This is a genomic window from Streptomyces sp. JH002, from assembly GCF_050916115.1.
GTDB lineage: Bacteria > Actinomycetota > Actinomycetes > Streptomycetales > Streptomycetaceae > Streptomyces > Streptomyces xiamenensis.
Window position 1 is genome coordinate 1,939,731 of record NZ_CP087989.1, and the last position, 56,018, is coordinate 1,995,748.

General features: G+C 72.6%; 49 protein-coding genes and 1 pseudogene (2 of these 50 cut by a window edge). 11 read left to right on the forward strand and 39 right to left on the reverse strand.

Annotated features, from left to right (window positions below):
• Together H7827_RS08380 and H7827_RS08385 are read left to right on the forward strand one after the other, a co-directional pair.
• A protein-coding gene (locus H7827_RS08380; RefSeq protein ID WP_432743852.1) for a hypothetical protein crosses the window boundary here: on the forward strand, nt 1–475 show its 3' portion. The gene continues 191 nt to the left of window position 1, outside the view; 475 of the gene's 666 nt are visible here — the last part of the coding sequence; the start codon falls outside the window, past its left edge; the stop codon is at nt 473–475.
• Entirely contained in the window at nt 475–1,179 is a 705-nt protein-coding gene (locus H7827_RS08385) for a class F sortase (protein WP_432743854.1), read from the forward strand. Before H7827_RS08380 ends, H7827_RS08385 begins: the two co-directional genes overlap by 1 nt.
• Before the next feature lie 4 nt (nt 1,180–1,183).
• Here H7827_RS08385 and H7827_RS08390 read toward each other — a convergent pair whose 3' ends face one another.
• The 9 genes from H7827_RS08390 to H7827_RS08430 all read right to left on the reverse strand — a co-directional run bounded on the left by H7827_RS08390 (nt 1,184) and on the right by H7827_RS08430 (nt 10,328).
• Nucleotides 1,184–1,540 carry a DUF6204 family protein gene (locus H7827_RS08390; protein WP_432743856.1) on the reverse strand — a complete coding sequence of 119 codons (357 nt, stop codon included), beginning with the start codon at nt 1,538–1,540 and terminating at the stop codon, nt 1,184–1,186.
• A gap of 43 nt (nt 1,541–1,583) precedes the next feature.
• A complete protein-coding gene (gene rdgB / locus H7827_RS08395) occupies nt 1,584–2,186 on the reverse strand; it encodes an RdgB/HAM1 family non-canonical purine NTP pyrophosphatase (RefSeq protein WP_432743858.1) in 603 nt (200 codons plus the stop codon).
• Between the two features lie 8 nt (nt 2,187–2,194).
• The gene (locus H7827_RS08400) at nt 2,195–4,300 is read right to left on the reverse strand and encodes a beta-galactosidase (protein ID WP_432743860.1); all 2,106 of its coding nucleotides are present in this window, start codon (nt 4,298–4,300) and stop codon (nt 2,195–2,197) included.
• Nucleotides 4,301–4,347: 47 nt separating this feature from the next.
• Nucleotides 4,348–5,259, reverse strand: coding sequence for a carbohydrate ABC transporter permease (locus H7827_RS08405; RefSeq protein WP_432743862.1), 912 nt, complete (start codon nt 5,257–5,259; stop codon nt 4,348–4,350).
• Entirely contained in the window at nt 5,256–6,128 is an 873-nt protein-coding gene (locus H7827_RS08410) for a carbohydrate ABC transporter permease (RefSeq protein ID WP_432743864.1), read from the reverse strand. The genes H7827_RS08405 and H7827_RS08410 overlap by 4 nt, the downstream gene beginning before the upstream one ends.
• Nucleotides 6,125–7,531: an ABC transporter substrate-binding protein gene (locus H7827_RS08415; protein WP_386539551.1), complete on the reverse strand. Its 1,407-nt coding sequence runs from the start codon at nt 7,529–7,531 to the stop codon at nt 6,125–6,127. The genes H7827_RS08410 and H7827_RS08415 overlap by 4 nt, the downstream gene beginning before the upstream one ends.
• A gap of 28 nt (nt 7,532–7,559) precedes the next feature.
• Nucleotides 7,560–8,609 carry a LacI family DNA-binding transcriptional regulator gene (locus tag H7827_RS08420; RefSeq protein ID WP_432743866.1) on the reverse strand — a complete coding sequence of 350 codons (1,050 nt, stop codon included), beginning with the start codon at nt 8,607–8,609 and terminating at the stop codon, nt 7,560–7,562.
• A gap of 212 nt (nt 8,610–8,821) precedes the next feature.
• Nucleotides 8,822–9,550, reverse strand: a complete 729-nt coding sequence (gene rph, locus H7827_RS08425; protein WP_386539547.1) for a ribonuclease PH — start codon at nt 9,548–9,550, stop codon at nt 8,822–8,824.
• A gap of 22 nt (nt 9,551–9,572) precedes the next feature.
• The gene (locus H7827_RS08430; protein ID WP_364246005.1) at nt 9,573–10,328 is read right to left on the reverse strand and encodes an MBL fold metallo-hydrolase; all 756 of its coding nucleotides are present in this window, start codon (nt 10,326–10,328) and stop codon (nt 9,573–9,575) included.
• A 115-nt stretch (nt 10,329–10,443) separates the two neighbouring features.
• Here H7827_RS08430 and H7827_RS08435 point away from each other — a divergent pair, with 115 nt between their 5' ends.
• Nucleotides 10,444–10,632, forward strand: a complete 189-nt coding sequence (locus H7827_RS08435) for a hypothetical protein (protein WP_386539545.1) — start codon at nt 10,444–10,446, stop codon at nt 10,630–10,632.
• Nucleotides 10,633–10,637: 5 nt separating this feature from the next.
• On the opposite strand, the gene rodA is transcribed toward H7827_RS08435, so the two are convergent.
• The 7 genes and pseudogenes from rodA to clpS all read right to left on the reverse strand — a co-directional run bounded on the left by rodA (nt 10,638) and on the right by clpS (nt 16,371).
• Nucleotides 10,638–11,789 (reverse strand): rod shape-determining protein RodA, encoded by a 1,152-nt coding sequence (rodA, locus tag H7827_RS08440; protein WP_386539584.1) that lies wholly within the window; start codon nt 11,787–11,789, stop codon nt 10,638–10,640.
• Between the two features lie 107 nt (nt 11,790–11,896).
• Nucleotides 11,897–12,847, reverse strand: coding sequence for a PLP-dependent cysteine synthase family protein (locus H7827_RS08445; RefSeq protein ID WP_375879287.1), 951 nt, complete (start codon nt 12,845–12,847; stop codon nt 11,897–11,899).
• Entirely contained in the window at nt 12,847–13,128 is a 282-nt protein-coding gene (locus H7827_RS08450; protein ID WP_030736910.1) for a MoaD/ThiS family protein, read from the reverse strand. Before H7827_RS08450 ends, H7827_RS08445 begins: the two co-directional genes overlap by 1 nt.
• Nucleotides 13,129–13,226: 98 nt before the next feature.
• Nucleotides 13,227–13,658, reverse strand: coding sequence for a Mov34/MPN/PAD-1 family protein (locus H7827_RS08455; protein ID WP_386539543.1), 432 nt, complete (start codon nt 13,656–13,658; stop codon nt 13,227–13,229).
• A gap of 65 nt (nt 13,659–13,723) precedes the next feature.
• The gene (locus H7827_RS08460; RefSeq protein WP_432743869.1) at nt 13,724–15,286 is read right to left on the reverse strand and encodes an alanine/glycine:cation symporter family protein; all 1,563 of its coding nucleotides are present in this window, start codon (nt 15,284–15,286) and stop codon (nt 13,724–13,726) included.
• A gap of 167 nt (nt 15,287–15,453) precedes the next feature.
• A pseudogene (locus H7827_RS08465) lies at nt 15,454–16,060 on the reverse strand (DUF2017 domain-containing protein).
• Nucleotides 16,060–16,371 (reverse strand): ATP-dependent Clp protease adapter ClpS, encoded by a 312-nt coding sequence (gene clpS / locus H7827_RS08470; protein WP_046725786.1) that lies wholly within the window; start codon nt 16,369–16,371, stop codon nt 16,060–16,062. Before clpS ends, H7827_RS08465 begins: the two are co-directional and overlap by 1 nt.
• A gap of 55 nt (nt 16,372–16,426) precedes the next feature.
• On the opposite strand from clpS, the gene H7827_RS08475 reads away from it, so the two are divergent.
• Both H7827_RS08475 and H7827_RS08480 read left to right on the forward strand, forming a co-directional pair.
• Complete coding sequence (locus H7827_RS08475) at nt 16,427–17,755, forward strand: nicotinate phosphoribosyltransferase (protein WP_386539538.1); 1,329 nt, start codon at nt 16,427–16,429, stop codon at nt 17,753–17,755.
• A gap of 140 nt (nt 17,756–17,895) precedes the next feature.
• Nucleotides 17,896–18,486, forward strand: a complete 591-nt coding sequence (locus H7827_RS08480) for an isochorismatase family protein (RefSeq protein ID WP_432743872.1) — start codon at nt 17,896–17,898, stop codon at nt 18,484–18,486.
• Between the two features lie 68 nt (nt 18,487–18,554).
• Here the strand turns inward: H7827_RS08480 and H7827_RS08485 are convergent, their stop codons facing one another.
• Together H7827_RS08485 and H7827_RS08490 are read right to left on the reverse strand one after the other, a co-directional pair.
• Nucleotides 18,555–18,896, reverse strand: coding sequence for a hypothetical protein (locus tag H7827_RS08485; protein ID WP_375879288.1), 342 nt, complete (start codon nt 18,894–18,896; stop codon nt 18,555–18,557).
• Between the two features lie 120 nt (nt 18,897–19,016).
• Nucleotides 19,017–21,395, reverse strand: coding sequence for an immune inhibitor A domain-containing protein (locus H7827_RS08490; protein ID WP_432743875.1), 2,379 nt, complete (start codon nt 21,393–21,395; stop codon nt 19,017–19,019).
• A 201-nt stretch (nt 21,396–21,596) separates the two neighbouring features.
• Between H7827_RS08490 and H7827_RS08495 the strand changes: the two genes are divergently transcribed.
• Nucleotides 21,597–21,962 (forward strand): hypothetical protein, encoded by a 366-nt coding sequence (locus H7827_RS08495; RefSeq protein ID WP_432743877.1) that lies wholly within the window; start codon nt 21,597–21,599, stop codon nt 21,960–21,962.
• 56 nt (nt 21,963–22,018) lie between these two features.
• Here H7827_RS08495 and H7827_RS08500 read toward each other — a convergent pair whose 3' ends face one another.
• Nucleotides 22,019–22,513, reverse strand: coding sequence for an RDD family protein (locus H7827_RS08500; protein WP_386539533.1), 495 nt, complete (start codon nt 22,511–22,513; stop codon nt 22,019–22,021).
• A 579-nt stretch (nt 22,514–23,092) separates the two neighbouring features.
• Complete coding sequence (locus H7827_RS08505) at nt 23,093–24,409, reverse strand: RDD family protein (protein ID WP_432743879.1); 1,317 nt, start codon at nt 24,407–24,409, stop codon at nt 23,093–23,095.
• Nucleotides 24,410–24,666: 257 nt separating this feature from the next.
• On the opposite strand from H7827_RS08505, the gene H7827_RS08510 reads away from it, so the two are divergent.
• Entirely contained in the window at nt 24,667–25,152 is a 486-nt protein-coding gene (locus tag H7827_RS08510; protein ID WP_030736939.1) for an SsgA family sporulation/cell division regulator, read from the forward strand.
• Here H7827_RS08510 and H7827_RS08515 read toward each other — a convergent pair.
• On the reverse strand, nt 25,092–25,646 hold the full coding sequence (locus H7827_RS08515; protein ID WP_432743882.1) for an Lrp/AsnC family transcriptional regulator: 555 nt from the start codon (nt 25,644–25,646) through the stop codon (nt 25,092–25,094). The genes H7827_RS08510 and H7827_RS08515 overlap by 61 nt on opposite strands.
• Nucleotides 25,647–25,771: 125 nt before the next feature.
• Here H7827_RS08515 and hppD point away from each other — a divergent pair, with 125 nt between their 5' ends.
• Nucleotides 25,772–26,899: a 4-hydroxyphenylpyruvate dioxygenase gene (gene hppD / locus H7827_RS08520; protein WP_432743884.1), complete on the forward strand. Its 1,128-nt coding sequence runs from the start codon at nt 25,772–25,774 to the stop codon at nt 26,897–26,899.
• Nucleotides 26,900–27,010: 111 nt separating this feature from the next.
• Here hppD and H7827_RS08525 read toward each other — a convergent pair whose 3' ends face one another.
• From H7827_RS08525 to H7827_RS08555, 7 genes are all read right to left on the reverse strand, one after another.
• A complete protein-coding gene (locus H7827_RS08525) occupies nt 27,011–27,817 on the reverse strand; it encodes a S16 family serine protease (protein WP_432743886.1) in 807 nt (268 codons plus the stop codon).
• 94 nt (nt 27,818–27,911) lie between these two features.
• The gene (locus tag H7827_RS08530) at nt 27,912–28,556 is read right to left on the reverse strand and encodes an IclR family transcriptional regulator (RefSeq protein WP_030736950.1); all 645 of its coding nucleotides are present in this window, start codon (nt 28,554–28,556) and stop codon (nt 27,912–27,914) included.
• A 166-nt stretch (nt 28,557–28,722) separates the two neighbouring features.
• Entirely contained in the window at nt 28,723–30,531 is a 1,809-nt protein-coding gene (locus tag H7827_RS08535; protein ID WP_386532659.1) for a DEAD/DEAH box helicase, read from the reverse strand.
• Nucleotides 30,532–30,615: 84 nt separating this feature from the next.
• Nucleotides 30,616–32,070, reverse strand: coding sequence for an MFS transporter (locus H7827_RS08540; RefSeq protein WP_432743889.1), 1,455 nt, complete (start codon nt 32,068–32,070; stop codon nt 30,616–30,618).
• A 77-nt stretch (nt 32,071–32,147) separates the two neighbouring features.
• Nucleotides 32,148–33,359 (reverse strand): glycosyltransferase, encoded by a 1,212-nt coding sequence (locus tag H7827_RS08545; RefSeq protein WP_432743891.1) that lies wholly within the window; start codon nt 33,357–33,359, stop codon nt 32,148–32,150.
• A 287-nt stretch (nt 33,360–33,646) separates the two neighbouring features.
• Nucleotides 33,647–34,060, reverse strand: coding sequence for a VOC family protein (locus H7827_RS08550; RefSeq protein ID WP_432743893.1), 414 nt, complete (start codon nt 34,058–34,060; stop codon nt 33,647–33,649).
• Between the two features lie 10 nt (nt 34,061–34,070).
• Complete coding sequence (locus tag H7827_RS08555; protein WP_386532853.1) at nt 34,071–34,445, reverse strand: helix-turn-helix transcriptional regulator; 375 nt, start codon at nt 34,443–34,445, stop codon at nt 34,071–34,073.
• 172 nt (nt 34,446–34,617) lie between these two features.
• On the opposite strand from H7827_RS08555, the gene H7827_RS08560 reads away from it, so the two are divergent.
• Both H7827_RS08560 and H7827_RS08565 read left to right on the forward strand, forming a co-directional pair.
• Nucleotides 34,618–34,761: a hypothetical protein gene (locus tag H7827_RS08560; RefSeq protein WP_432743895.1), complete on the forward strand. Its 144-nt coding sequence runs from the start codon at nt 34,618–34,620 to the stop codon at nt 34,759–34,761.
• Nucleotides 34,762–34,763: 2 nt separating this feature from the next.
• Nucleotides 34,764–37,157 (forward strand): ATP-binding cassette domain-containing protein, encoded by a 2,394-nt coding sequence (locus H7827_RS08565; RefSeq protein WP_432743897.1) that lies wholly within the window; start codon nt 34,764–34,766, stop codon nt 37,155–37,157.
• A gap of 66 nt (nt 37,158–37,223) precedes the next feature.
• Here the strand turns inward: H7827_RS08565 and H7827_RS08570 are convergent, their stop codons facing one another.
• The 6 genes from H7827_RS08570 to H7827_RS08595 all read right to left on the reverse strand — a co-directional run bounded on the left by H7827_RS08570 (nt 37,224) and on the right by H7827_RS08595 (nt 47,340).
• Nucleotides 37,224–39,584, reverse strand: coding sequence for a xanthine dehydrogenase family protein molybdopterin-binding subunit (locus tag H7827_RS08570; protein WP_432743899.1), 2,361 nt, complete (start codon nt 39,582–39,584; stop codon nt 37,224–37,226).
• Between the two features lie 4 nt (nt 39,585–39,588).
• On the reverse strand, nt 39,589–43,725 hold the full coding sequence (locus tag H7827_RS08575) for a 2Fe-2S iron-sulfur cluster-binding protein (RefSeq protein WP_432743901.1): 4,137 nt from the start codon (nt 43,723–43,725) through the stop codon (nt 39,589–39,591).
• Nucleotides 43,722–44,639 (reverse strand): FAD binding domain-containing protein, encoded by a 918-nt coding sequence (locus H7827_RS08580; RefSeq protein ID WP_386532680.1) that lies wholly within the window; start codon nt 44,637–44,639, stop codon nt 43,722–43,724. Before H7827_RS08580 ends, H7827_RS08575 begins: the two co-directional genes overlap by 4 nt.
• Nucleotides 44,640–44,769: 130 nt before the next feature.
• Nucleotides 44,770–46,419: a beta-N-acetylhexosaminidase gene (locus H7827_RS08585; RefSeq protein ID WP_432743903.1), complete on the reverse strand. Its 1,650-nt coding sequence runs from the start codon at nt 46,417–46,419 to the stop codon at nt 44,770–44,772.
• Between the two features lie 28 nt (nt 46,420–46,447).
• A complete protein-coding gene (locus H7827_RS08590) occupies nt 46,448–46,771 on the reverse strand; it encodes a DUF3039 domain-containing protein (protein WP_262833150.1) in 324 nt (107 codons plus the stop codon).
• A gap of 11 nt (nt 46,772–46,782) precedes the next feature.
• On the reverse strand, nt 46,783–47,340 hold the full coding sequence (locus H7827_RS08595) for a YqgE/AlgH family protein (protein WP_386532687.1): 558 nt from the start codon (nt 47,338–47,340) through the stop codon (nt 46,783–46,785).
• A gap of 119 nt (nt 47,341–47,459) precedes the next feature.
• On the opposite strand from H7827_RS08595, the gene murA reads away from it, so the two are divergent.
• A complete protein-coding gene (gene murA / locus H7827_RS08600) occupies nt 47,460–48,782 on the forward strand; it encodes a UDP-N-acetylglucosamine 1-carboxyvinyltransferase (RefSeq protein ID WP_030736985.1) in 1,323 nt (440 codons plus the stop codon).
• Between the two features lie 209 nt (nt 48,783–48,991).
• On the opposite strand, the gene H7827_RS08605 is transcribed toward murA, so the two are convergent.
• From H7827_RS08605 to H7827_RS08625, 5 genes are all read right to left on the reverse strand, one after another.
• Nucleotides 48,992–49,273, reverse strand: a complete 282-nt coding sequence (locus tag H7827_RS08605; RefSeq protein ID WP_019433197.1) for an HU family DNA-binding protein — start codon at nt 49,271–49,273, stop codon at nt 48,992–48,994.
• A gap of 321 nt (nt 49,274–49,594) precedes the next feature.
• On the reverse strand, nt 49,595–51,013 hold the full coding sequence (locus H7827_RS08610; RefSeq protein ID WP_386532692.1) for an NAD-dependent malic enzyme: 1,419 nt from the start codon (nt 51,011–51,013) through the stop codon (nt 49,595–49,597).
• 342 nt (nt 51,014–51,355) lie between these two features.
• On the reverse strand, nt 51,356–53,686 hold the full coding sequence (locus H7827_RS08615) for a HelD family protein (RefSeq protein ID WP_262833151.1): 2,331 nt from the start codon (nt 53,684–53,686) through the stop codon (nt 51,356–51,358).
• Between the two features lie 91 nt (nt 53,687–53,777).
• Complete coding sequence (locus H7827_RS08620; protein ID WP_432743907.1) at nt 53,778–54,746, reverse strand: CehA/McbA family metallohydrolase; 969 nt, start codon at nt 54,744–54,746, stop codon at nt 53,778–53,780.
• Between the two features lie 132 nt (nt 54,747–54,878).
• Nucleotides 54,879–56,018: the 3' portion of a uroporphyrinogen-III synthase gene (locus H7827_RS08625; RefSeq protein ID WP_432743909.1), read on the reverse strand. The gene runs 9 nt beyond the window's last position; the window shows 1,140 of its 1,149 coding nt (coding positions 10–1,149); the start codon falls outside the window, past its right edge — the gene reads right to left on this strand; the stop codon is at nt 54,879–54,881.

Genomic DNA, 56,018 nt, shown 5'->3' on the forward strand with positions numbered 1-56,018 from the left:
GTGCCGGGGGAAGAGCGGCACGGCGCACTCGGAGGCGTTCGTGGCGGAGGCGGTGCTGGCGCCGTCCACCGAGGGCGGGCTGTTCGGCGAGGCGCGGGTCTCTTCGACGGTCGCGGCCGGTACGTACCGGGTGGATGTGTCGTGCGACGGCGAGGACCGGGCGGTCACGGGTGAGCTGACGGTCGCGGGGAGCGGCGGGGGCGGCCACGACAAGGAACGCGAACACGAGCGGGAACACGAGCGGGAGCAGGGCCGCGAGCACGAACGTGAGCGCGACCACGAGCAGGAGGCCGCCCCCTCGCTGCCGTCGCGCCCCTCGGCGCCGGTGCGGGCGGGTGGCGGCGGTACGGCGACGGCGGTGGCCGGCGAGCAGGACCGGGTGCCGACCGCGCCCACGGCGCTGACCGTGCTGTCGGGGGTGCTGGCGGCGGTGGCCGCGCTGACCGTGCGGCGGCTGCGCGCCCGGGAGAGGTGATGGAGGACGAGCCGAGCGCCTCGGGCACCGGCCGTCTCGTCTCCTGTGTCGCCTGGACGCTGCTGCTGGCGGGTCTGTGGCTGTGGGGCCGTCAGCTGACGGAGGGCGGCGGCTGGTTGCCGGGGTCCTCCCCCGGTGCGGCGCAGGCCCAGGCGGCGGGGGCGCGCGGGTCGCTGCCGCCGGCCGCCGATCCGCTGGCGGCGGGGGTGGATCCGGCGGTGCTGGAGATCGAGGCGATCGGGGTGCGCGCGGACATCATGGCGCGCGGGATCGACGAGGGCGGTGGGGTGGCGCCGCCGCCGTACGGTGAGCCGGGTCTGGTGGGGTGGTACGCGGGCGGCCCGGTTCCGGGCGCGGAGGGGGCGGCGGTGCTGGTGGGGCATGTGGACACGGAGACGGATCCGGCCGTGTTCTACGCGCTCAGCTCCGTGGAGCCGGGTGACGGGGTGCGGGTGGTGCGGGACGACGGCTCGGTGGCGGCGTTCACGGTGAGCGGTACCGAGGTGGTGGAGCGGGCGGACTTCGATCCGGAGCGGGTGTACGGCCCGCGGCGGGACGGGGCGGCGGAGCTGCGGCTGATCACCTGTGGCGGGACGTACGACGCGGAGCGCCGGGAGTACTCGGCGAATGTGGTGGTGTCGGCGTATCTGACGGACAGCGCCGGCGGCGGGGGCGGCGCTGCCGACGGCGCCGGCCCGGCCTGACGGCTCAGCCGGCCTGCCGGGCGGCCCGGCGCTGCCGCTTGCCCAGCGGCGCCTGGGAGAGGTCCTGGGCCTGGGAGCGCAGGTTCTTGTATCCGTAGCCGCGGTCGGACAGCCACTGGCGGAGCACCGTCTCGGCGTCCTCGGTGGCGGTGAGGATGTCCTCCTCCGCCTCGCCCTCCCGCGCGATCCGGAAGGTGAACGCGTCGCGGGCGGCGATGTCGTAGCTGAGGTGCCCCTGGGGGGTGAAGGCGGCGCGCAGCACGTCGTGCTCGGGGGCGCGGGCGAGGAGTTCGGCGCGCTGTTCTCCGGTGAGGCCGAAGAAGGCGCCCCGGACCGTGACACGGAAGGTGCGGGTGCTCATCGGGGGACCGTAGCCGCCCGGTCCGGGGCGCTGCCAGGGGTTTTCAGCGCAGCAGTTCGGCGACGGCGGGGGCGAGGGCCTGGAAGGCGTGGGCGCGGTGGCTGATGCGGTTCTTCTCCTGGGGGGTGAGTTGGGCGACGGAGCGGGTGTCGCCGTCGGGGGTGAGGATCGGGTCGTAGCCGAAGCCGCCGTCGCCGGCCGGGGTGTGCCGCAGTGTGCCGCGCAGCCGGCCCTCCACGACGCGTTCGGTGCCGTCGGGGAGGGCCAGTGCGGCGGCGCACGCGAAGTGCGCGGCGCGGTGCGGGTCGGCGATGTCGGCGAGCTGGGCCAGCAGGAGTTCCAGGTTGGCGCGGTCGTCGCCGTGCCGGCCGGCCCAGCGGGCGGAGAAGATGCCGGGTGCGCCGCCGAGGACGTCCACGCACAGCCCGGAGTCGTCGGCGACGGCGGGCAGTTGGGTGGCCCGGGCCAGGGCGTGTGCCTTGAGCAGCGCGTTCTCGGCGAAGGTGACGCCGGTTTCCTTCACGTCGGGGATGTCGGGGTAGGCGTCGGCTCCGATGAGTTCGACGTCGAGTCCGGCTCCGGTGAGGATGGCGCGCAGCTCGGTGACCTTGTGGGCGTTGCGGGTGGCGAGGACGAGACGGTGCATGGCGGTGATTATCCGTGTTCGGCGAGGACGCGGACGTCCCAGGGGCCGAGGTCCAGTGCGGTGCCGGCGGCCAGTTCCTGCCCGGAGAGCACGTCGCGGGCGGCGGCGGGCAGCGGGAAGGTGCTGGGGGTGAAGGACCAGTTGTGGACGAACCGCAGCCGGGTGCCGTCGCTCGCGGTGGCGCCGGTGATGGTCTGGCTGTCGGCGGCCGGGCGCCAGGCGCCGTGGGGGCCGGGGCTTTCGGCGGCGGCCCATTCCAGGACGGTGGCGGCCAGCGCGGGGTCGGGCACGGTGCCGACGTAGGTGATGCGTCCGGCGCCGTGGGCGCGGGTGGTGACGGCGGGCCAACGGGAGAAGTGCGGGTGCCGGTAGGCGGCGAGCACTTGGGCGTCGTCCACGTGCAGGCCGTCGGCCCAGCGGGTGGCGGTGGCGTGTTCGGGCAGTCGCAGCGGGGAGTTGTCGGGGGCGTGGACGGGCAGCGGGCGGCGCAGGGTGGAGAACTCGTCGTAGCGCACGCCGGCCGCCTCGCCGAGGTGGGCGGGTTTGCGTTCGGTGCGGGCGCGGGCCTCCTCGTCGCCGTAGCCGGTGTGGATGCCGAGCACCAGGTGGCCGCCGGCCGCCGCGTAGGCGCGCAGCCAGCGCAGCTGGTCGTCGTCGGCGGTCATGAGGGCGGCGGCGACCAGGAGCGGCTGGGTGCGCGCGTACGCGGCGGGGTCCTGGGTGAAGAGCTGGCCGGGGTGGATGAGCCGGGCCTGGAGGCCGCTGTCGAAGGCGCCGCGCTGGAAGGACTCCAGGACGGTTTGGTACGAGCGGCGGTCGGGGCCGCCGTCCTCGGCGGCGAGCATGGGGTGTTCGGTGAGCGCCCATTTGCTGTCGACGCTGTAGAGGAGGGCGAGGTCGGCGTCCGGGGTGAGGGCGGCGACGAGTTCCCCGGCGCGGTCGAACTCGGCGCCGAGCGCGGCGAGCTGTTCGTAGGTGCGGCCGGGTTCCTGGCTGTGCGGGAGGATGCCGCCCCAGAAGGTCTCGGCGCCGTAGTGCAGGGTGTGCCAGTGCCAGTACTCGATCATGGTGGCGCCGCGGGAGACGAGGGCCCAGGCGGCCTGCCGCCACTGGCCGTCGTAGGCGGGTTCGTTGATCCAGGTGGGGCCGATGGCCTGGGCGTTGGTCTCGGTGACCAGGAAGGGTTCCTGGCGGGAGGCGTACATGCGGTCGGCGGTGGCGTACAGCGCCCAGGTGCCGTGGGTGGTCCAGGTCTGGCCGGGGTCCTGGGGGTCGGGTGGCAGCTGGAGGCTGTCCTGCATGCGGTAGTAGGGGTTGCCGGCGGCGACGTCGAGGCGCGCGGTGAGGGCGTCGTCGCGGACGCCGGGGCGTTCGTAGGAGATGCAGGTGGTGACGAACTGGCCGGGGCGGGCGTACTCGCGCACGATGTCGGCCTGCCAGCCGATGAACTCGGTGGTGAGGCTGTCCTGGAAGCGCCGCCAGGCGAGGGCGTACTGGGGCTGGGCGTTGCCGTCGGGGGTCCACAGGTCGGCCCAGGTGGACAGCCGGTGGGACCAGTAGGTGAGGCCCCAGGCGCGGTTGAGTTCCTCGACGGTGCCGTACTGGTGGCGCAGGTGGTCGGTGAAGCGCTGGAAGACGCCGTGGTTGTGGAAGATCTCGTTGCCGGGCTCGTTGTCGACCTGGAAGCCGATGACGGCGGAGTGGTCGGCGTAGCGCTGGATGATCTTGCGGATGACGCGTTCGGCGTGGAAGAGGAACGCGGGGTGGGTGTAGTCGATCTCCTGGCGGGCGCCCCAGCCGGCGCGCTGTCCGGTGCGGCGTTCGGTGTTGATCTCGGGGTAGGCGCGGGCGAGCCAGGGCGGGGCGGCGTAGGTGGGGGTGCCGAGGATGACCTGGATGCCGCGGCGGTGGGCGCCGTCGAGGACGGGCTGGAGCCAGTCGAGGTCGAAGACGCCGTTCTCCGGTTCCCAGGTGGACCAGACGGATTCGCCGACGCGGATGACGGTGAAGTGGGCCGCGGCCATCAGGTCGAGGTCCTCGTCCAGGCGCGGGGTGGGCTGGTACTCGTGGTAGTACGCGGCGCCGAAGAGGACCCGGTGGGGCAGGACGAACATGCGGAACCTTTCTGGGGTGCGGGCGGTGCGGTGCCGGTGGGGTGGCGTCAGCCTTTGACCGCGCCGGCGGAGAGTCCTTCGAGCAGTTGTTTGCGCAGCAGCAGGAAGACGGCGATGGTCGGGACGGAGGCGAGGACGGCTCCGGGCAGGACCAGGTCGAAGGCGCGGGATTCGGCGCGGAAGAGGATGTTGAGGCCGAGCGGCAGGGTGTACTGGTCCGTGTCGGAGATGAGGACCAGGGGCCACAGGAAGCTGTTGTAGCTCTGGAGGAACTGCCATACGCCGAGGGCGCCGAGGGAGGGCCGCAGCAGCGGCAGGACGACGCGGTGGAAGATGCCGAACTCGCTGTTGCCGTCGAGGCGGGCGGCTTCGAGGATCTCGTCCGGGATGGACTGGATGATGTACTGCTGCATCATGAAGATCCCGAAGGCGGGGGCGACCCAGGGGACGATCAGCGCGAACCAGGGGTTGGCGAGTCCTGACTTGACCACCAGGATGAACAGCGGGACCAGGATCACCGCGAAGGGCACGGACAGCGAGCTGAACATCACGTTGAACAGCACCTTCTTGCCGGCGAACCGGTATTTGGCGAAGGCGAAGCCGGCCAGGGCGCAGACGAAGACGGCGATGGTGGTGGCGATCAGCGCGGTGACGACGGAGATGGCGAACCAGTTCCAGAAGGGCTGGCCGCCGAGCAGGTTGCGGTAGTTCTCGGTGGTGGCGGGGTCGGGGACGAGGGTGGGCGGGTAGTCGAAGATGTCGCCGCGCGGCTTGAAGGAGCCGGACAGCGCCCACAGCAGCGGCGCGGCGAAGACCAGCAGGAGCAGGCTCAGGGTGCCGTACAGGGCGATCCGGGCGGGCAGGGAGCGGCGGCGGCGCGGCCGGTGGGGCCGGGTGGGTCGGGTGGGTCGGGTGGCGGTGGGGCCGCCGGATGCGGTGGTGGTGCGGGTGGCGCTCATGCGGTCCTCCCGATGCGCAGCAGCCGGTTGAGGAGCTGGCTGAGGCCGAACACGATGACGAACAGGACGAGACCGGCCGCCGCCGCGTAGCCGAACTGCTGGCGTTCGAAGGCGGCGCGGTACACGAACTGGGCCACGGTCAGGGTTTCCTCGCCGGGTCCGCCGCCGGTGATCAGGTAGGGCTCGTCGAAGAGCTGGGCGGCGCCGATGAAGGAGGTCACCACGACGAAGGCGGTGACGGGGCGGATGGAGGGCAGCGTGACGGTGGTGAACTGCCGCAGTGTGCCCGCGCCGTCCAGTTCGGAGGATTCGTACAGTTCGCGGGGCACGGCCTGGAGGGCGGCGAGGAAGAAGATGGTGAGGTAGCCGGTCCAGCGCCACAGCAGGACGAAGCCGATGGAGACCTTGGCGAGGGTGGGGTCGCCGAGCCAGTCGGCGCCGCCGAAGCCGAACAGGGCCCGCAGTACGGAGTTGACGAGGCCGTACTCGCGGTCGAGCAGCAGGCTGTACAGCAGCGCGATCACGATGGGTGACAGCACCATGGGGAGGAAGAAGGTGACCCGGAACAGATCGCGGGCCCGCAGTCCCCTGGTGTTGAGGAGTTGGGCGATGAGCAGGGCGCAGGGCACCACGAGGAAGAGCGACACGAGGATGAAGATCAGGGAATTGCCGAGTGCTTTGTGGAAACTCGTGTCGCGGGCGAGGTCGGTGAAATTGTCGAATCCGATGAAGGCGGGTGTGCCGAGGCCGACCCATTCGGTGAGGCTGAGATAGCAGGCGACGCCGATCGGCACGACCATGAACAGGCCGTAGAGCACGTAGAAGGGGGCGATGAACGCGTATGGCGCGAGGTTTCTGCGGGAGGTCATCGGGCTCCTCCCCGGGTTCGGGTCTGGCCGGCGAAATCGCGTGCGGCGGAGCGCAGCGCTTCGCGCGGTGAGGTGCGGCCCTGATAGGCGCGCAGCAGATATCCGCTGAGGACGGTGTCGAGGATGGAGCGGTCGGCGCTGAGGTAGAGCACGGGGGCTTCGTCGATGACGTCCCGGTAGACCTCGAACATGCGCTGGCCGCCGCAGTATTCGTCCTCGATGAGGGAGAGCGCCGGGTCGTTGAAGACGGAGCGGAGGCTGGGCAGGTAGCCGAGCACCTGGTAGCGGCGGATCTGTTCGGCGGGGTTGAGGTAGGCGGCCTTGACGAGTTCGACGCCGGCGAGGGTGTTGCGCTTGCCGCGCAGGGCGGCGAATCCGGTGCCGCCGGCGAAGGAGGTCCGGCCGCCGCCGCCCGTGAAGACGGGCAGCGGGCGGATCCGCCACTGCCCGGACTGTTCGGGCACGTTGGCGATGAGCCCGTACACCTTGTACCAGCTGGCCATCCACTGGCCGATGACCTTTCCGGTCTTCAGGGCGGCCTGCATGCTGGGGCCGTAGTAGTCGGAGACGGTGGTGAGGTAGCCGCGCTGGACGCCTTCGGCGAGGAAGCGCAGGGTGTCCTCGGCCTCGGGGGTGTCCAGGGTGAGGGTGCCGTCGGCGTCGAAGAGCCGGCCGCCGCGCTGGAGCAGCAGCATTTCGAAGGACTGGAGGATCTGCGGCAGGTCGCTGCCGGTGGGGACGGCGGCCAGCGCGATGCCGTGCCGGTCGGCGAGGCGGGTGCCGGCTTCGGCGAACTCCTCCCAGCTGCCGAGGTCGGTGGGTATCCCGTAGCGGGCGAACTCCGGCTCGCGGTAGTAGTAGACGACCAGCGGCGCGTCGGAGTCCAGCGCGTACAGGGCGCCGTCCTTGCTGAACGGTTCGGTGCGCACCGTCAGCAGGTCCTCGCGGACGGCGGGGTCCAGGTGTCCGGTGAGGTCTTCGAGAAGTTCGGGGGCGATGTCGCCGCGCAGCAGGCGGGTGAAGGCGCCGAGTTCGAAGCCGGCGACGTCGGGGGTGCCGCGTCCGGCGATGGCCTGGGCGATGGTCTTGGTGACCACGTCGGCGGCGCCGGCCCGGGTGGGCCGCAGGTTCCAGGTGAAGGGGGAGCCGGTGGCGGCGTCGGCGGCGGTGCGGAAGAAGTCGACGTAGGCGTCGTCGTGGGTCCAGAAGGAGATGTCGGCGCGGCCCGAGGTGAGGGGTTCGGCGTTGGGTGTGGCGGCGGCGCAGGCGCCGAGGGCGGGGGCGAGCGCGGCGGCGGCGCCCAGGCCGCCGGCGGCGCGCAGCAGGTGGCGGCGGGAGATGCCGGGGGGTTGTGGGTGGGGGCCGGGGGTCGGGGTGGGCCGCCGGCCAGGGGTTGGGGTCATCGTCGTCCCTGTTCCTGGTGTGCTGTGCTCAGGCCGGGCCGGCCGCGGGCGGGGGCGCGGTGGAGGCACGGTGGATGAGCTGGGCGGGGATGGTGGCGCCGGCGGGGCCGGGGTCGGCGGGTCGGGCCGTGGTGCCGAGGGCGGCGACCAGCCGGTGCATGCCCTCGGCGGCGATCCGGGCGAAGTCCTGCCGGACGGTGGTCAGCGGGACGGAGAGGTAGGCGGCCTCGGGGATGTCGTCGAAGCCGATGACGCTGACGTCCTCGGGGACCCGGCGGCCGCTGCGTTCGATGGCGTGGACCGCGCCGATGGCCATCTGGTCGTTGGCGGCGAACAGGGCGGTGAGGGTGCCGTCCCTGAGCAGTTCGCGGGTGGCGTGGTAGCCGGAGGCGGGGCTCCAGTCGCCGCGGCGCACGTCGGGGCAGGGGGCGCCGGCCAGGTCCAGGGCGGTGCGCCAGCCGCGTTCGCGGTAGCCGGTGACGGCCCAGCGGGGCGGTCCGGCGAGGTGGTGCACGGTGCGGTGGCCCAGGCGCAGCAGGTGGGAGGTGGCCTCGGTGGCGGCGGAGATGTCGTCGTTGCCGACGAAGAGCACGTGGTGGCCGTCGGTGCCGGTGCCGGCCGGGCTTTCGGGGAGGTCGACGCGCAGGACGGGAATGTCGTGGGGAATGTGCCGGGCGATTTCGGCGGAGCCGATCGGGCCGCACAGCGCGATGGCGTCGATGCCCTGGCCGACCAATTGCCATACGGCGCGGCCGGCTTCTTCCGGGTCGTGTTCGTCGGCGTGGATGACGCTGACGTCATAGCCTTCGGCGTGGGCGGCGCGCTGCAATCCGCTGAGGAGTGACGCGGGGCCGAAATAGCCGCTGCCGGTGGAGATGAGGCCGATTCTGCGGGACCTTCTGGTGACCAGCGCGCGGGCGAACGTATTGGGCCGGTAGCCGAGTTGTTCTATCTCCTGGCGGACGCGTTCCCGTAGTTCCGGGGAGACGTGGGGTTCGTCGTTGACGACACGGGAAACGGTTTTCTGGGACACCCCGGCCCGGCGGGCGACATCCCTCATGGATATGCGGCTCGACATGCACCAGCTCCTTTGCCAGCGACCCCCGTTGACTGCGTAGTCAAGCGGTGCCGGATACGCTAGGGAGAGCCGATGGGGGCGTCAAGACTTTCTGCCGGATTGTGTTCGGAATCCTGAAATCCGTTCGGAATACCGGACAACGGAAAGGGGCAGCCACCTCACCATCACTGTGGGTAGCCGCCCCTTCGGCGGAGAGCGCGCTCGCCGTGCGCTCAGTCGGCGGCCAGCGCCGCCCGCTGCGCCGTGTCCAGCTCGGCGCAGCCGGCCACCGCGAGATCCAGCAGCGCGTCCAGCTCGTGCCGGGCGAACGGGACCCCCTCGGCGGTGCCCTGCACCTCGATGAACCGGCCGTCCCCGGTGCACACCACGTTCATGTCGGTGCCCGCCCGCACGTCCTCCTCGTAGGCCAGGTCCAGCATCGGCACCCCGCCGATGATGCCGACGCTCACCGCGGAGACCGTGCCGGTCAGCGGCTGCCCCTTGCCCTTGACGAGCTTGCGGGTGCGCCCCCAGGCGATCGCGTCCGCCAGTGCCACGTAGGCGCCGGTGATGGCGGCGGTACGGGTCCCGCCGTCGGCCTGGAGCACGTCGCAGTCCAGCACGATGGTGTTCTCGCCCAGGGCCTTGAAGTCGACGACGGCGCGCAGCGAGCGGCCGATCAGCCGGGAGATCTCGTGGGTGCGTCCGCCGATCTTGCCGCGGACCGACTCACGGTCGCCCCGGGTGTTGGTGGCCCGGGGCAGCATCGCGTACTCGCCGGTGACCCAGCCCTCGCCGCTGCCGCGCCGCCAGCGCGGCACGCCCTCGGTGAAGCTGGCGGTGCACAGCACCTTGGTGTCCCCGAAGGACACCAGCACGGAACCCTCGGCGTGCTTGCTCCAGCCGCGCTCGATGCTGACGGGTCGGAGCTGGTCGGCCTTGCGGCCGTCGATACGAGACATGCGGCGAGCCTAGTGTGCGGCCTCAGATCCGGTAGACCGCCCCTGGCCTGGCCAGTTCCACCGGCCCCTCGAAGACCTCCCGGGCGTCGCGCAGATTGGTCAGCGGGTCCGTCCACGGCGGGATGTGGGTGAGCACCAGTTGCCCGGCCCCGGCGCGGCGCGCGCACTCCCCGGCCTGCCGGCCGTTGAGATGCAGCTCGCCGATGTCCTCCTTGCCGTGGGTGAAGGACGCCTCGCACAGGAAGAGATCGGCGTCCCTGGCCAGCTCGGTGAGGTTGCCGCACTCCCCGGTGTCACCCGAATAGCACAGCGCGCGGCCGCGGTGTTCGATGCGGAAGCCGTAGGTCTCCACCGGGTGCGTCACCCGGTCGGTGCGCACGGTCAGCGGGCCGAGCTGATAGGTGCCGCCCGCGCTGAGGGAGCGGAAGTCGAAGACCTCGCTCATCGACTTCTCCGACGGCGTGTCGTCGTACGCCGTGGTCAGCCGCCGCTCGGTGTTCTCCGGCCCGTAGACCGGGATCGGCTCGCAGCGACCGCCCTCGTAGCGGTAGTAACGGGCGACGAAGTACGCGCACATGTCGATGCAGTGGTCCGGATGCAGATGACTGAGCGCGATCGCGTCGATGTCATACAGACCCGTGTATTTCTGCAGCTCGCCGAGGGCGCCATTGCCCAGATCAAGGAGCAGCCGGTAGCCCTCGGCCTCGATGAGGTAGCTGGAACAGGCCGAGTCCGCGGACGGGAACGACCCCGAGCAGCCGACGACGGTGAGCTTCATGGACGGGGGAACCTCCGTGGTGGGGTTCGAATGACTGTAAGTCGCACGGGGGCCGCCCGCTCCCCGGCCGCAGCGCGGTGTGGGCGGAATCACCGTGGCGGGGTACGGTCGGAGCGTGGACGTCTTGTGGTGGATTGTCCTGTTGGTGATCGCCGGTGTGGCGCTGGTCGCCGCGCTCGTCGACGGCGTCGCCCGGCTCGGTACGCACGGCTCCGGGCGGGCGCGCCGGCGGCGGCCCCGGGGCGGCGGCGGACACCGGGACGACGGGAACGGCAGAGGTGACGGGCCCGCCGGCCGGGGCTGAGCGCGCTAGTTCAGTTTCGTCTTGCGGCGCACCTGGATGGCCAGCAGCAGCCCCACCGCGATCCAGATCGCGAAGGTGGAGGAGCCCCCGTAGGACAGGAACGGCAGCGGCACCCCGGTGACCGGCATGATGCCCAGGGCCATACCCATGTTCTCGAAGGACTGGAAGGCGATCCAGGTGACGATGCCGCCGGCCACGATCGTGCCGTACACGTCCGGGGACTTCATGGCGATCACGCAGCCGCGCCACATGATGACGCCGAACAGGCCGATGACCGCCGCCCCGCCCACGAAGCCGAGCTCCTCCCCCACCACCGTGAAGATGAAGTCGGTGTGCTGCTCGGGCACGAACTGACCCAGCGTCTGGCTCCCGTGGAACAGGCCCTGTCCGAACAGTCCGCCCGAACCGATCGCGATCCGCGCCTGGTTGGTGTTGTACCCGACCCCCGCCGGGTCGAGGGCGGGGTTGGCGAAGGCCGCGAACCGGTTGATCTGGTACTGGTCGAGCACGCCCAGCAGCCACACCGCGACGGCCAGCAGCAGCCCGGCCGTCACCAGGCCGATGATCCAGCGGCGCGCGGCGCCGGAGGACATCAGCACGCCGAGCGCGATGGCCGCCAGCACCAGGGTCGTCCCCACGTCGGGGGTGGCCAGGATGAGCACCGCGGGGACCGCGACCAGGCCCAGCGCCCGCAGCACGGCGGGGGTGTCGGGCACCGAGTTGTTGTCGCCCTCCACCCCGGCGGCGAGCAGGGTGGCCATCGCCAGGATGACGGACACCTTCACCAGCTCGGAGGGCTGGAACGCGAAACCGCCGCCCAGCTGGATCCAGCTCTGGGAGCCGTTCACATTGCTGCCCAGCGGGCTGAGCACCAGCAGGCACAGCAGCAGGGTGCCCGCGTACAGCACGGGGACCAGGTCGCGCAGTCTGCTGTGCCCCAGCCAGACCACCAGGGCGGCCAGGCCGCAGCCGATGCCGATGTTCAGCAGGTGCCGCATCAGGAAGAAGTACGGGTCGTCGCCGGTGAGGTCGGTACGGGCGCGGGTGGCCGAGTAGACCACGGTGGCGCCGAGCAGGGACAGGGCCAGCGCGGCGCCCAGCAGCGGCCAGTCCAGGCGCCGCGCGATCGAGTCCCGGTCCGTGAACCAGCGCCACATGGGCCGCTGGGCCTCGGTCTGCCGGCCGGTATAGCTGTGCACACTCACGTCATGGACTGTACGTGAGCACACCGACACTCAGCGTGAAGCGGGCGCGGGGGTGGCTGTCAGGCCCAGAGCTGGCCCTGGAGCAGTTCCACGGCTTCCTCGGTGCTGGCCGCCGTGTAGATGCCGGTGGACAGGTACTTCCAGCCGCCGTCCGCGACGACGAAGACGATGTCGGCCTCGTCCCCGGCCCGTACCGCCTTGCGGGCGACGCCCAGCGCGGCGTGCAGCACCGCGCCGGTGGAGACCCCGGCGAAGATGCCCTCCTGCTCCAGCAGCTCACGGGTGCGGCGCACCGCGTCCTCGGAGCCGACCGAGAAACGGGTGGTGAGGACGGAGGCGTCGTACAGCTCGGGGATGAAGCCCTCGTCCAGGTTGCGCAGCCCGTACACCAGGTCGTCGTAGCGCGGCTCGGCGGCCACGATCCGCACGTCCGGGCGCTGCTCGCGCAGGTAGCGGCCGACGCCCATCAGGGTGCCGGTGGTGCCCAGACCGGCAACGAAGTGGGTCACGGAGGGCAGGTCGGCGAGGATCTCCGGGCCGGTGGTGGCGTAGTGCGCACCGGCGTTGTCCGGGTTGCCGTACTGGTAGAGCATCACCCACTCGGGGTGCTCGGCGGCCAGTTCCTTGGCGACCCGTACGGCCGTGTTGGAGCCGCCGGCCGCCGGGGAGGAGATGATCTCGGCGCCCCACATGGCGAGCAGCTGGCGGCGTTCGGCGGAGGTGTTCTCCGGCATGACGCACACCATCGAGTAGCCCTTGAGCTTGGCGGCCATGGCCAGCGAGATCCCGGTGTTGCCCGAGGTGGGCTCCAGGATGGTGCAGCCGGGGGTGAGCCGGCCCGCCTTCTCCGCCTGCTCGATCATGTGGAGGGCGGGCCGGTCCTTGACGGAGCCGGTCGGGTTGCGGTCCTCCAGCTTGGCCCAGACCCGGACCGTGTCGGAGGGGGAGAGCCTCGGCAGCCGCACCAGGGGGGTGTTGCCGACCGAGGCCAGCGGGGAGTCGAAGCGCATCAGCGCGCGCCCCCGGCGACGGCGGGCAGGATGGTGACCTGGTCCCCGTCGCCCAGCTCGGTGGAGATGCCGGACAGGAAGCGGACGTCCTCGTCGTTCAGATAGACGTTGACGAAGCGGCGCAGTTCGCCCTTGTCGTCGATCAGCCTGGCCTCGATGCCGGGGTGCCGGGACTCCAGGTCCGTGATCAGCTCGGCCAGGTTCGCACCGGCCCCGTTCACGGCCTTCTCGCCGTCGGTGTAGGTGCGCAGGATGGTCGGGATGCGGACCTCGATGGCCATGAAAGCTCCAGATCAGATGGTACGGCGGGCCGTGTGCGCGCCCGGTCGGGGCCCGCGCACGCCTGGGACAACCATGCGGTCATCGTATCGATTCCCGGTCAGCCGCCGTAGGTGTCCACGATGCGGACCTCCTCCTCGGTGACCTCCTCGTCCACGATGCGGAAGGAGCGGAAGGAGAAGGGGCCTTCGTCGTTGCCGCACTCGGCGGTGGAGACCAGCACGTAGTGGGCGCCGGGCTCGCCGGCGTAGGAGATGTCGGTGCGGGAGGGGTACGCCTCGGTGGCGGTGTGCGAGTGGTAGATGACCACCGGCTCCTCGTCGCGGTCGTCCAGCTCCCGGTACAGGCGCAGCAGATCACCGGAGTCGAACTCGTAGAACGTGGGCGAGCGGGCCGCGTTGAGCATCGGGATGAAGCGCTCGGGGCGGTCGCCGCCGGCCGGTCCGGCGATGACGCCGCAGGCCTCGTCCGGGTGGTCCCTGCGGGCGTGGGCGAGGATCGCGTCGTGCAGCTCCTGGGTGATGGTCAGCATGCGGCCCACCATACGACCGCCCCCGGCCGCCGTGGCGGGCCGGGGGCGGGTGGTGTCTGCCGGGGTCAGTCCTTGACCAGGGGCTCCTTGCCGGCGGTGCGGGCGGCGGCCTCGGCGGCTTCCGCGGCGCGCTCGTCGGCCTCGATGTCCTCCTCGGAGTGCCCGGCGTCGCGGCGCCGGACGTACTCCAGGACCTTCTTCAGCTCCTTCTTCACGACCGGGGCCAGCAGGTAGAGCCCGATGATGTTGAAGACGGCGGCCAGGAACAGCGCGCTGTCGGAGAGGTCCACCAGGGAGCCGAGCGACATCATGGCGCCGATGATGACGAAGAAGCAGAACACCAGCTTGTAGAGGGTGTCGCTGACCTTGGAGGCGCCGAAGAGGTAGTGCCAGGACTTCTGTCCGTAGTACGACCAGGTGATCAGCGTGGAGAAGGCGAACAGCAGCACCGCGACGGTGAGGATGTTCGGGAACCAGGGCAGCGCGGTGGCGAACGCGTCCGAGGTGATGGAGATACCCACCGGCTCGTCGGACTGCCGGGCGGCCTCGTAGACCGGGCCGCTGGCGATGATGATGGTCAGGGCGGTCATGGTGCAGATGACGACGGTGTCGATGAACGGCTCGATCATCGCGACCAGGCCCTCGGTGGCGGGACGCTTGGTCTTGACCGCCGAGTGGGCGATGGGGGCGGAGCCGACGCCCGCCTCGTTGGAGAAGGCCGCCCGCCGGAAGCCCTGGATCAGGGCGCCGATCACACCGCCGGTGACACCTTCGGGGCTGAAGGCGCCGGTGATGATGGTGCTGATCGCGTCGGGCACCTGGCCGACGTTGAAGAGGATGACGATCAGACAGGCGGTGACGTAGAGGATCGCCATGCCGGGCACCAGCTTGGAGGTGACCGCGCCGATGGACTTGATGCCGCCCAGCAGCACCAGACCGACCAGCACGGAGACCACCACGCCGAACAGGAGCGCGCCGGCGGAGCCCGTGAAGAAGTCGGTGCTGTCCTGGGTGACCGAGGTGAGTTGCTCCAGGGACTGGTTGACCTGGAGGACGTTGCCGCCGAAGAGCGCGAAGAGCAGCACCATCAGCGCGGCGGGGGCAGCTATCAGCCGGCCGAGCTGGGGCAGGCCGCGCTCGGCGAGTCCCTTGCGCAGGTAGAGCATGGGGCCGCCGGTGACCCGGCCGTTCTCATCGATCTCGCGGTATTTCACCCCAAGGGTGCATTCGACGAATTTCGTCGCCATGCCGAGGAAGCCGCACAGAATCATCCAGAAGGTGGCACCCGGGCCACCCAGGGAGACGGCGACGGCCACACCGGCGATATTTCCGAGGCCGACGGTGCCGGAGACCGCGGAGGTCAGCGCCTGGAAGTGACTGATTTCGCCGGGCGCATCCTTTTGCTCATACTTCCCGCTGACAAACTTGAGGGCGAGCTTGAGGTAGCGGATCTGGGCGAAGCCGAAGTAGATGGTGAAGACGAGTCCGGCGATCGCCAGCCAGGCCACGATCACCGGAAATTCGGCCCCGAAGACCGGGACGTTGTAGAAGACGATGTCCGACAGCGTGCTGCTGAGCGGGTCGAAGAAGTCGCTGATCGCCTTGTCGACGTCATCAGTCCAGGACATGGGTGGGGATTCCTCTGGCTGCTGGTGGGGAAGAAAGACACTGCGCTTCGTGCGCAGGGGCCATTTCAGATGGGGAATTTCCTACCACGCAACACTGTGAACACGATGTGGTGCACGTCACACAGTGGGCCATGGTCACATTACCCACACCCCCATACCCGGACGGGTCAGGGCAACAGAGTGGCGATCAGCGATTCCTGAAGGCCTCCCAGCCACAGATAGGCCATCACCAAAGGCTTGTCCGGGTCCTCGTCGGGGAGATGGAACAGCCGGTCGCTGTCATCGTCCTTGCTGATGTCCAGCCGCACACCGATGGCCAGCCGGAGATCGTTCAGGGCGCGCAGCCACGCCTGCGATTCCTCCGGCGTGAGCGTGAGAACTGCCCCGCCGGGCCCGTTTTCCTGCCCGGAGAGGCCGTCCAGTGCCCGGATGACGGTCAGCAGATTTTTCCCGTTTGCCGGCCCGCAGATCATCTTCGGTGAAGCGGCGGAACTCCGCCGAGTGCTCCCGGGAACGCTCATCCTGATCGTCGTCGTCGGGGCCGTGATAGGCGTCCGGGAACAGCCGGGCGAGCGCGGGATCGGTGGGCGCTTCGCTCGGCCCCTCGGAAAACAGCGCGTCGAGTTCGTCACCGACGCTCTCGGCCCGCCCGCCGGGACCGATCAGTTCCACCAGCTGGACGGCGAGGCTGCGCAGAATGGAGATCTCGATCTCGTCCAGCGCGACCGCCGCGCCGCCGTCCGGACTACCCGCGCGTTCGAAGTAACCCGTCATCACCGGTCCTGGGAGAGCGTCGCCCACAGGCCGTAGCCGTGCATCGCCTGCACGTCCCGCTCCATTTCCTCGCGGCTCCCCTCGGAGACCACGGCCCGGCCCTTGTGATGTACGTCGAGCATCAGCTTCTTGGCCTTGTCCTTCGAATAGCCGAAATACGCCTGAAAGACGTAGGTCACATAACTCATCAGGTTAACGGGGTCGTTGTGCACGATCGTCACCCACGGCACCTCGGGCTCGGGCACCTGCACCGGAGCTTCCTCGGACTGGGTGCGCTCGACCTCCATGGGGATGGCACTCACAGGTCCCATGCTGCCACACACCCCAATATCGTCACTTTGACGAGATGGGGGGTACGCTGTCCCCATGGATGACTTGGAGCTGGGACTGCCGGTGGCGGTGCCCTCGACCGCGCTGTTCACCGATCAGTACGAGCTGACCATGCTGCAGGCCGCGCTGCGCGCCGGAACCGCGCACCGCCGCACCGTCTTCGAGGTCTTCACCCGGCGCCTTCCCGAAGGCCGCCGCTACGGTGTGCTGGCCGGCACCGGCCGCGTGCTGGACGCCGTGGAGAACTTCCGCTTCGACCCACCCCTGCTGGACTATCTGCGCGAGGCGCGGGTCGTGGACGAGCCCACGCTGCGCTGGCTGGCCGACTACCGCTTCACCGGCACCGTGCGCGGCTACCCCGAGGGGGAGGTGTACTTCCCCGGCTCGCCCGTCCTGCAGGTCTCCGGCACCTTCGCCGAGTGCGTCCTGCTGGAGACGGTGATCCTGTCGATCCTCAACCACGACTCGGCCATCGCCGCCGCCGCCTCCCGGATGGACGTGGCCGCCGCCGGCCGCCCGCTGATCGAGATGGGCGCCCGGCGCACCCACGAGCTGGCCGCCGTCGCCGCCTCGCGCGCCGCGTACGTCGGCGGCTTCTCCTCCACCTCCGACCTGGCCGCCGGCTTCCGCTACGGCATCCCCACCGTGGGCACCAGCGCGCACGCCTTCACCCTGCTGCACGACAGCGAGCGGGACGCCTTCGTCGCCCAGGTCGACGCGCTGGGCACCGGGACCACCCTGCTCGTGGACACCTACGACGTGACCGAGGCGGTGCGCACCGCCGTGGAGGTGGCCGGGCCCGGCCTCGGCGCGGTCCGCATCGACTCCGGCGACCTGCTGCTGGTCGCCCACCGGGTGCGCCGCCAGCTGGACGAGCTGGGCGCCCGGGACACCCGGATCGTGGTCACCAGCGATCTGGACGAGTACGCGATCGCCTCGCTGGCCGCCGCGCCGGTGGACGCGTACGGGGTCGGCACCCGGCTGGTGACCGGCAGCGGGCACCCGACCTGCTCCATGGTGTACAAGATGGTCGCCCGCGCCACCGGGGACGGGCCGGACGCGCCCCTGGAGCCGGTGGCCAAGAAGTCCTCCGGCGGGAAGCTCTCCATCGGCGGGGTGAAGTGGGCGGCACGCCGCCCGGACGCGGACGGGATCGCCGAGTCCGAGGTCATCGGCACCGGCGAGGTGCCGCCCGAGCTGTCCGGGCGGCTGCTGAGCGTGGAGCTGATGCGGGAGGGGCGCGCGGTCGCGCGCGAGCGGCTGGACGCCGCCCGTGACCGGCACCGGGCGGCCCGTGACCTGCTGCCCCTGTCGGCCACCCAGCTGTCCCAGGGGGAGCCCGTCCTGCGCACGGAGTACATCTGAGGCCAAAGCACGACCGCAGGCTGTGACCGTGCCCCCGCCGTGAGCCCTCGCCCCCGGGCACGCCACAGCCGTAGCCTCGGAAGTGGTCGGCCTTGCACCCGATACCGTTCGAGACCGGAACCAGCGAAAGGGTGTTCGTCATGCACCGCGCACTCATCGTCGTCGACGTACAGAACGACTTCTGCGAAGGGGGTGCCCTGCCGGTCGCCGGCGGAGCCGACGTGGCGGCCGCCATCACGGATCTGATCGGGGACAGCACTCCCGGCTACCGGCACGTGGTGGCCACCCGTGATCACCACATCGATCCCGGTGACCACTTCTCCGACACCCCGGACTTCCGGGACTCCTGGCCGCGGCACTGCGTGGCGGGTACGGAGGGGATCGGTTTCCACCCGAACTTCGCCCCCGCCGTCGCCTCCGGAGCGATCGACGCCTGCTTCGACAAGGGGGCCTACGAGGCGGCGTACAGCGGCTTCGAGGGCGCCGACGCCGATGGCAACACGCTCGCGGACTGGCTGCGCGCCCACCAGGTGACCGAGGTCGACGTGGTGGGGATCGCCACCGACCACTGTGTGAAGGCCACCGCGCTGGACGCGGTGCGCGCCGGGTTCCGCACCCACGTGCTGCTGGACCTGACCGCCGGGGTCAGCCAGCAGACCGTGGAGGCGGCGCTGCGGGAGCTGGAGAACGCCGGGGTGGAACTGTCCGGCAAGGCGATCGTCGCCGGCTGAGCCGCGCCCTCAGGGGGCGCGCGGGGGTGAGCGGGGCGGGGTGAGCGGCGTGCGGGGCGGGCGCGGGCTCACGCCGCCCAGATGTGTGCCTCCTGCGAGGTACGGGCGCGGGTGGCGCCCCACAGCGCGGCCATCGGGCGCCAGCGCTCCGTCTCGTGGTGCGGGCTGCAGCGCCACAGGGCCCCGTCGGGGTGGTGCAGCACGGCGGTGATCTCGTCCGGGGTCGGCGGGGCCGTGTTGCCGCGCAGGTACACGGCGCGCAGCCCCAGGTTCCGCAGCCTGGTCAGCGCCCTGGCCCGGTTCGCGGCGTGCACCAGCACCCGGATCCGGTCGTGGGTCGCCGGGCGCGGCAGCTGCAGCGCGACCACGACGCTGCCGTCGGGCAGCCGGACAAAGCCTCCGTCGGCCATGAGACACCTTTCCTCGAGGTCCCGGTGAGTGGGGGGACCCCGCCATACTCACCCGACCGGCCGCCGCCCTACAAGGGGCGACGGCCGGAAGACATCAGGTGATCGTGCGACTACGCGGGGTCATCGTGTGCTGGGCGCCACCTGGAGGACCATCGGGATCTTGCCGCTGCCGGTGGGCGACTGAGTCAGGATGGTGATCTTGGTGTTGGTGTCCGGCACGACCACGCTGTTCCACGGGTTCGCCGGGTCCCAGTAGTCGCCCTTGCGGTCGTCGAAGACCGGCACGCCGCGGTGCCCGGGCAGCGTGGTGGCCACGCTGTCCTTGTGCAGCGTCAGCTTCGGCGTCGAGTACAGGCTGAAGGTGGCGTCCCGGGACTGGATGCGGTTGCGCAACAGCGTGCCGTCCGACCACTTCTCGGCCACCGGGGAGGCGTCGACGGGCAGGATCAGGCCCTCACCCGGGTGCTGGCGGGTGTTGTTGTTGCTCTGCGAGGTGTCCCACAGCCACACCAGCAGACCCGACTGGTAGGCGTAGTGCTCGACCCAGTCGTCCTTCGTGTCCAGGAAGCCGAAGTTGTACGGGCCGTGCTTCAGCGTCCGGTCGAAGCCGGTGTACTGGCGGTTCTCCGCGATGTAGAACTGCGGGTAGTCGTCGGTGATCGAGGCTCCCACGAGGGAGAAGCCGTTCACCTTCCAGTCGCCCTCGCCGTTCTCGGCGTCGTCGGAGAAGACGGTGGCGCCGTCGGCGGTGATGGTGATCTCGTCGGCGGTGAAGCCGAGTTCGGCCAGCGCACCGTCGGTGAGGTAGCGGAAGCGCAGTTCGATGGTCTGCCCGGCGAAGGCGTCCAGCGGGTAGGACAGGGCCACCTGGCCGCCCGACTCACCGTGCAGCGCGGTGCGTCCGGCGCTGTCGGTGGGCAGCGGCGCGCCGTCGCCCGTACCGGCCAGCGGGGTGAAGGTGGCGCCGCCGTCGGTGGAGGCCTCCACGTACAGGAAGTCGTAGTCCTCCTCGATGCTCCACCAGCCGCTGAGATCCAGGGAGGCGGTGGACGCGCCGGTCAGGTCGACGGTGCGGGCGAGGGTGTTGGACAGGCTGTCGCCGCTGCCGCTCCACCACTGGGTCTCGCCCTGGGCGGGGGCGACCAGATCGGTGGTGACGGTCTTGGCGGGCAGTTCGACCACCAGCGCCTGGGAGTCGAAGCGGCGGTTGCCCTCGGGGAACTGGTCCGCGGAGGCGCCCAGGACGTGGGTGGAGCGGGTCGCGGCCCGGGCCACGTCGTAGTCCAGCCAGCCCAGTTGCAGCTTCTCCCACGGGCCCATGTCGTTGGGCAGGGTGCCGATCGCGCCGTCGTTCTTGTCGCTCAGCCACGAACCGGAGGACATCGCCGACCAGAAGCCGGTGCCGTTCTCACCGCCCGAGGTGTCGTACAGGTCGGGCAGGCCCAGGTCGTGCGCGTACTCGTGGGCGAAGACGCCGACGCCGCCGTTCTCGGGCTGGATGGTGTAGTCGCCGACCCAGATGCCGCTGTCGCCGATCTCCACGCCGCCGGCGAGGTTCTGCGGCGGCCCGGTCAGGCCGACCTGGTCGGCGTAGGCGTACCAGCGGTGTGCCCAGATGGCGTCGTCGCCCTGCGCGCCGCCGCCGGCCGAGGCGTCCTCACCGGCGTGCACGATCTGGAAGTGGTCGAGGTAGCCGTCCGGCTCGTTGAAGTTGCCGTCGTTGTTGTAGTCGTAGCGGTCGTACTGGTCGTACTCGGAGAGGATCTCGCGGACCTCGTCCGGGGAGAGACCGCGGGCGATCTGGTCGTCGTACCAGGCGTTGACGCCGTCGGTGACGACCTCCCACACGGAGCGGCAGACGTTGGACCCGCAGGCGCTGTTGCCGTACCGCGCCTCGTTGTAGTCGACCTTGACCCAGTCGGTGACGGTGCCGTCGATGGAGTAGCGGCCCGAGGACTGGCTCTCGAAGTACTGCTTGACGGACGGGACGGCGGGGTCCGTGCCGTAGTACAGCTCCTGGTAGTGCTCCCGGCTGAAGTCCTTCTGCCAGATGGTGCTGTTGTCCACCGAGCGGTCCGGTTCGGCGATCTCGTTGGCCAGCGGGCCGCGGGTGCCGCCGAACTCCGGGTGGATCTCGTCGCCGAACTCGACCAGGATGGTGAAGATCTTGTCCGTGCCGGTGGTGGCCACCTCGACGAACTCGCCGTCGCTCAGCTCGACCACCTCGGAGCCGTGCTGCGCGCGGGGGCGGGCCTGGCCGGTGATCAGCTGCTGGTGGGCCTCCTGCTTGAGCGCTTCGCGCTTTTCGCCCAGCGGGTTCTCCAGGTGCGGTTCCGCGGCGAAGAGTTGCTGGTCGGCGGGGACTCCGGTGGCGTCGTCGGCGCTGGTGGCGGCCGCCTGGGCGGTGCCTGCGGGGACGAGGACGGCGGCGGTCAGGGCGGCGAGGGCCGTAGCCGCGGCGAGGGTGGTAGATCTTGTGGATCTGCCTCGAATGTTCACTCTGATGTCTGTCCTTTGTCGCGAACATGGTCTGTGATCACAGGCATTGGACACGAGGTCACGTCAAAAAGACAGATCCTGCCGAGAACGATCACGGAATCTCATGTTCATTTCACGATCTGTTGATATATGACTCCGTGCGCCCCCCATGCTCCGGTCCGACGGCACCTGCCGGAGGCATCAAGCTCGTAGCGTGCGGGCATGCACGCCCGTAGCACCCCGACCCACGAACGGCACCCCAGGCACCAGCACCCCACCCTCAGGACGGACTTCGCCATGCCGCTTCCGCATCCGACCCCCGTGCAGATCGCCTACGGTTCGGGCACGGTCCTGGTCACCACCCTCGTCCTGCTCCTGACCACCGGAGCGGAGACCACCCCGGCGCTCGTGGCGATCGCCGCGCTGGCACTGGTGCTCGGCATCAGCGTGACGATGATCGCGCGGGCCCGCTCCGGGCCCCGGTCGCGGCCCTCGGCTGCCCGTTCCGAGCCCGGGCCCCCGCCCGCCGAACGGGCCGCGGAGCGCCCGGCGCACCGGCCCGTGGAGCGTTCGCACGCGCGCGTCTGAACCGGCCACCCGGGCGATCCCCGCTCGCCGGCAGCGCCGGCACCGGCACGACCCGATCAGGCGGTCGAGACCACAACGGTCCTGGCCGCCTTGTCGTGCAGACACTGCCGGTAGGGCTTGTCCCAGGTGCAGTTGAGCACGTTGACCAGCCAGAAGATGAAGCCGAAGCAGGGCAGCAGCTCCGGCAGGGAGTACACCGCGGCCCGGAACCACCCGGGACTGCCGTGCGGCACGGCCCCGTTCTCCAGCATCGCCACCCGGATCCGCATGGCCATCTTGCCGAGCGTCTGCCCGCGCGCGCTGAGCATCGCGCCTTCGTATACGAAGTACACGATGATGATGGCGGCCTGCTGGAGGTAGTTGCTGCTGGAGGCGGTGTCGTAGTTGCGGTCGCCGGTGATCGCCCACAGCAGCAGGGACATCGGGACGCCGATGATCAGCGCGTCGATGATGCGCGCCACCAGCCGCCGCCCCCGGGAGGGCAACGGCGGCATCCCCGCCAGCGGATCGGCCTCGCCGTACGGGCCCGGGCCGCCCGCCGAACCGGGCACCTCACCCGATGGCGGCGGCGCACTGGGAAAGCCGGGCCCGGAGGGCGGAGGAGGCTCGGCTGGCCCGGAGGGCGGCGACGCCCCGGACCCCGGACCGCCCGGGGGCTGCGCTCCGGCACCCGGACCGTTCGGGGGCTGTCCCCCGGCACCCGGACCGGCGGCCGGCCGGCCCGTACCGCCACCGCTGGGGGGCGGCACCGCGGAAGGGCCCTCGGCCCCCTCCTGAGGTGACGCGCCACCGGCCGGCCCGTGCTCCGGAGGACCGGCGTCCCGCCCCTCCGGCCGGTCCGGCGGACGGGGCTCGCCGGCGGACTCCCGGCCGTCGTCGGCCGGCGGGTCCGGCTCGTCACCGGGCGGTGGCTGGGGCTGGTCAGTGTTCATGGCCCGAGTCGACCCCGGCCGTACGCCCCGCGCATCCGGCGTGGGGCGTTCGGGGGACACATTGCGCCGTGGGGGTACCCGCGGACCGGTACGGGCCCGGACGTGAGCGGCCCCACCGAGCAGGGCCGGTCGTACCGGTCCCGCACACGGCACGGCCCCGATGACCTCCGCCGGAGGTCATCGGGGGCCGCGACCGGGTCAGCGTGCGACGAAGGTGCCCGCCACCTTGTCGTGCCAGCACTGGTGCCAGGGGCGATCGCGCACACCCCACAGCACGTTGACGATCCCGATCACCAGGATCCCCAGGACGCTGTACAGGAACCAGCGCGACAGCGCGGCCCCGAAGGTGGGCTTGACCTGGCTCTGGAGGTCCAGCACCCGCAGCTTGCACAGGGCCTTGCCAGGGGAACGGCCCCACAGCGCCGTGGGCAGCGCCTCGAAGAGGAAACCCGCGACCAGGAAGACGCCCAGCACCATGGCCAGGTAGCCGCCCGTGGTGCCGTCGATCAGCCAGATCTCCCGGGTCACCCCGGCCTCGTTGGCCGCGTCGATCTGCTGCTGGATGTGGTCCCTGGCGTCCCCGATGACCACGGCCGCCATCGCGGCGGCGGCACCCAGCGGGAGCAGGGAGTCGATCAGCCGGGCCAGCAGCCGGCGGCCGAGACCGGCCGGGTACAGCTGGTCACCCGCGCCGAAGATCGCGTCCTTGCTGAAGGGCAGCGGGGTGAGCGGGTCCGCCTGGTGCGACCGCAGGAACGGCGACTGGGCGGACCCGGCCTGGAGTTGCGGTGCTGCCTGCTGCGGCTGGGGCTGCGGCTGGGCCACCGGCAGGTGCTGTTGTTGCTGCTGCTGCGGGACCGGGAGGGGCGGCAGCGGCTGCGGGGCCTGCTGCTGGGGTGCCTGCTGGGCGAGTTCGCGCACCTGGTGCTGCCAGGACTCCCCCTTGGGCAGCCGCAGTTGGGCGGTCTGCTCGTGCGGCCGCTCCGGCGGCACCGAACGGGCCTGCGCGGGCAGCGCGGGCTGCACCGGCCGGGCCTGCTGCTCGGGCACGGCGGGCAACGCGGCCGGCGCGGCGGCGGCCGGCCGCTGCTGTTCCGGCACCCGCTCCGGTTCGGCCTGGGCCTGCTGCCGCGGCTGCGGTTCCGGCTGGGCCTGCGCCTGCGGCTGGGGCTCACGCCCCGGCGTCGCCCGCAGGAACTGGCCCCGGGGGTCGATGCGGGGGTCGGGCTTCTGCGCGGGCGCCACGGGAGCGGCCTGCGCGTCCTCGTCCCCGGCCCGGCGCGCGGGCTCCGGCTCGGGCAGCGCCCGTGCCTCGGGAGCCGGCTCCGGAAGGGCGGGCGCGGGTGCCCCGGGCGGCGGTGCGGGCAGCTGCTCCCCGTCCCGTGGCTCCGGGCGGCTGGTGCCGGGCATCCAGGCGGCGCCGTTCCAGTACCGGATGTAGCCGGGAATCGACGGGTCCGGATACCAGTTGGGCCCCGGGCTTCCGCCGGCGCTTCCTGCGGGTGGGGAGCTCATGAGCGGTCCTGAATCTCCTCGTCCTACTGGGCTGTCTGCGGGCCGTCGCCGGGTATGCATGGTACGTCCCCCGGCGGGGCGGCAGATACAGCTACGTCGACGACAGTGTCCCGTACGACCGGCCACCGGCGGTGCGGCGGCCTGCCGACACGCACCCTTCGCAGAAAAATCTCCAAAGCGGCGTAAGGATCGGCCCGCTGCTCCCTCTCCCCCTGTGCCTGACTGACAGGAACGCATGTGAAGGGGCGACGCAGCGCATGAACACCACCGTCGAACGGGACGTCGAACTCCAGCTGGTGCTCTCGCCGGAGCGCAGCATCCCGGTACCGGCCCGCTTCGTGTACCGGTCCGATGACCCGTACGCCGTCCACATCACCTTCCACTTCGGCTCGGACACCCCCGTGTACTGGACGTTCTCCCGCGAGTTGCTGGTGGAAGGTGTCTTCCGGCCCTCCGGGCACGGCGATGTGCGGGTGTGGCCGACGAAGATCGACACGCGCAGCGTCATCTGTGTGGCGCTGAGTTCACCCGACGGCGACGCGCTGATCCAGGCGCCCGCGGTGGCGGTGTCGGCGTGGCTGGAGCGCACGCTGCGCCTCGTACCGCCGGGCACCGAGTCCGAGAACACCGATCTGGAGGAGGAGTTGTTCGCCCTGCTGACCCCGGCGCCGGGTGACGACTGCTACCCGGGCGGCGGCGACCTGTGGGGGCCGCTCGACGGGCTGTCCGACGGTGACAGGTGAGCCTGCGGCCGGGGACGCGGGTGCGGGTGCGGGTGCGCGGCGTGCCGCACGAGCGGAGTGGTGCGGTAGGGCACCGGGTTCTCCATGACGATGGCGGTGGCGGCGCGGACGATCCCGTCGAAGCCCACGACCTCGTCGATGACGCGCTGGAGATCGGCGTTGGAGCGGGCGACGAGGCGGCACAGCATGTCGCCCTGGCCGGTGATGGTGTGCAGTTCCAACACCTCGGGGACGGAGGCGAGGTGGGCGCGCACCTCTGCCCCGCGTCCCTGCTTGATCTCCAGGGTGGCGAAGGCGGTCACCGGGAAGCCGATGGCCGCCGGGTCCACCTCGGGTCCGAAGCCCCGGATCACCCCGGTGGCGCGGAGCTTGTCCAGACGCGCCTGGGCGGTGCCGCGTGCGACCCCCAGCCGTCTGGATGCCTCCAGTACGCCGATGCGCGGCTCGCGCGCGAGCAGTTCCAGCAGCCGGCCGTCCAGTTCGTCGATCGCCATGCGGGGCTCCTCTCCACTGGGCAACCTGTACACACCGTACGGAGCTACGCGCGTGGGGCTGTACGGGGTGTCCAGCACTCGCGACAACTATTGCGCACCTTGCGGAGGGGGCGCACCCTGCGCATATGACTGAGCACACTCCGGCCGATCCGTTCCCGGTACAGGGGATGGATGCGGTCGTCTTCGCGGTGGGCAATGCCAAACAGGCAGCGCATTACTACTCGACGGCGTTCGGGATGACCCTCGTCGCCTATCAGGGCCCGGAGAACGGCAGCCGGGAGACCGCTTCGTACGTGCTGGAATCCGGAAGCGCCCGGTTTGTCTTCACCTCGGTCATCACTCCGACGGGCGAACGCGGGAAGGAGCTGGCGCGGCATGTCGCCGAGCACGGGGACGGGGTGATCGATCTGGCGATCGAGGTACCCGACGCCCGGGCGGCGTACGCGCACGCGGTGGCGCGGGGCGCACACGGTCTCGCGGAGCCGTTCGAGCTGTCGGACGACGACGGGACGGTGGTCCTGGCGGCGATCTCGACCTACGGGGAGACCCGGCACACGCTGGTGGAGCGCTCCGGCTACAAGGGGGCGTACCTGCCGGGGTTCACGCCGGCGCGCCCGATGGTCGCGCCGGCGGAGGGGCGGCGCCGGGTGTTCCAGGCGATCGACCACTGTGTGGGAAATGTGGAACTCGGCCGGATGAACGAGTGGGTCGAGTTCTACAACAACGTCATGGGCTTCACGAATATGAAGGAGTTCGTGGGCGATGACATCGCGACGGAGTATTCGGCGCTGATGTCCAAGGTGGTGGCGGACGGCACCCGCAAGGTGAAGTTCCCGATCAACGAGCCGGCGCCGGGCAAGAAGAAGTCGCAGATCGACGAGTACCTGGAGTTCTACGGCGGCCCCGGCGTCCAGCACATCGCCCTGAACACCGGGGACATCATCCACACCGTGCGCGCCATGCGGGCGGCGGGTGTGGAGTTCCTCGACGTGCCGGACTCGTACTACGACACACTCGGCGAGTGGGTCGGCGAGACGCGGGTCCCGGTGGACACGCTGCGGGAGCTGAAGATCCTGGCCGACCGCGACGAGGACGGCTATCTGTTGCAGATCTTCACGAAGCCGGTACAGGATCGGCCAACGGTCTTCTTCGAGATGATCGAGCGGCACGGATCGCTGGGATTTGGCAAAGGGAACTTCAAAGCTCTCTTCGAGGCAATCGAGCGTGAACAGGCGCGGCGGGGGAATCTGTAAGAACACCACCCCCCACAACCGCCCCCGCGACCTGCACTCGCGGGGGCGGTTTTTTTGCCGCCGGGGCTCGTGCGGGGTCACCCGGGGCGACCAGGGCGACCGGGCGCGGGGCTAGCAACCCGGTACGGACTCCCCCGCCGCGAGGGCGCGCAGGTCGTCGATGGCGCCGGACAGAGTGGTCACCGGGATGAGGCGCAGTCCGTCGGGGAGGTTGGCGGTGGCGGCGTCGCACTCGTCCCGCGGGACGAGGAAGACGGTGGCGCCGTCGCGCTTGGCCGCCTGGGTCTTCAGCGGCACGCCGCCGACCGGGCCGACGGTGCCGTCCGCGTCGATGGTGCCGGTACCGGCGATGACCGCGCCGCCGGTGAGGTCGCCGCCGTGACCGTCGCCGTCCAGCAGGTCGACGATGCCGAGCGAGAACAGCAGCCCGGCGCTGGGGCCACCGACCGAGTCCAGGCTGAGGGCGATGTCGATGCCCTCGTCGGCGCGGCCGAGGTGGCCCAGGGCGGCGGTGACGGCCGAGTGCTGGGACTGGGTCATCTGTTCGCGGTTGTGCTGCTGGATCTCCTTGACCGAGTCACCCACCGGGTAGACCGCTTCGGTGGGCAGCACCGCCTGGTCGGAGGCGAAGTAGCCGCCGAGGACGTCGGTGAGATGTACGGAGGCGTCCGGTGCGGTGGCGGTGATGGTCGTCATCCGCAGCTCGCCCTCGGGTTCGCGCACCGGGGCACCGGTGATGGTGATGACGGGCTTGCCGTCGCTGTCGCCCAGCACGTTGGCGGTGGGGCCGGGGTGCGCGACGGCGAACGGCAGCGGCGCGAAGGCGGCGACCGCGAGCAGCGCGGCGAACAGCGCGCCGCACGCGGCGAGCACCCAGGTACGGCGCCGGCCGGTCAGCGACTTGGTGAGGGCGGACATGCCGCCGAATCTAACGCACGCGGTGGGCCCCCTCCCGCCGAGGGCCGGGACGGTAGCGGCGCCGGGTGGTCCTGCCCGCGCCCGGTGCGGGCGGTCAGCGCAGCACGGCGGCGACCTCGAGGGCGGCGCGGACGACACGGGGGCCGACGTCCGGCGGGACGGATTCGTTCAGCATGACCACCCCGACGCTCCCCTCGATGCCGCAGTCGCGCGGCAGCGGGGCGGCGGCACCGCTGGCGCCCGCCTCCAGTTCGCCGTGGGTGAGGACGAACCCCTCCTCGTCCTGGATGTCCTTGCAGCGGCCGGTCAGTATGGCGCGCCCGGCCGCGCCCCGGTCCAGGGGGTGACGGAAGCCGGCCCGGTACGCCACGTGGTAGTCGGTCCAGCTCGGTTCGACGACGGCGACGGCGAGGGCGTCACTGCCGTCGACCACGGTGAGATGGGCGGTGGCGCCGACGTCCTCGGCCAGGGCGCGCAGCGCGGGCAGCGCGGCTTCCCGTACCAGCGGGTGCACTTGGCGGGTGAGCCCCAGGACGCCGACGCCGACCCGGGCCCGGCCGCTGGTGTCGCGGCGGACCAGGGCGTGCTGTTCGAGGGTGGCCAGCAGGCGGTAGACCACGGTGCGGTTGACGCCGAGCTGTTTGGACAGTTCGGTCACGGTCAGACCGTGATCGGTCTCGGCGAGCAGTTTGAGGACCCGTAGTCCACGGTCGAGCGTCTGAGAGGTCTCCGCGGTCACGACGCCCCCCTTTCGGCTGCCAACGCGTGACCGGGAACTTATCCAGCGTTACCGCTCAGCGGAAGGGGCTGTCCAGTATTCGAGCACCGAACCACCCTTTTTCGACCAGTTTTGCGCCACGTCCGGTCCTCCCCGGCCCGGGACCGGGCAGGGACCGGACAGGTCCTCAGCGCATCCGGGTCGCCCATTCCTTCACCTTGGCCATCCGCTGCCGCAACTGCCCCGCCGTGGCCTCCGCCGTCGCCGGCCCGCCGCACACCCGGCGCAGCTCGGTGTGGATCACCCCGTGCGGCTTGCCCGACTGGTGCACGTACGCCCCCACCAGCGCGTTCAGTTCGCGCCGCAGGTCCATCATCTCCTTGTGGGTGACCACCGGGCGCCGCTCCGCGGGCACCTCCAGCAGGTCGGCCTCCTCGTCCGGCCGCTTCTTGCTGTGCGCGATCTGCCGCGCCTGGCGCTTCTGGAGCAGCATCTGCACCTGATCCGGTTCCAGCAGCCCGGGGATGCCGAGGTAGTCCTGCTCCTCGGCGCTCCCCGGGTGCGCCTGCATCCCGAACTCGGCGCCGTCGTACATCACCCGGTCGAAGACGGCCTCCGACTCCAGTGCCTCGAAGGGCAGCTGGTCATCCGTTCCGTCGGGCTCGTTCTGCTCGCGCTCCGCCTCGGCGAGGAGGTCGGCCTCCTCCGCGTACGGGTCCTCGTCCTCGCCGCCCTTCTTGGGCTTGTCCAGGATGTGGTCGCGCTCGACCTCCATCTCGTGCGCGAAGCCGAGCAGGGTGGGGATGGTGGGCAGGAAGACGGAAGCGGTCTCGCCGCGCCGCCGCGAGCGCACGAAGCGGCCCACCGCCTGCGCGAAGAACAGCGGTGTGGAGATGGTGGTGGCGTACACGCCGACCGCCAGCCGCGGGACGTCCACCCCCTCGGAGACCATGCGCACCGCCACCATCCAGCGGTCGTCCGACGTCCGGAAGTCGTCGATGCGCTGGGAGGCGCCGCCGTCGTCCGACAGCACGAGCGTGGCGCCCTCCCCCGTGATCTCCCGGATCAGCTTGGCGTAGGCGCGCGCCGACTCCTGGTCGGTGGCGATCACCAGGCCCCCGGCGTCGGGGATGGCCCGCCGCACCTCCGTCAGCCGCCGGTCGGCGGCGCTCAGCACGGCCGGCATCCAGGCGCCCTTGGGGTCGAGCGCGGTGCGCCACGCCTGCGAGGTGGCGTCCTTGGTCATGGGTTCGCCGAGCTTGGCGGCGAGTTCGTCGCCCGCCTTGGTGCGCCAGCGCATGCTGCCGCTGTAGGAGAGGAAGATGACGGGCCGCACCACGCCGTCGGCCAGCGCGCTGCCGTAGCCGTACGTGTAGTCGGCGACGGAGCGGCGGATGCCGTCCCCGTTGTCCCCGTAGGCGACGAACGGGATGGGGTTGGTGTCGGAGCGGAAGGGCGTGCCGGTGAGGGCGAGCCGGCGGGTGGCGGGCTCGAACGCCTCCAGGCACGCCTCGCCCCAGGAGCGGGAGTCACCGGCGTGGTGGATCTCGTCGAGGATGACGAGGGTCTTGCGCTGCTCGCAGCGGTTGCGGTGCAGCATCGGCTTCACGCCGACGCCCGCGTACGTGATGGCCACGCCGTGGTACTCCGCGCCGAGCCGCCCGGAACTGTACTCGGGGTCCAGCTTGATGCCTATCCGGGCGGCGGCCTCGGCCCACTGCTTCTTCAGGTGCTCGGTGGGGGCCACCACGGTCACCTGCTGCACGACGTGGTGGTGCAGCAGCCAGGAGGCGAGGGTCAGCGCGAAGGTGGTCTTGCCGGCGCCGGGGGTGGCGACGGCGAGGAAGTCCTGGGGCTGGGCCTGCACATAGGCGTCCATCGCCGCCTGCTGCCAGGCGCGCAGCTTGCTCGCGGTGCCCCAGGGGGCGCGGCCGGGGAAGGCCGGGGAGAGGTGGGAGGACGCGGTGGTGGTGGCGGAAGCGGCGGTGGTAGTCACGGTCTCCGGGGCTGGGACGGTGGGCGGATGTGGTGGGAACCGCGCCAGCGTACCCGGCCCGCCGGCCGCTCCGGAGTCCGGTATTCAGTTCGCTATGTCCCCCTTTGCCGCCACTCGCCCGCCGGTGATGACGGCTAGCACGGCGACGATGGTGGCCGCCGCGTAGACCACCACGAAGGCGCCGGGGCCCACCGCTTGGGTGTCCTCGGCCGCGGTGGTGCTGCCGCCGAGGGCGGCGAAGGCGCTTCCGACGGCAGTGAGCATCACCACATTCGACAGCGCGTCACAGACCTGGAGCGAGGCCACGTTTCCGCCCGCCTCCTCCGGGCGGGAGAGCCGCAGCACGAGCACGCCGACCGAGGAGACGACCATGCCCATGCCGAAGCAGCCGACGGACAGGGTGAGGGCGGGCGTCCACACCGGTACCGCGTCGATGAGGACGAGCGGGGTGGTGAGCACGGCGAACAGGATCAGCACCGTGCCGGAGCGCACCATCGTGAACCGGTAGGGCTCAAGTCGCGGCCGGGACTGCGCGTAGGAGCCCAGGGCCCACACCGCGCCGGAGACCGCCAGGGTGAGCCCGGCCTGGGTGACGGACAGGCCGCGCTGGGTCACCAGCATCAGCGGCAGGAAGGTCTGGGTGGCCATGAAGGCGCCGGAGATCAGTCCGCGCAGCATGATGACGGACGGCAGGCCCCGGACGGCGCGGAACGTCCCGGCGGGCAGCAGCCGGCGGGCGGAGGGCGCGACGAGGGCGAGCCCGGCGACGACCGGGAGCACGGAGATCCACCGCAGTTCCTGGCCGCCGAACTGGAGCAGCCCGGCGCCGATGGCGACGGCCGCGGCCAGCCGCAGGGTCCGGGCGTCGAACTTCTTCGCGCCGGTGTCGGGCGGCCCGGACGCCTCGCGGCGCAGCGGCGGCAGCATGATCAGCAGCGGCAGCACCACCAGGACGGTGATGCCCAGGAACACCCAGCGCCAGCCGAAGTGTTCGGTGACCACGCCGGCGATGACCGGACCCAGCAGCGAGGGCACCACCCAGGCGGCGGAGAACGCGGCGAGGGCGGCCGGGCGCAGATGTTCGGGGTAGGCGCGGCGCACGGTGACGTACAGCGCGACGATGACCAGGCCCCCGCCGGTGCCCTGTGCGGCGCGGCCGGCCACGAAGGTGAGCATGTTCTGGGCGACGCCGGAGAGCAGCAGTCCGGTGGAGAAGACGGCGATCCCGCCCACCACGGGCCCCATCGGCCCGCTGCGGTCGCACCACTGACCGGCCACCACCATGCCCAGCAGGGAGGTGGTGAAGTACGCGGAGAAGGCGAACGCGTACAGCGCGACCCCGTCCAGTGCCTCGGCGGCGGCGGGCATCGCGGTGCCGACGGCCATGGCCTCGAAGGCGATGAGCAGGATGGTGCTCACGCAGCCGAGGGTCAGCGCCCGGTGGGGCCGGCTGAGCACGCCCCCGGGCGGGGGCGGGGTGGACGCGGGCGGGGCCGGGGCGGATGGCGACGGCGTTGTCGCCGGTACGGGGTCGGTCATACGTCACACGGTAAGGAACGACCGGCCCCGGGCCCATACCCGATACGGCCGAGGACCGGGGAAGGACAGGGGTCCGGTCAGGCCGGTACGCGCGGCGGCACCAGCCGGCGGCCCGCCACGATCTCGGCCAGGTCCGCCGGGGCCCGGGCGAAGTCGGGGAGCGCCAGCATCGCGAGCCGGGCGGCACGCGACCGGGCCGTGGTGGCGTGGTCCTCCAGAACGGTCCGGCACGCCTGCGCGAGGAGTTCCGGGCCGGGGGTGCCGGTGAGGTGCCGGCCCAGGCCCAGCTCGCTCACCCGGCGGGCGTTGTGCGGCTGGTCGCCGAAGTTGGGCACGACCACCATGGGGGTGGCGGTGCGCACCGCCTCCCGGATGCTGTTGTACCCGCCGTGGGTGACGAACAGGTCGGCGCACTCCAGCAGCAGCGGCTGCGGAACGCGGTCGGTGAGCAGGACGTTGGGGCCGGGCTCGGCGCCCTCCAGCGGGATGCCGCCGGTGGCCACGACCGCCGTGACGTCCAGCAGGGACAATCCGGCGACGATGGTGCGCAGCATGGCCGCCGGATCGCTCGCCTCGGGGGGCAGCGGCACTTTCCACCCGGCCTCGCGGAAGGTGGGCAGGACGGTGCCGAGGGCGGCGAGTACGAGGGGCCGGTCGCCAGGCAGCCGGGCGGCCCAGGGCGGGAGTTCGCCGCTCACCTCGACCGCCGTGGTCTGCCGGTAGGCGAGCGCGGCGGTGGGGTGGCGGGCGAAGCCGTACGCGGGCGGCATGTAGTCGAACCGGCCGTACGGGTACAGGCTCGCCGGGTCCTCGCGGGCGGGCACGCCGGCGGCGGCCCGCAGGGCGTTGAGCGGCGGCAGCAGCGGTGCGGGGTCGAGCAGGTTGAGGAAGCCGCTGGGGAAGGGGAGTTGCGGGATGTCCCGGTCCTCGGCGAGGACGACGGCGGCGAAGTCCATGCCGTCCCGGACGACGGCCTCGGGCCGTACCTGCCGTGCCGCCTCCCGCAGGACGGCCAGCACGGTGTGGGCGTACGGGCCGGCCAGCAGCGCCGTCAGCGGGTGGTCGGGCGAGGACATGTCCTGCGCGGGGTCGAACACCACGTCCCGGCCCGGCCGGGGAACGTCCGGCAGGACGGCGCGGACGGCGAGCCGGTCGGCGGCGAACACCGGGGCGACGGCCTCGGTGGTGAGGACCGTGACCTCGTGCCCGGCCGTGGCCAGTGCGCGGGCCAGCGGCAGCAGGGCCCGGCCGTGCGAGGGGGAGGCCATGGCGGTGCACAGGACGCGCATGGGGATCCTTCCGGGAAGGGCGGGTGGCGGGTGACCTGTGCAGAAGTACCCCGGCCACCGGCGTCGGATGGGCGTCCGGCCGCGAACTCACCCGTTCCGGTGGATGTATGTCCCGCCATCCGCGCGACGCCCCGGGTGCGGTGCGCCGTTGTGCGGTACTGCACGCACGCGTGCCGGGTCACCGTCTCGCCGTGCCGCTCGCCGCACGGTTCGCCGTACCGTCAACACCGGGAGCGTCCTACGTACTCCAGCCCTCGCCCTCGCGGGTCTCGCCGCCGGGGGCCGGGTCAGTTCAGCGGCTGGTTGAAGCGCAGCAGGTTGCCGGCCGGGTCGCGGAAGGCGCAGTCGCGGACGCCGTAGGGCTGGTCCATCGGCTCCTGGAGCACCTCGCCCCCCGCCGCGCTGACGCGCTCGAACGTCGCGTCGCAGTCGTCGGTCGCGAAGATCACGCCGCGCAGCATCCCCTTGGCCATCAGTTCGGCCATGGCCTGCCGGTCCTCGGGCGAGGCGTTGGGGTCGGCGAGCGGGGGTTCCAGGATGATGGAGACGCCCGGCTGGGCCGGCGAGCCGACGGTCACCCAGCGCATCCCCTCGAAGCTGACATCGTTGCGTACCTCGAGGCCGAGCGCGTCGCGGTAGAAGGCGATCGCCTGATCGTGATCGTCGACGGCGATGAAGCACTGGGAGATCGTGACATCCATGCCGCCCACGCTACGGGCGGGCGGCGCCGGTGGCTTCTCCGTCCCTGACCGGCCGGGTGTGGATCTTCGCCATGCAGGCGGGGATGGCGGCGCCCGCCTCGTGGCCACGGGCCCGGTAGGCGCTGGGGCTCTCGCCGACCAGCTGGGTGAAGCGCGTGCTGAAGGACCCCAGCGACGTACAGCCGACCGCCATGCACACCTCGGTCACCGACAGGTCGCCGCGCCGCAGGAGCGCCTTGGCGCGTTCGATGCGGCGGGTCATCAGATAGCTGTACGGGGTCTCGCCGTACGCGGCGCGGAAGCTGCGGGAGAAGTGGCCCGGCGACATGAGGGCTCCGCGCGCGAGCGCGGGCACGTCCAGCGGCTCGGCGTAGTCGCGGTCCATCCGGTCGCGGGCACGCCGCAGCCGGACGAGGTCGTCGAGCTCGGGCTGTCTCACCCGCTCAGTGTCCCAGACCGGTCAGGTATGGAGAAGCGGCGGCGACGGGGCCCGACTAGCGTGACAGATCAGGCAATACCGATCAGAAATGATCAGAACCATCAGCTCAGGAGTGATCATGTCCCACCCCAGCGTCCCCGGCACCGCCCCCCGGGGCATCAGGACCGTGCATCGCCGCGTCTCCGGCCTGGACGGCACGGTCCCCGGCCTCGTCCAGCACCCGGCGCGGACCCAGGAGCACGGCCGGGACGGGGAACGCTGAACATGACCGCCGACGACAGCTCCGCCGCACCGCACATCGCCGACCTCCACGGACGCATCCGGGTGCACGGAGCGCGCGAGAACAACCTGCGCGACGTCAGCGTCGAGATCCCCAAGCGCCGCCTCACGGTGTTCACCGGGGTCTCGGGCTCGGGCAAGAGCTCGCTGGTCTTCGACACGATCGCCGCCGAGTCGCAGCGGCTGATCAACGAGACGTACAGCGCGTTCGTCCAGGGCTTCATGCCGACCCAGGCGCGGCCCGAGGTCGACGTGCTCGAAGGGCTGACCACCGCGATCATCGTCGACCAGCAGCGGATGGGCGCCGACCCGCGCTCCACGGTCGGCACCGCCACCGACGCCAACGCGATGCTGCGCGTCCTCTTCAGCCGGCTCGGGCAGCCGCACATCGGCCCGCCCGGCGCGTACGCCTTCAACGTGCCCTCGGTCCGGGCGAGCGGGGCGATCACCGTGGAGCGCGGCGCCAAGAAGGCCGTGAAGGCCACCTTCACCCGCACCGGCGGCATGTGCCCGCGCTGCGAGGGCCGCGGCACCGTCTCCGACATCGACCTCACCCAGCTCTACGACGCGGACAAGTCCCTCAACGAGGGCGCGCTCACCATCCCCGGTTTCACGGCCGGCGGCTGGAACCACCGGCTGTACGCGTCCTCCGGCTTCTACGACCCGGACCGGCCGATCCGCGCGTTCACCACGACCGAGCTGCACGACTTCCTCCACCACGAGCCGACCCGGATGAAGATCGAGGGCATCAACATGACCTACGAGGGGCTCGTCCCCCGGGTCCAGAGGTCGATGCTCGCCAAGGACCCGGAGGCGATGCAGCCGCACATCCGGGAGTTCGTGGAACGGGCCGTCACCTTCACCGCCTGCCCCGAGTGCCACGGCACCCGGCTCAGCGAGGCCGCCCGCTCCTCCACGATCGGCGGCGTCAGCATCGCCGACGCCTGCGCGCTGCAGATCAGCGACCTGGCGCAGTGGGTGGGCGGCCTCACCGAACCCTCGGTGGCGCCCCTGCTCACCGCGCTGCGGCACACCCTGGACTCCTTCGTGGAGATCGGCCTGGGCTATCTCTCGCTGGACCGGTCCTCGGGCACCCTGTCGGGCGGCGAGGCGCAGCGCGTGAAGATGATCCGCCAGCTCGGCTCCTCGCTCACCGACGTCACCTACGTCTTCGACGAACCCACCACCGGACTGCACCCGCACGACATCCAGCGCATGAACGACCTGCTGCTGCGGCTGCGCGACAAGGGCAACACCGTCCTGGTCGTCGAGCACAAACCCGAGGTCATCCGCATCGCCGACCACATCATCGACCTGGGCCCCGGCGCCGGCACCGCCGGCGGCACGGTCTGCTTCGAGGGCACCGTGGCGGGGCTGCGGGCCAGTGACACGGTCACCGGGCGCCACCTGGAGGACCGGACCACGCTCAAGGAGCGGGTGCGCACCCCGCGCGGGACGCTGGAGATCCGCGGCGCGGACACGCACAACCTGCGGGACGTGGACGTCGACATCCCGCTCGGGGTGCTCACGGTCGTCACCGGCGTGGCGGGTTCCGGCAAGAGCTCCCTCGTGCACGGCTCACTGCCACCGCGCTCGGGCGCGGCCGGCGAGGGCGTGGTCTCCATCGACCAGAGCCCGATCCGCGGCTCGCGGCGCTCCAACCCGGCCACGTACACCGGGCTGCTCGGCCCGATCCGTACCGCTTTCGCCAAGGCGAACGGGGTGAAGGCGGCGCTGTTCAGCGCCAACTCGGAGGGCGCCTGCCCGAACTGCAACGGCGCCGGCGTCATCTACACCGACCTCGGCATGATGCGCGGCGTCTCCACCACCTGCGAGGAGTGCGAGGGCAAGCGCTACCAGGCGGCGGTACTGGAGTACCACCTGGGCGGCCGGGACATCAGCCAGGTACTGGCCATGCCGGTGGCCGAGGCGCGGACGTTCTTCGGCGCCGACGGGGAGGGCCCGGTCCCGGCCGCGCACCGGATCCTGGACCGGCTGGCCGCCGTGGGGCTCGGCTATCTGAGCCTGGGCCAGCCGCTGACGACCCTGTCGGGCGGCGAACGGCAGCGGCTCAAGCTCGCCACCCACATGGGCGACAAGGGCGGGGTGTACGTCCTGGACGAGCCGACGGCCGGGCTGCACCTGGCCGATGTCGAGCAGCTGCTCGGGCTGCTCGACCGGCTCGTGGACTCCGGGAAGTCGGTGATCGTCGTCGAGCATCACCAGGCGGTGATGGCGCACGCGGACTGGATCATCGACCTGGGGCCCGGCGCCGGACACGACGGCGGCCGGATCGTCTTCGAGGGCACCCCGGCGGAGCTGGTCGCCGCGCGTTCGACCCTCACCGGCGAGCACCTGGCGGCGTACGTCGGCGCCTGAGCGGGGCCCGGGTGGGGCGGGGGCGGGCGCCGCGCCCGCCCCCACCCCACCCGTCTGTCCTCGCTGTTACGCGGGGACGCCGGCCGGTCCCGGCATCGCGCCCGCCGCACCGGCGGCACCCGCCTGGCCCGCGGTGACCACCGCCGACTGCGGGCGGATCGGCAGCCGGTTCACCGGCCGCCCGGTGGCCGCCCGTACGGCCGCGGCCACCGCCGCCGGGGACACCACGACGGGCGCCGCGCCCGCCGCCTTGGCCCCGAACGGCGCGACCACGTCCCGCTCCTCCAGCAGCTTCACGATCCGGATCTCCGGCACGTCCAGCGCGGTCGGCAGCGCGTAGTCGGCGAAGTCCGGGCGCCGCACCACGCCGCGCGCCACCCGCAGATGCTCCATCAGCGCGGTGCCCACGCCCTGCGTGACGCCCGCCTCGATGCGGGCCCGCAGCTGCGCCGGGTTGAGGATGCGGCCCACGTCCTGCGCGATGGCCATCTCCACCACCCGCACCGAACCCAGCTCGACATCCACGTCCACCACGGCCCGTACCGCCGCGAACGCCAGGCCCACGAACGCGTCGCCCTGACCGGCGGCGTTCAGCGGCTCGGTGGGATGCGGGCGGCACTGCGCCGTCGCCCACAGCTCCTTGCCCTCCAGTGCCTCCGCCACCGTCGTGCTCAACACCCCGTCGTAGGAGGTGATCTTGCCGTCCGCGATGGTCAGCAGCTCGGCCGACATCCCGAAGGTCGCGGCCAGCGGCTGGAGCAGCTGGGTGCGGACCATCTTCGCCGCCCGCTCCACCGCCCCGCCCGACACCCAGGTGTTGCGGCCGCGCAGCCCGGGACCGGCCGGCGGCTGATCGGTGTCGACCGGTGCGACATGCACCTCCTCGACCCCCAGCACCTCCTGCACGATCTGCCGCGCCAGCGTGGCGAACCCCTGCCCCGTCTCCACCGCCGCGCACAGCACGGTGGCCACCGAACCCTCCACCTTGACGGTGGCCGTGGACACCTCGTCGGCGCCCTCCGCGCCGAGCATGTGCACCATGCCCAGGGCATAGCCCACGCCACGGCGCACCGCCCCCGGATCGGCGGCGCCGTCGGGGCCGCCGGGCAGCACCCAGTCCTCGTCGGGCGGCGGCGGGAGCGGGGACTCCCGTACCGCGCGCAGCAGTTCGGCGACCGGCGCCGGGCAGGTGACGGCCTGTCCGGTGGGCAGCGGGTCACCCGTACTCAGCACGTTGCGGGCCCGCACCTCGGCCGGGTCCAGGCCGAGCCGGGCGGCCAGCTTGTCCATCTGGCCCTCGTACGCGGCGCACACCTGGAGGGCGCCCTCGCCCCGCAGATGGCCGGAGGGCGGGTTGTTGGTGCGCACCGCCCAGCCGTCGACGACGGCGTTCGGGACCCGGTACGGGCCGGCGGCGAACGACACGGCGGCCGCCAGCGCTTCGGCGGAGCCGTCGGCGTACGCCCCCGCGTCCATGAGCAGTTGCGCCTCGACCTTCACCAGCTTGCCCTCGCGGTCGGCGTGGTGCCAGTAGCGCAGCATGGTGGGGTGCCGGTGCGGGTGGCCCAGGAACGACTCCTCGCGGGTGGCCGCCAGCTTCACCGGGGACGCGGTGCGGATCGCGAGCAGGGCCAGGGGCAGTTCGAAGCCGAGGTCCTCACGATCGCCGAACGCGCCCGGCACGCCCGTCACATAGACCTTGACCTGCTCCTGCTCCAGCCCCAGGCAGGCGGCCAGCCGGTCGCGGTCGCCGTGCGGGTCGGTGCTGCCGGTGTACACCTCCACGCCGCCGTCGGGGCGGGGCACAGCGAGACCGGCCTCGGCCCCTATGGGGGCGGGGTCCTGGCGGCCGATGCGGTAGACGCCCTCGACGACGATCTCGCCGTTCATGTTCGGGTCGCCGTGGCGCAGCGGGATGTGCCGGATGATGTTGCCGTCCGGGTGGAGCGGTTCGGCCTCGAACACCTTCTCGGGGTCGGTGACGGGCGGCAGCACCTCGTACTCGACGGCGATCGCGGCGGCGGCCAGCCGGGCCGTCTCGGGGTGATCGGCGGCGACGGCGGCCACCGGCTCACCGTGGTAGCGGACTTCGTCGGCGGCCAGCGGCGGCCGGTCGCCCGGGGGCGTGCCACCCACGTCGAGGTGCGTGACGACGGCGCGCACGCCGGGCAGGGCGGCGGCCTCGGACGTGTCGATGCCCCGGATCCTCGCCCGCGGGTGCGGGGCCCGCAACACCGCCGCCCACAGCAGCCCTTCGGCCCACAGGTCGGCGGTGTACGGGTAGACGCCGGTGGTCTTGGCGGCGGCGTCGGCCGGCGGAACGGAGGCGCCGAGGCCGAGCGCCGGGGCGCCCTCGGCAGGGCCCGGCGCGGGCTCGGCACCGGCGACGGTGACGGCGGTGATGCCGTCGATGGGCTGCTCGCTCATCGTGTCAGGCGTCTCCCTCGGACGGGCCGGACTGCTGCGGAATACGAGGCGGCTCGGCGGCGGCCCTGGCGGCCCGTTCGGTGTGCTCGGCCCGTTCGGCCCGCTCGTCGATCACGGTGCGGACGGCGTCCAGCACGCCACGGTAGCCGGAGCAGCGGCACAGGTTGCCGCACAGCGCCTGGCGGGTCTGGAGCTCGGTGGGCTGGTGGTTGCCCTCCAGGAGATCGTGCACCGTCATGGCCATGCCGGGCAGGCAGAAACCGCACTGCACCGCGCACGAGGAGAGGGCGCGCTGCACGTCGGAGGGTTCCTCCTCGGTACCGAGCCCTTCGACCGTACGGATCTCGCACCCGGCGGCGGTCGCGGCCGGAACCAGGCAGGCCGCGACGAGGCGCCCGTCGACCTGCACGGAGCAGGCCCCGCACTCGCCCTGCGAGCAGCCGTCCTTGGCCCCGGCGAGGCCGAGGCGCTCGCGCAGGACGTAGAGCAGGGACTCGCCGATCCAGGCGCTGCTGACGGCACGGTCGATGCCGTTGACGCGCAGCACATAGGAGGTCTCGGGGTGCTCGCTGTCGGTGGGAGGCAGCGGGGGCGCGATCTCGCTCTCGCCGTGGGTGGGGTCGGTGACCTCGGAGGGGATCACCCAGGACCCGGACTCGTCCCCGCCTCCGCTGCCGCCGAACGTGGCGGGCCGCTGCACGGGGCCGCTCTCGGCGGCCGGCGGCTGCTGGGAGGTGAGGTGGGCGTCCGGGCCGGAGTCCGGGGCGATGGGCCCGGCGGCGCCGCCGTCCGGCGGGGGGGCGGAACCCTCCGGGGCCGGGGAGTGCGCGCCGGCCTCCGCTGCCGCCGTGGCGTCACCGGCGCCGGGTGCCTCGGGGCCGGCCCCGGGGGCGCCGGGAGCGGCTTCGGCGTCCGGGCCGGCCGCCACGTCGACCCGTGCGGGTGCGGGCGGCGAACCGGCGGGGGCGGCGGGCGCCTGGGCGTGGCCGTGTTCGGGCCCGGCGGCGCCGGAAGCGGCAACGGCTGCGGCCGGTACGGGAATCGCCTCGGCCTCCGGCCGGGCGGCGTCGGCCGCGCCGGGCCCCGGTTCACCGGGGAAAGAAACCGTTTCCGCTGAAGGGGCGCCCGGGGATTCCGGTGCTGCCCAGGCACCGCCGCCCGCGCCGGGCTGCCCCGGTACGGGGCCCCGGTCGGTCACCGCGTCGCCGTCCCGGGCACCGGCGTGCGGTGCTCCGTCCTGACCATGCGGGGCGTGCTGGGCGTGCTGCTGCCAACCGGCGTCCGGTGCGGCCCCGTTCGCCACGCCCGGCTGCGGACCCCGTTCTGCGGTGTCGCCCGCGTCGGGGGCCACCGCTCCGTCCCAGCCGGCCTGCGGAGCATGCTCCGCGCCCGGCGGCAGCGGGACACCCCGGCCGTCGGTGCCATCCGAAACCGGCCCGCCCTGAGCGGGAATCCCCGCCATGGCAGGCCCGCTCCCGTCGGCGGACACGGCGCTCGGGGCGCCCGCGTCGGGGGCCACCGCTCCGTCCCAGCCGGCCTGCGGAGCGTGCTCCGCGCCGGGCGGCAGCGGGACACCCCGGCCGTCGGTGCCATCCGAAACCGGCCCGCCCTGAGCGGGAATTCCCGCCAAGGGGGTCCCGTTCCGGTCGGAGGGCACGGCGCTCGGGGCGCCGGGGTCGGCGGTGTCCGCAGCCTCGCCGTGAGCGGATGCGGGCGCCGTCCCGGGCGCACCGTTCGGCGCCTCGGCCGTACGGACATCGCCCGGCGCCGCGTTGCCCGGGGCGTCGGTCCACGCCGCCGGTGGCGCGCCATGCCGCATCGCGCCGGCAGCAGCGCCCAGCGGCGCGGGGTCGCCGGATGACGTCTCCGGCCATGTCCCCTGCGGGACTCCGTTGTGCGCGGCGTTTTCACCGGCTTCCGGCCGCACGCCCTCGGGGGCACCGTGCCCGCCCGCAGCATCGTGGGCTTCGGACGCGGGGGCGGCACCGGTCGGCACGCCAACCGGCACGTCGGACCGCGCCGCCTGCGGCGCGCTGTCTCCGGCGGAGGCGTCGGTCCACTCGGCGTGAGGGTCGCCACCGCTCACGGGGCCTGCGCCGGCGGTCCGCTGCATGCCGTGCGCCGCTCCGGCGGTCCCCTCGGGCGCACCGTGTTCACCCGCGCCACCCGGTGTTTCCGGCGCTGGGGCGCCACCCGCCGCCGCGTCGGACCACGCCGCCTGCGGCGCACCGTCTCCGGCGGAGGCAGCGGGCACGCCGCCCGTCGCCGCGGGCCCTGTGGCGTCGGGCCACTGCGCGGGAGGCGCGCCGCCCTCCACGGGGGCGCCCCCGGCCGCCGGCTGTAGGTAGTGCGCCGGTGCTGCCGCACCGTGAGGCCCGTCGGGCACGTCGGCGCCGTTCTGCGCCCCGGCCGCATGGGCACCGCTCGTCGCGGGGTCGCCCGGTGTGTCGGGCCAGGCCGCCTGCGGAACCGCCCCGTTCGGGGCGTCGCCGTGGGCGACGCCCGCTCCCGTGGTTCCAGGAGTGTGCGGCCAGGTGCCCTGCGGGGCGTGGCCGTTCGGGGCGTCGTCACCGGCGGCCGACCGCGTGTCGGCGACCGGAGCGGCGGGACGCGCGGCGGAGCTGTCCGCGCTCGCCACGCCGGACGGAGCGGGCACGCCTGAGCCGCCGGCACCCGGCCAGCCCGCCGGGGACGCACCGTCGTGCGGGCCACCGCTCACCCCGGACGGAACCGGTACCCCGGCACCGTCGGACCAGTCCGCCGGGGGCGGACCACCCGGCACGGCCTCACCCGGACCGGCGGGACCCGCAGCGGCACTCGGGGCGCCGGTCGGCGTGGTCACACCACCGTGCGCCTCCGGCCATCCCGCCGGGGGTGCGGCACCGGTGTCCTGCGCCATCGAACCGTGCTGAGCGGGAAGTTCGCTTCCCCCGGTCGCCGGCCAGCCGGCCTGCGGCGCGCCGCCCGCGGGCTGGGCGCCGCTCACCGGGGTGCCTCCCGTGTCCGGCGCGGCGGACGGGCCACCGGAGGCACTGTCGGACCAGGACTGCCGCTGTGCGTCGCCGTGGCCGACCTGGGCGGCGTTGGCACCGTTGGCGGGGCCGGAGGGCGCGTCGAACCAGCTGGGGCGCCTGGCCTCGCCGGCCTGGGCGTTCGGCGCCCCGGTCGGGGCGGGCGCCCCGGTGCCGTGCGCCTCGGACCAGGGGGCAGCCGCGTTGTCGCCGCCGTCCACAGGCTGTGGGGACGCGGCCGGACCGGGCCCCGCGTCGGGCACGACAGCGGTGGCCTGGTGCGGCCATGACGTCTGGCCCGTGGCCTCGTTCGGGGCCGCGTCCCCGGGGTTCGCGGCCGGGGCCGCCCCGTTGGCGCCGTTGTGGGGCCATGTCGACTGGGGCGGCAGGCCGTTCGTGGCGGGTGGTGCCTGCGTGCCCGGGTCGTTCCAGCCCGTGCCGTGCGGTGGTGTCGCCCCGCCGGCCTGCTCGGGCCAGCCCGCCTGCGCGGCCCCGTCCATGGCGATGTCGGTGGGCACCGCGCCGGTGGCGGCGAGGGTGGCTGACGCGCCCGGCCAGCTGCCGGTGCGTCCGTTCTCCGTCGTGTCCGGCCAATCGTTGTGCGGCGCGGCACCGTTGGCCGCGCCCGGCGCCTCGGCTCCCGGCCGGGCACCGGTGGGTGCGGCGGCGTCCTGCCAGCCCTCCCGCAGCGCGGCGCCGCCGGCGCGCACGTCGCCCTCGGCGGCCGTCCCCGCGCCGGCCGCGGCCGGCCAGCGGGCGGCTGCCGCGCCGGGCCAGGAGGTGCCGCCGCCGGTCTGCTGCGCGCCCGGCCAGCTCGCCTGCTGCGGGGCGGTCCAGGGGCCTGACTCCGGCAGTTCGCCCTGCCCGCTCTGCTGCGCCGGCGGTGCCTGCCGCATCTGCTGCGTGTGTTGCGTCTGTTGCGCCTGCTGTGCGAAGGGCAGGGACCACGCCCCGGTCGCACCGGGGTCGGTGACCGGGGAGCCGCCCCCGCTCACCGAGAGCGGGTCCGCCCCCGGCACCGGCTGGGGCGGCAACTGCACGAACGCGGTCGCGTCCGCGTCGTAGTCGCCGCCGTTCTCCCCCGCGGCCCAGCCACTCTGTGGCCGTGGCCGCCGCTGATCGTCGTTCATCGCAGCGCCCTTCCGAGTCCACGGCGGGCCAGTGTCGCCACGGTTCGCCTCACATGCAGCACAGCAGCCGGCAGTTGCGCCTCCCCCGGCTGCGGATCGGGAACGCAGGCCAGGCCCACGTAGTCGCCGAACGCGGTCAGCGCCTCGGGCGCCAGCGCCCGCCCGTGTTCGCCGTCCCAGTCGACCAGCGACGCCACCCACCGCTCGGCGTCCAGCGGGCGCAGTGGCATCGGCGCGACGCCGCCCACCGCGCACCGCACCTCGCGCCGTATCGGGTCGAGCACCACCGCCACCGATGCCAGCGCCCGCCCGGGGCCGCTGCGCGCGGTCGCCTTCAGGAAGGTCTGGGGGGCGTGCAGCAGCGGAACCCTGACGTGGGCGAGCAGTTCGGCGGGGCGCAGGTGGTCCATGCCGGCCAGCAGGTTGCTGACGGGGATCTGCCGGCCCTGCCCCTCGGGGCCGGCCACCAGCAGCGTCGCCTCCAGTGCGGCGAGCACCGGCAGGGTGTCGCCGGAGGCCGCCGCGGAGATGATGTTGCCGCCCAGCGTCCCGGCGTTGCGCACCTGGGGCGGCCCCGCCGAGCGGGAGGCCGCGGCCAGGGCCGGGATGAGGGCGGCGAAGTCGGGGCGGCTCATGCGCGCGTGCGTGAGGCACGCGCCGAGCAGCGCGTGCCCGTCCTGGTACTCCCAGCCGCGCAGTTCACCGAGCCGGCCGAGACTGACCAGGGCGGCGGGCCGCAGCAGCCCGGCGTTGACCCCGGCCATCAGGTCGGTGCCACCCGCCACGGGTACGGCGGCCGGGGTGTCCGCCAGCGCTGCCACGGCGTCGTCCAGGGTGGCGGGCAGCGCGACGAGTTGGGCGCCCTGGTTCCGCGGCGCTTGCGCCCGAGAGGCCTGAGGTGCGTGCGTGCTCAATCCAGCTGCCCCTTTCCGGCTGTCCCGGCTGCCCAGCCGTACGGTCTGCGAGGCAACTCTGGCACATTTTCCCGCTCCACCGGTGCCGGGGTCACCCTCATTCCGGAAGCGCGTCACGCCCGTTGCGAACTCAGCCGGGCTCGCCGTCGACGGGACGCCCGAGTTGTCCGGAGTGCCCGGCGGGCATCGGCCGCCGCTGCCAGGGGTGCGGGCCGCCCGGCGGCCGGTACGCGACACCCAGCGCGTCGAGCCGCGCGTAGTGCGCGCGTGTCATCCGCTGTGCGAAGTCGGGCCACGAGCGCCGCCCGGGCGCGCTCCACGCCACCTCCGCGAGCGCGCACAGCCGCGGGTAGGTCTGGTAGTCGGCGCGGGCCTCGCCGTCGACGAGTTCGGTCCACAGGTTGGCCTGGGTGCCGATGACGTGCCGCTCCGCCTCCTGTCCCGCCAGCGCGGGCGGCACCGGCTCGAACTCGTATACGTCGCGCAGTGTGCGGACCCAGCCGACCGGCATCGGCTCGTCCTCCCCCGGTGCCTGCCGGTGGTCGAGGTAGACGAACTGTTCGGGGCACATCACCACGTCGTGCCCCGCCGAGGCCGCCGCGATGCCGCCCTCGTAGCCGCGCCAGGAGGAGACCGCGGCGCCCGGCGCCAGTCCGCCCTCCAGGATCTCGTCCCAGCCGATCAGCCGCCGTCCGCGCTCGCTCAGCCAGCGGTCGAAGTGCCGGATGAACCACGACTGGAGCCCGTCCTCGTCCCCCAGGCCCTCCCGCGCGATCCGCTCCTGGGCCACCGGTGAGGTGCGCCACTGGTCCTTGGGGCATTCGTCGCCGCCGATGTGGATGAAGCGCGAGGGGAAGATCTCCAGGACCTCGGCCAGGACGTTCTCGTAGAAGCGCAGCACCTCGTCCGTGGGGGCGAGCACGTGCGGGCTGATGCCCCAGTCGGTCCACACCCCGGGGGAACCGTGCCCCTCGTTGCCGAGCCAGGGGTACGCGGCGATGGCGGCCTGCGAGTGCCCCGGCAGTTCGATCTCGGGGACGACGGTGATGTGCCGCTCGGCGGCGTAGGCGACGATCTCCCGCAGGTCCTCGCGGGTGTAGAAGCCGCCGTGCGGCCGTTCGTCCCACAGCGGGGAGTGGCGGTGCCCGTAGCGCGAGCGGGGCCGCCAGGCGCCCGTTCCGGTCAGTTCCGGGTAGCGGTCGATCTGGACGCGCCAGCCCTGGTCGTCGGTGAGGTGCAGATGGAGCACGTTGAGCTTGTGGGCGGCCATCAGGTCCAGCTGGCGCAGCACGCCCGCCTTGGGCAGGAAGTGCCGGGAGACGTCCAGCATGAAGCCGCGCCAGGCGAAGCGCGGGGCGTCCTCGACGGTGACGGCCGGCAGTCGCCACTCACGTCCGGTGAGCGGGGCGTGACGGTAGGCGTCGGGTCCGGCGAGCTGGCGCAGTGTCTGGGCGCCCCAGAAGACCCCGGCCGGGCCGCCGCCCGTGATGAGCACCCCGTCGTCGTCCGCGGTCAGCCGGTACGCCTCGGGGCCGCCGGCCAGCTCCGGGTCGATGGTCAGCCGCACCCGTGTCCCGCGGTCGGCGCCGGAGGGCTCCAGGCCCAGGAAGGCCCGCAGCAGGCGGGCCGTCCCTTCCGTACCGGGGGCGGCGTCGAGCACGGCCCCCGGCCCCAGTGCGGTCCCGGCACCCGGGCCCGGCGTGTACGTCAGCGGTGCCGGTACGAGATCGGCGCCCGTGGTCCCGGGAGCCCCGGCGGTCTCGGCATTCTCAGCGGTCATGGAGGGATGGTTCCCCCACGGCGGCGGCTTACTTCTTGCCGCCGCCCTTGCCGCCCTTGCCGTCCTTACCGCCCTTGCCACCGCCGCCGAAGGCGCCCATGGACTCGTAGATCTCCTTGCACATGGGGCAGACGGGGTACTTCTTCGGGTCCCGGCCCGGTACCCACACCTTGCCGCAGAGCGCCACGACGGGCGTGCCGTCCAGCGCGCTCGCCATGATCTTGTCCTTCTGGACATAGTGGGCGAAGCGCTCATGGTCGCCATCGCCGTGCGATGTCTGCGGGACGGGCTCGACGAGGGTGCCGGTGCCCGCACCGCGCTCGGGCTGCTGCTCGGGCTCAAGGGTGCTCATGACCACCAAGCCTAATTGAGCGAGGGGTCATCCGTGTAAGTGGCGAGCAGCGCCAGTTTGCCGCGCTGGCGGCGGAGCACCGCCCGCCACAGGCCCTCGGGGCGCGGGGCGGACACGTCCCCCGGTTCGGACTCCACCACGTACCAGGCGCCCTCCTCCAGCTCGGCCTCCAGTTGCTCGGGGCCCCATCCGGCGTAGCCGGCGAAGACCCGCAGGGAGCCGACCTCGGCGGCCAGCACCTGGGGTGGCGCCTCCAGGTCCACCAGGCCGATCGAACCGTGCACCCGACGCCAGCCCAGCGGCCCGGTGCCGGGCACGACGGCGAGGGCGAGGGCGGCGTCCAGGGCGACGGGGCCGCCCTGGAAGACGACGCCGGGATCGCCCGCCAGTTCGGCCCAGCCCTCCAGCACCTCGGAGACGCCGACGGGGGTGGGACGGTTGAGGACGACCCCGAGGGCTCCGTCGGAGTCGTGGTCGAGCATCAGCACCACGGCGCGCTCGAAGTTGGGGTCGGACAGCGCGGGGGTGGCGACCAGCAGCCGCCCGGTGAGCGAGGACACCTCGGTCATGAGGACATGATTCCCCATCGGGAGGGCGGTGGGGAGTGCCGGGTGCGGACCGTGTGGAGCATTACCATTTCGATTACCTCCGCTCGATTCCCCCGGCCCTCTTGGAGATCGCGAGTTCCATGACTGACGACGTCCTGATTGTTCATGGCGGCACCCCGATCGAGGGCGAGATCAAGGTGCGGGGCGCCAAGAACCTCGTGCCGAAAGCCATGGTGGCGGCGCTGCTCGGCAGCAGTCCGTCCCGGCTGCGCAATGTCCCCGATATCCGTGATGTCCGTGTTGTGCGCGGGCTGTTGCAGCTGCACGGTGTGACCGTGCGCACCGGCGAGGAGCCGGGCGAGCTGTACATGGACCCCTCGCGGGTCGAACGCGCCAACGTGGCCGACATCGACGCGCACGCCGGCTCGTCCCGCATCCCGATCCTGCTCTGCGGCCCGCTGCTGCACCGGCTCGGGCACGCGTTCATCCCCGGCCTCGGCGGCTGCGACATCGGCGGCCGTCCGGTCGACTTCCACTTCGACGTGCTGCGCCAGTTCGGCGCCACCATCGACAAGCGCGCCGACGGCCAGTACCTGGAGGCACCGCGCGGACTGCGCGGCTGCAAGATCCGGCTGCCGTACCCCTCCGTGGGCTCCACCGAACAGGTGCTGCTGACCGCCGTGCTGGCCGAGGGTGTGACGGAACTCTCCAACGCCGCGGTCGAACCGGAGATCGAGGACCTCATCTGCGTGCTCCAGAAGATGGGCGCGATGATCTCCATGGACACCGACCGCACCATCCGCATCACCGGCGTGGACCGTCTGGAGGGGTACACCCACCGGGCCCTCCCGGACCGCCTGGAGACCGCCTCGTGGGCGAGCGCCGCCCTGGCGACCAAGGGCAGCGTCTACGTACGCGGGGCAGCCCAGCGGGAGATGATGACGTTCCTGAACGTCTACCGGAAGGTGGGCGGTGCCTTCGAGATCGACGACGAGGGCATCCGCTTCTGGCACCCGGGCGGCCCGCTCAACGCGATCGCGCTGGAGACGGACGTCCACCCCGGATTCCAGACCGACTGGCAGCAGCCGCTGGTGGTCGCCCTGACCCAGGCGTCGGGGCTGTCCATCGTGCACGAGACGGTGTACGAGTCGCGGCTCGGATTCACCAGCGCGCTCAACCAGATGGGCGCGCACATCCAGTTGTACCGCGAGTGCCTGGGCGGCTCGGCCTGCCGGTTCGGGCAGCGCAACTTCCTGCACTCGGCCGTGGTGTCGGGGCCGACCACACTCCAGGGCGCGGATCTGGTGATTCCCGATCTGCGCGGCGGGTTCTCTTATCTGATCGCGGCGTTGGCGGCGCAGGGCACCTCACGGGTGCACGGCATCGACCTGATCAACCGCGGCTACGAGAACTTCATCAAGAAACTGGAGGATCTGGGCGCGAAGGTCGAGCGCCCCGCGTAACCCGGCGCCCCGCGGCGCCCGTCCCGCGTCCCGCCCCCGGCCGCACGGCCAACCGTCGTCCGGGGGTGGGACGCGGGACACGCGCCGTACACGGACGACGAAGAGGGTGGCCCCCTGGCTGGGGGCCACCCTCATACGTTCACCACCACGTTCAGCGGCCCCTCGCGGTGCCTACTGCCGGTGGTACTGCCCAGAGCCTGCGCTCAGGGTCACTTGCCCTTGGCGGCTTCCTTGAGCTTGGAGCCCGCGGAGACCTTGACGCTGTACCCGGCGGGGATCTGGATCGGCTCGCCGGTCTGCGGGTTGCGGGCGGTGCGCGCCGCGCGGTGGGTCCGCTCGAAGGTCAGGAAGCCGGGGATGGTGACCTTCTCGTCGCCCTTGGACACGATCTCCCCGGTGATCTCCGCGAAGGCCGCCAGTACAGCGTCGGCGTCCTTCCGGGTCACCTCGGCACGCTCGGACAGAGCGGCCACCAGCTCACTGCGGTTCATATTTCGTACTCCCGTGTTCTTCCTTGCCGATGAGGCGTGAGATCGAAGCCGATGCTGCCAGGACCCTCGGACAGTTCCCGGACCCGGGTCAGCTTTGGTGACCCTCGCGCCCGGATACGCATCCTGCCTCCACCAGTGGTGTGAAGGCCAATCCGGCGCCCGCGGTGTCACACGAAGAGTCCTGGCGTCCGTCCCGGGGCTCAGCCTCCGCATCACCCTACGGGGGGCGCCGGTGGCCCCGGCAACCGACTCGCCGGGGGCGGGCCGGTGCCGGGGCCGTACGGAGCCGTGTGCGGGCCGCTGCGGGCCGCGCGGTGTCGCCTACGCCTCGGCGGCGTGGGTGGCCTGGGCGGCCTCGCGGACGGCGCCGGAGACCGCGCCGGAGACCTTCTCGTTGAACACCGACGGCACGATGTAGTTGGCGTTCAGCTCGTCCTCGCCCACGACATCGGCCAGCGCGCGGGCGGCGGCCAGCATCATCGCGGTGTTGACGGTGCGTGACTGCGCGTCGAGCAGACCGCGGAAGACCCCGGGGAAGACCAGCACGTTGTTGATCTGGTTGGGGAAGTCCGAGCGGCCGGTGGCCACCACGGCGGCGGTCTGCCGCGCGATCGCCGGGTCGATCTCCGGGTCGGGGTTGGCGAGCGCGAACACGATGGAGTCGTCGGCCATGGCCGCGACGTCGTCGGCGTCCAGCACGTTGGGGGCCGAGACCCCGACGAAGACGTCGGCGCCGACGATGGCGTCCTTGAGGGTGCCGGTGACGCCGTCGGGGTTGGTGTTGTCGGCGATCCAGCGCAGCGGGGTGCCGGGTTCGGCGTCCACCAGGTCGGCGCGGCCCGCGTGCACGACGCCGTGGATGTCGGTGACGACGGCGTGCTTGACGCCGGCCGCCAGCAGCAGCTTGAGGATCGCGGTGCCGGCCGCGCCGGCGCCGGACATCACCACGCGTACGTCGGCGAGTTCCTTGTCGACGACGCGCAGCGCGTTGTGCAGCGCGGCGAGTACGACGATGGCGGTGCCGTGCTGGTCGTCGTGGAAGACCGGGATGTCCAGGGCCTCGCGCAGCCGCGCCTCGATCTCGAAGCAGCGCGGGGCGGAGATGTCTTCGAGGTTGATGCCCGCGAAACCGGGGGCGATCGCCTTGACGACCTCGACGATGGCGTCGGTGTCCTGGGTGTCCAGGCAGATCGGCCAGGCGTCGATGCCGGCGAACCGCTTGAAGAGGGCCGCCTTGCCCTCCATGACGGGCAGCGCGGCCTGCGGGCCGATGTTGCCCAGGCCCAGGACGGCGGAGCCGTCGGTGACCACGGCGACGCTGTTGCGCTTGATGGTCAGGCGCCGGGCGTCCTCGGGGTGGGCGGCGATCTGGGTGCACACCCGGGCCACGCCGGGCGTGTAGATCATCGAGAGGTCGTCGCGATTGCGAATCGGGTGTTTCGACGTCATCTCGATCTTGCCGCCGAGGTGCATCAGAAACGTACGGTCGGAGACCTTGCCGAGCGCGACGCCCTCGATTCCCCGGAGCTTTTGCACGATCTCATCCGCGTGCGCCGTGGAGGAGGCGGCGATCGTGACGTCGATACGCAGCTTCTCGTGGCCGGACGCGGTGACGTCGAGACCGGTGACGGAACCCCCGGAGGACTCCACGACCGTGGTGAGCTGACTGACCGCCGTGCCGCTGGCCGGAACTTCCAGCCGAACGGTCATCGAGTACGAGACGCTGGGCGCCGTTGCCATGAGCCGACTTCCTTCACTTTCACCTTCACGCGTGCCCCCGAATGGTCGCACCTACCGTGGAGTAGCCGGTAACCCAGGGGCATCGACCTATATGACCGTAACAACGCAAGGGGTGCGTACGGCACCGGGGTGAGGGAGAGAGTGTGAGAAAAGTCTTGACACCGACCCGCCAGCTCGCCTCGCGGCAAGTGGTCGCTCGTAGCGACAATGGTTGGGCCCGGGGGCATGGATCGGGCCGGTGCCACCTAAAGCGTAACAAACCACAGCAGAACACAACTAGAGCGTTCCGCCGCCGAATCGCTCGTTCCTCGTTCTACCTCATACGCGCGGCGCATATGCCTGTCAGGTCTCCCTGAGCAGATCGGGCACCCCGTCCCCGTCGGGGTCGTCCGCGGCGCCGGCCAGGACGGTCAGCCGCTGCGTCGCCCGGGTCAGCGCCACGTACAGCACCCGCAGCCCCGCCGGGGACTCGTCCGCGATCTCCGCCGGGCTCACCACCAGCGTGGCGTCGTACTCCAGCCCCTTGGCCTCCAGGGAGCCGAGCACCAGCAGCCGCTCCCCCGCGCCCGCCAGCCAGCCGCGCACCTGCGCGCGGCGGCCCATCGCCACCACCACGCCGACGGTGCCCTCCACCTCGGCCAGCAGCCGCTCGGCCGCCGCCCGCACGGCCGCCTCGCCCGGGCTGCGCTCCGGCGCGCCGTCCCGGCCCACTGCCACCTCGTACACCGGGCGCACCCCGGTGGCGCGCACCGCACGCGGCGGCACCGTACCCGGCATGGCCAGCGCCAGCACCCGGTCGGCGACCTGGGCGATCTCGGCCGGGTTGCGGTAGTTCACGGTCAGCTCGAAGCGGCGCCGCGGGCGGGTGCCCAGCGCGCCGTCCTTCTCGGCCGCCGCCTCCTCGGGCGCCGACCACGAGCTCTGCGCCGGGTCGCCGACGATCGTCCACGTCGCCTGGCGGCCCCGGCGGCCCACCATCCGCCACTGCATCGGGGTGAGGTCCTGCGCCTCGTCCACGATGATGTGCGCGTAGTCGGCGCGCTCCCCCTCCTGCTCGCGGCGCTCGCGCCGCTCCCGGCGTGAGGGGCCGAGCCGGTCGGCGTACGTGCTCAGCTCCTCCAGGCCGGTGAGCAGGTCCAGCGGGTCGGCCTCGCGCCGCTCCCGTTCCCTGGGCCGGGAGGGGGTGCCCAGCAGCTGCCGCAGCTCGTCCAGCAGCGCGACGTCGTGGACGGACAGGCCGCCGCCGTCGGGGGTGACGCGGCGCAGCGAGCGGGCCAGCTGGCGCACCTCGCGCGGGCGCAGCAGGCGGCGTGCCCAGCGGCCGAGCCGGGACTCGTCGGCCATGGCGCGCAGCACCTGCAGCGGGGTGACCTCGGGCCACCAGGCGTCGAGGAAGTCGGTGAAGGCGTCCTCGGTGGAGATGTCCTCGTTGAAGCCGTCGCGGGCCTCCTGGGCGAGTTCGGCGTCGCCGTAGCGGCGGGCGGCGGCGCCCGACTTGTGCCACAGGGCGTCCAGCAGGAGACGGCGGGCGCGGGGCCGGAGCAGGTTGACGGGGGCGGTGCCGCCGAGGGCCTGCTGCCGTACGCGGTCGAGGTCGGCGGCGTCGAGTTCGACGCGGGCGTTGAAGGCGACGACGCGGAGGCGCTCGGGCGCCTGGGGCGTGTCCACGGCGCCGCGCGCCGCGCGGGACAGAACGCGCGCCATGGCGGCGGAGCCCTTGACCCGGGCGACGGGCGGCTCGTCGTACGCCTGCGCCTCCACGCCCTCCACCAGCGAGCCCAGCGCCCGGATGACGACCTGGCCCTCCTCGCCGAGCGCCGGCAGCACGCCCTCGGTGTACGAGACCAGCAGCGGGGTGGGCGAGACGATCAGGATGCCGCCCGCGTAGCGGCGCCGGTCCTGGTACAGCAGGTAGGCGGCGCGGTGCAGGGCGACGGCGGTCTTGCCGGTGCCGGGGCCGCCGGTCACCTCGGTGACGGAGACGGCGGGGGCGCGGATCACCTCGTCCTGCTCGGCCTGGATGGAGGCCACGATGTCGGTCATCCGGTGGCCCCTGGTGCGCCCCAGGGCCGCCATCAGCGCGCCGTCGCCGACCACCGGCAGTTCCTCGCCGGCCAGGGTGGCGCGCAGCTCGGGGCGCAGCAGGTCATCCTCGACGCCCAGGACGCGGCGGCCCTTGCTGCGGATGACGCGGCGCCGCACGACGCGGCCGGGCGCGACCGGGGTGGCGCGGTAGAACGGGGCGGCGGCGGGGGCGCGCCAGTCGATGACCAGCGGGACGTACTCGGCGTCGAGCACGCCCAGCCGTCCGATGTGCAGCGTCTCGGCGATCTCGGCGGCCGGCTCACCGTCGGGGCCCGGGCGGACGGCGTCCTCGGCGGGATCCACCGAGGTCAGCGCCCCGTCGGGGCCGCGCCGTCCGTCCTGGCCTGCGAGCAGGTCGATGCGGCCGAAGAGGAAGTCCTCGAACTCGTTGTTCAGCCGGGACAGGTGCATCCCGGCCTGGAAGACCTGCGCGTCGCGCTCGGCCAGCGCGCCCGGGGTGCCGACCTGCACACGCTTGGCGGCATCCGCCATCAGGAACTCGGCCTCGTGGATCTTCTCCTCAAGCCGCCCGTACACGGTGTCGAGGTGCCGTTGCTCGCCAAGCACCTCCCGTTCCCGTACGTCCACGACCTCGGCCCCCTTCTGACCTGCGCACTGGCATATGCACTGCACTGAAGAACGGCGCACTACGGTACGCGAAGCCTGCGGCGCGCTTGTCTCAGGCCGCCCCCAGAAGCACCGGATTGCTCAGCGCCGCCATCGCGCCGTCCGCGTCGCGGACCTCGGCCCGCACGAACCCCGACTCCCGTGGCCCGGTGTGCCATTCGACGGTGCCGGTCCCCGAGGCGGGCAGCATGGCACGGTGCGCGGCGCCCAGCTCGGTGTGGAAGGTGACCGTCGCGTGCGGCACGCCGTGTATCGCCGCCCTGACCAGGCAGGGCTCATCGACGGCCGCCGTCAGCCGGTCGCCGGGGCCCGCGCGGCGTGCCGTGTCCCCGGCCCCCGCCGCGGCCGAGAAGTCGAGCGTGACCGCCGTGGAGGCGGCGATCCAGCTGTGCCCGGCACGCAGCCCGGCCAGCAGCGCTGCCTGGCCGGGCGACTCGGCGCGTACGACGGTGTGCGGGATGCCGAGCTGCCCCTCCAGGTGGGTGTCGCTGCCGCCCGTCGCGGGCCGCCACCGGCCGTCGTGCACGCCGGCCGCCAGCCCTCGGCCCCATTCGGCCAGCGCCGCCTCGTTGTCGGCCTGCCACGGCACCCGCGAGGTCCACGGCCCGTTCCACACCTCGACGGCGTCGAAGCCCTCGTAGGGGTACATGAACGTGCCGGAGGGGTAGGGCGCGTGGGGGTGGGCGGCCACGCACAGGCCGCCGGCGGCGTGCACCTCGTCCAGGTGCCGCTGCAGGCGGGCGTCGCGCACGCCGTAGCGCCAGTCGATGAGCCGACCGGGCGGCAGGCCGAGTGCCAGCCAGTGGCCGGTGGCGGTGGTGACCTCCTCGCCCGGGATCACGAGCGGGTCGCCGGGGGTGCGCGGCCAGGCGCCGTGCGCGTCCGCGGTGTTGTGGTCGGTGCTGGCCAGGAAGTCGAGTCCGGCGGCGCGGGCGGCGGCCAGCAGCAGCCGGGGGGTCAGCGTGCCGTCCGAGTGCACCGAGTGCACATGGCAGTCGCCCCGGTACCAGCGGTGCCCCATGGTCCCTCCCACGTCCCTCGTGCCGCCGGCTCGTGCCGCGCTGCCATGGTGATGGCCTCGGCCTGTGCCCGGGCAAACATGGCGGGTGGGGGCGGGCGGTTCGGTGTGGCCGGCCGCCGGGCCGCGCTGCGGTCACCCGGCGTACTTGTCGCCGTCCCCCGCCGTGGGGTCGAGCGCCAGCCGGTAGCCGCGCTTGACGACCGTCTGAATGATCGTCGGGGCACCGAGCGCGGTGCGCAGCCGGGCCATCGCCGTCTCCACCGCGTGCTCGTCGCGGCCCGCGCCCGGCAGGGCCCGCAGCAGTTCACCGCGCGGCACCACCCAGCCGGGGCGCCTGGCCAGGGCCCGCAGCAGCGCCATCCCGGCGGGCGGCACCGGCCGCAGTTCGCCGTCGATCACCGCCGCGTGGCCGCGTACCTCCATCCGCCGCCCGGCCACCGGCAGCACCCTCGCGCGGGTGGGGAGTTCGGTGCACAGCAGTTGCACCAGGGGGCCCAGCCGGAAGCGTTCGGGGTGCCGTACCGGTACGTCCCATGATTCCAGCGGGAGTGCGGTGACCGGGCCCACGCAGGCCGCCAGCACGTCCCGGCGCAGGGACTCCAACAGGGATCCCAGCAGCCCGCGTTCCTCCGCCCGGCGCAGCAGGGAGGCCGCCGCCGGGGCACTGGTGAAGGTCAGGGCGTCCAGGCCGCCCGCCAGGGTCACGTCGATGAGCCGGTCCACGGGGGCGATGTCCTGCGGCGGCATCCAGCGGTAGACGGGGACCTCCACCACCTGTGCCCCGGCCTCGCGCAGCGCCTCGATGAAGCCGGGCAGCGGCTCGCCGTGCAGTTGGAGCGCGATGCGGCGGCCCTCGACGCCGCCGTCCAGCAGCCGCGCGAGGACCTCGGCCATCGATTCGGAGGCGGGCGACCACTCCTCGGTGAGCCCGGCCGCCCGGATGGCGCCGCGCACCTTGGGGCCGCGCGCCAGCACCTCGGAGCGTCCCAGGGTGGCGAGCAGTTCCTGCCCGACGCCCCAGCCCTCGGCGGCCTCCACCCACCCCCGGAAGCCGATCGCGGTGGTGGCGATCACCACGTCCGGCGGGTGGGTGGTCAGCTCCCGGGTGGCGTGCAGCAGTTCGTCGTCGTCGGAGAGCGGGACGATCCGCAGCGCCGGGGCGTGCACCACCTCGGCGCCGCGCCGCCGCAGCAGGGCGATCAGTTCCTCCGCCCGTCGTGCGGCGGTCACCCCGACCGTGAATCCGGCCAGGGGGTCGATCGGCTGGGGGTC

Bases quoted from the DNA above. Each gene is read 5' to 3' on its own strand.
- H7827_RS08445 (WP_375879287.1), bottom strand. From the start codon at position 12,847: ATGCGCTTCGACTCCCCGCTGGCCTCGGTCGGCAACACCCCCCTGGTG.
- H7827_RS08560 (WP_432743895.1), top strand. From the start codon at position 34,618: ATGTCCCACCCCAGCGTCCCCGGCACCGCCCCCCGGGGCATCAGGACC.
- H7827_RS08565 (WP_432743897.1), top strand. From the start codon at position 34,764: ATGACCGCCGACGACAGCTCCGCCGCACCGCACATCGCCGACCTCCAC.
- H7827_RS08585 (WP_432743903.1), bottom strand. From the start codon at position 46,419: ATGACCGCTGAGAATGCCGAGACCGCCGGGGCTCCCGGGACCACGGGC.
- H7827_RS08390 (WP_432743856.1), bottom strand. From the start codon at position 1,540: ATGAGCACCCGCACCTTCCGTGTCACGGTCCGGGGCGCCTTCTTCGGC.
- H7827_RS08525 (WP_432743886.1), bottom strand. From the start codon at position 27,817: ATGTCCGCCCTCACCAAGTCGCTGACCGGCCGGCGCCGTACCTGGGTG.
- H7827_RS08550 (WP_432743893.1), bottom strand. From the start codon at position 34,060: ATGGATGTCACGATCTCCCAGTGCTTCATCGCCGTCGACGATCACGAT.
- clpS (WP_046725786.1), bottom strand. From the start codon at position 16,371: ATGGGACCTGTGAGTGCCATCCCCATGGAGGTCGAGCGCACCCAGTCC.
- H7827_RS08620 (WP_432743907.1), bottom strand. From the start codon at position 54,746: ATGGGGCACCGCTGGTACCGGGGCGACTGCCATGTGCACTCGGTGCAC.
- H7827_RS08385 (WP_432743854.1), top strand. From the start codon at position 475: ATGGAGGACGAGCCGAGCGCCTCGGGCACCGGCCGTCTCGTCTCCTGT.
- H7827_RS08605 (WP_019433197.1), bottom strand. From the start codon at position 49,273: ATGAACCGCAGTGAGCTGGTGGCCGCTCTGTCCGAGCGTGCCGAGGTG.
- H7827_RS08610 (WP_386532692.1), bottom strand. From the start codon at position 51,013: ATGGCAACGGCGCCCAGCGTCTCGTACTCGATGACCGTTCGGCTGGAA.
- H7827_RS08430 (WP_364246005.1), bottom strand. From the start codon at position 10,328: ATGAAGCTCACCGTCGTCGGCTGCTCGGGGTCGTTCCCGTCCGCGGAC.
- H7827_RS08570 (WP_432743899.1), bottom strand. From the start codon at position 39,584: ATGAGCGAGCAGCCCATCGACGGCATCACCGCCGTCACCGTCGCCGGT.
- H7827_RS08595 (WP_386532687.1), bottom strand. From the start codon at position 47,340: ATGACCGAGGTGTCCTCGCTCACCGGGCGGCTGCTGGTCGCCACCCCC.
- rph (WP_386539547.1), bottom strand. From the start codon at position 9,550: ATGTCTCGTATCGACGGCCGCAAGGCCGACCAGCTCCGACCCGTCAGC.
- H7827_RS08515 (WP_432743882.1), bottom strand. From the start codon at position 25,646: ATGGCGATCGACGAACTGGACGGCCGGCTGCTGGAACTGCTCGCGCGC.
- rdgB (WP_432743858.1), bottom strand. From the start codon at position 2,186: ATGCACCGTCTCGTCCTCGCCACCCGCAACGCCCACAAGGTCACCGAG.
- H7827_RS08410 (WP_432743864.1), bottom strand. From the start codon at position 6,128: ATGACCTCCCGCAGAAACCTCGCGCCATACGCGTTCATCGCCCCCTTC.
- H7827_RS08455 (WP_386539543.1), bottom strand. From the start codon at position 13,658: ATGCTGACCATCACCCAGGAGCTGCACGACGCGATCCTCGCCCACGCC.
- H7827_RS08555 (WP_386532853.1), bottom strand. From the start codon at position 34,445: ATGGACCGCGACTACGCCGAGCCGCTGGACGTGCCCGCGCTCGCGCGC.
- H7827_RS08540 (WP_432743889.1), bottom strand. From the start codon at position 32,070: ATGACCGACCCCGTACCGGCGACAACGCCGTCGCCATCCGCCCCGGCC.
- H7827_RS08480 (WP_432743872.1), top strand. From the start codon at position 17,896: ATGCACCGCGCACTCATCGTCGTCGACGTACAGAACGACTTCTGCGAA.
- H7827_RS08485 (WP_375879288.1), bottom strand. From the start codon at position 18,896: ATGGCCGACGGAGGCTTTGTCCGGCTGCCCGACGGCAGCGTCGTGGTC.
- H7827_RS08510 (WP_030736939.1), top strand. From the start codon at position 24,667: ATGAACACCACCGTCGAACGGGACGTCGAACTCCAGCTGGTGCTCTCG.
- H7827_RS08420 (WP_432743866.1), bottom strand. From the start codon at position 8,609: ATGTCGAGCCGCATATCCATGAGGGATGTCGCCCGCCGGGCCGGGGTG.
- H7827_RS08450 (WP_030736910.1), bottom strand. From the start codon at position 13,128: ATGGCCATCGAGGTCCGCATCCCGACCATCCTGCGCACCTACACCGAC.
- rodA (WP_386539584.1), bottom strand. From the start codon at position 11,789: ATGTGGCGCTGGTTCACGGACCGGGACTCGATCGCGCGGCGCCTGGAC.
- H7827_RS08405 (WP_432743862.1), bottom strand. From the start codon at position 5,259: ATGAGCGCCACCCGCACCACCACCGCATCCGGCGGCCCCACCGCCACC.
- H7827_RS08545 (WP_432743891.1), bottom strand. From the start codon at position 33,359: ATGCGCGTCCTGTGCACCGCCATGGCCTCCCCCTCGCACGGCCGGGCC.
- H7827_RS08400 (WP_432743860.1), bottom strand. From the start codon at position 4,300: ATGTTCGTCCTGCCCCACCGGGTCCTCTTCGGCGCCGCGTACTACCAC.
- murA (WP_030736985.1), top strand. From the start codon at position 47,460: ATGACTGACGACGTCCTGATTGTTCATGGCGGCACCCCGATCGAGGGC.
- H7827_RS08475 (WP_386539538.1), top strand. From the start codon at position 16,427: ATGGATGACTTGGAGCTGGGACTGCCGGTGGCGGTGCCCTCGACCGCG.
- hppD (WP_432743884.1), top strand. From the start codon at position 25,772: ATGACTGAGCACACTCCGGCCGATCCGTTCCCGGTACAGGGGATGGAT.
- H7827_RS08505 (WP_432743879.1), bottom strand. From the start codon at position 24,409: ATGAGCTCCCCACCCGCAGGAAGCGCCGGCGGAAGCCCGGGGCCCAAC.
- H7827_RS08575 (WP_432743901.1), bottom strand. From the start codon at position 43,725: ATGAACGACGATCAGCGGCGGCCACGGCCACAGAGTGGCTGGGCCGCG.
- H7827_RS08460 (WP_432743869.1), bottom strand. From the start codon at position 15,286: ATGTCCTGGACTGATGACGTCGACAAGGCGATCAGCGACTTCTTCGAC.
- H7827_RS08590 (WP_262833150.1), bottom strand. From the start codon at position 46,771: ATGAGCACCCTTGAGCCCGAGCAGCAGCCCGAGCGCGGTGCGGGCACC.
- H7827_RS08495 (WP_432743877.1), top strand. From the start codon at position 21,597: ATGCACGCCCGTAGCACCCCGACCCACGAACGGCACCCCAGGCACCAG.
- H7827_RS08415 (WP_386539551.1), bottom strand. From the start codon at position 7,531: ATGACCCCAACCCCTGGCCGGCGGCCCACCCCGACCCCCGGCCCCCAC.